The organism is Solibacillus ferritrahens, assembly GCF_037027585.1.
GTDB classification, from domain to species: domain Bacteria; phylum Bacillota; class Bacilli; order Bacillales_A; family Planococcaceae; genus Solibacillus; species Solibacillus ferritrahens.
This window is the reverse complement of the sequence record NZ_JAXCLE010000003.1, coordinates 1-57,671: the sequence shown is the minus strand read 5'-3', so window position 1 is coordinate 57,671 and position 57,671 is coordinate 1. Positions and strand designations below refer to the sequence as shown.

The following is a 57,671-nucleotide window of genomic DNA, read 5'->3' as shown; positions in this document are numbered from 1 at the left end:
AATTTGTTCAGCCATCGCACGGTCTACTCGTGCAAACATATCTACTGCAGCTTTACGGATTTCAATTGTTTCCACTTTTCCTAATTCAAAACAGAAGGCATCAATAATATGCTGCTGTTCTACAGGCGTTTGGCTTAACCAGAATTGACGGGCCTGAGAATAATGATCTTCAAATGATAAGCTTCGCGCGCGTACTTTACGACCTTCAATTTTTTCCTGATAATGAGCATAGCCACCGTCTTTTTGATCTACTACATGCGGTGTATCATTTTGTAATCCATTTCTTCCATAAGCAACACGTCCTTTATTGATCGTCATACGACCGTAGCCATCACGCTGATTGTTATGGAATGGGCATACTGGACGGTTTATCGGTAGCTCATGGAAGTTCGGTCCACCTAAACGGATAAGCTGTGTATCTGTATAAGAGAATAAACGCCCTTGTAACAATGGGTCATTTGAAAAATCAATTCCCGGAACAACGTGACCAACATGGAATGCAATTTGTTCCGTTTCAGCAAAGAAATTATCAACATTGCGATTTAATGTCATTTTCCCAAGCTTTCGAAGAGGAATAAGCTCTTCTGGCCAAATCTTTGTTGGATCCAAAATATCAAAATCAAATTTGAACTCGTCAGCCTGTGGAATTAACTGTACTGCTAGCTCATATTCAGGGTAGTTGCCTGCTTCGATTTGGTCAAACAGGTCACGACGGTGGAAATCAGGGTCTTTACCTGCGATTTTTTGTGCTTCATCCCACACTAAAGATTCCATGCCTTGTACAGGCTTCCAATGGAATTTTACGAAATGAGCTTCTCCATTTGCGTTAACAAAACGGAATGTGTTTACCCCAAACCCTTCCATTTGGCGGTAGCTTTTTGGTATTGCACGGTCAGACATATGCCACATAGTCATATGCGCCGTTTCCTCATTATTTACAACAAAATCCCAAAATGTATCATGTGCACTTTGCGCTTGAGGAATTTCATTATGTGGCTCCGGTTTTACAGCATGTACGAAATCAGGGAATTTAATCGCATCTTGAATGAAGAAAACGGGAATATTATTTCCGACTAAATCATAATTTCCTTCTTCTGTATAAAATTTCGTTGCAAATCCTCGCACATCGCGAACAGTTTCTGCTGAACCCCTTGATCCTGCTACTGTCGAGAAACGAACAAATACAGGTGTTTGTCGACCTTTCTCTCCTAAGAAATGAGCCATTGTAATATCTGAGGCATCGCCATAGCTTTCAAATACACCATGTGCACCTGAACCTCTCGCATGTACGACACGCTCCGGAATACGCTCATGGTCGAAATGCGTCATTTTTTCGCGGAAATGAAAATCCTCCATTATAGTAGGACCGCGCTCGCCTATTGTTAAGGAATGCTCATCATTCGTTAACTTCAATCCATGGTTCGTAGTTAGCGGCTGACCTTCATCTTTTGTAGTAAATTGTTTCAATTGATCGACTTTTTTATTGTTATTGTTTTCCACTTAAAATCCTCCTCATACAAAATAGCAAGTTAATAAGATAGATGGTTCTCAACCATCTCTACTACTTTTCTACCCTGTTTCGAAAAATTATAGTCTCATGAAATATAAACGTAACATTTGAAATATTTATAACAAGATTACATAAAAAAACAGCGCTCCCTATGAGGTCGCTGTTTTTTCTTCATTTAATATTTTCACTGTAAATGTCAGTACATCACCACTGATAGTAGCGACTGCACTCCCACCTAGACGCTCACTTAACAGGCGCACGATTGACAAGCCTAGCCCACTGCTTTTACGGCGTGCTTGGTCTTTCGTATAAAAACGCTCGAAAAGCTGCTCGGGTGAATACGCAGCCACATCATCAATACGATTTCCAACGCTCACATAAGAATATATGTCGTCCTGCCAAAAGTGGACACGTACATCATATGCACTATGCTGCAGTGCGTTTTGGAGCAAGTTTTGAATAATACGGCGAAGCATGCCTTCATCACTGTGCAATAAAAGTTCCTCATCATTTCCCACAACTTCCACCGTGATACCCTTCTCCTCAAACTGCGTGTAAAGTCCGGCAATGAACTCCTCTATGATCACATCTAGACGTACCGGCGCATACACCGGCTCATCTCGTTGACTAAGTAAATAAGAATATTCAAAAAACGTTTCTAATAAGCGTTCTAAATTTGTTACATGACTTTGTGCAATAAGCAATTTTTCGCGTTGAACAAGAGACAAATTATCCTTTAATAAAAGCTGCTGGTAGCCTTTTATTGCCGTAACGGGTGTACGAAAATCATGCGAAATGTTCGAAATCATTTCCTTATAATATTGTTGCTCCTCACGGCTAATCCGACGTGAAGTTTGCTCCTTTGCCAGCAAATCGTTCAATTGTGCGACCAGCGTATTTAACTGCGCATCAAAAAGTTGCAACTGTACTGGTCTCATCACATCCGACGATACCCGCGCCATCAATTGCTCATTGACTGCACGTACTTGGCGGCGCAATGCAATAATATATCCAACTAATATTAAAACTATTGTGCCCAGCACCCAAAGCATGAAAACACCTACTTTATTTCTACTTTTCTAAACATCAAAAACGTGACAACGACGATTACTACCATAAATAATAGCGAAACAAAGATGGCTTGCACAGTGTGATCAGATGATAACGCAATAAATTTTCCGCTAAACGGCGTGACTGATAATACGTTTAATACTGGCAATGAGTCCTTATATATAGATACTTGCCCCGTTAACGCTGACACAATATAGAATACAGGAATAATAAGTAATGCACGCTTTAACGTAAATGCTAATAGTATGGCTAACGATAATTGTCCAACATAGATTACAGTCATCACAGCAATCAATAATAGTTTCGAACCGACCGTTTCATTCATATTGCAAATGAATAAAAAACCGGCTGTCGGCATCCCTATATCGACAGACCAATCTAATAAAATTGCTGCAATGTTAAAAATCGCATACGGGCTAATAATGACAACTAAAAATAGCCAGTATGTCAGGGCTTTAGCAGTAACGATTTGTAAACGAGAATACCCCGCTACAATACTATGATGAAATAGTTTTGCATCAAACTCAGAACCAATCAGTGCCGTCGCTAGTATTGCCCCTAAAATAGCAAGCATACTCGCATCCGAAAATAAAAAAGTAAGGTTGGCAATTTCACCCGCTATTTTTCCGTTCGCAACACCGTTAGTTAAAAACATTGTCAGCCCTGCAAATAGGCAGCTCACAAAAAATAAACTGTGTATCGTACGCGACTTCATTCCTTTAAAGAGGTTTGACAGGACTAAATTATACATGCTGCCCACCTCCAATTAGTGATAGGAAATAGTTTTCGAGTGTATCGCCTTGAATACCGTAAAACGTTAATCCAACACCGTTTTCAACAAGCTTCGTCGAAATTTCAGCAAGACGGTCTAGCCCTTCATACACCTTTACCGATTCGTCAGGCATCACTTTAAAATTCGTAACATCTAGTTGCTGCTCAAGTACATTGACCGTAAGTACTGTGTTCGTTGAGCGAATAACAATCGCCTGTTTGCATGCCTCGTCCAGTTGCTCTAAAGTCAGCTTTTTCACTAAGCGCCCTTGATGGATAATGAAATAGTCCGTCGCCGTTTGGTAAAGCTCCGGTAAATTGTGGCTTGAAACGATAATCGTCATTTCACGTTCTGTGCACAGTTTTTTCAGTAGCCGACGAATTTCTACAACACCGATTGGATCTAACCCATTAATTGGCTCATCTAAAATAAGCAACTCGGGGTTTGGCAATAGTGCCAGTGCAATGCCTAAACGTTGTTTCATACCAAGCGAGAAATCCTTCGCTTTTTTCGTTCCGGCATTTGTTAAACCGACCGTTTCAAGCAGCTCGCTTTCTACGTTTGCATTCGGAATGCCAAGTAATAATCGCTGAGCCTTCAAATTGTCCTTTGCCGATAAGCTAAGGTCGATTGCCGGCGCTTCAATCATACAGCCGACTCGGGTATTTGGCTCAAACGTAATGACACCTGCTGTTGGGAACGTAAGCCCCACAATACACTTCATGAGCGTTGATTTTCCCGCCCCGTTGACTCCAATCAGACCATAAATTTTCCCTTTTTCACATGTAATCGAGACATTATCGAGTACAGTCTGTTGTTTATAGCACTTTGTTATGTTTTCTGCCTTTAAAATAGTTGTGTTCATATCGTTCATTCCTTTCATAATTTCACTATAGTGATGAAAGGTAAAGTTAACGTAAAGTTTCAGTCAATTTTACGTCGTTTTTTTTAGTCGATAGCCTATGCCGCGCAATGTTTCAATGAGGTCTGCTGACGGTGCGGTAGCTTTTAGCTTTAGACGAATATTGCTCATATGTGTTTTAATGCTCGCATCGTCACCAAAATAAGGCTCGCCCCATACTGACTCGTACAGATTCACCTTCGTGAACACTTTGCTCGGCTGCTCAAGCATAAGTTTAAGTAACGCGTATTCTTTCGCTGTTAATGTAACTTCATTCCCCTCGACTGTTACCCGCTTTGCCATATCGTCCATTGTGAGCGGACCATACTGAAGCGAATGTACGGCCATTGATGGTTGAGCCCGACGAAGTAACGCCTCCACACGCACGAGCACCTCGCCAAGATCAAATGGCTTCGTTAAATAATCGTCTGCACCAAGGCGAAGTAAATCAATTTTCGTCGACACGAGGTCTTTTGCCGACAGCATCATAATCGGCACGTTCGACGTTTGACGGAATTCCTTAACAAGCTCATCGCCAGATTTATACGGCAGCATAATATCAAGCAACACGATGTCAATGTCATGCGCCTGAAATTGTTTACTTGCCTCAAGTCCGTCAAATGCTGAGTACACGTTGTACCCTTCCGTTTCAAATAATTCTACGAGCATCTTATGTACATCTTCCACATCTTCAACAATTAAAAGATTTGTCATTGTAGAATCACTCCTTTATTTTGGAACTACCCACATTTAATTTTCTTCCCCCCTTGTCTCACTCACTCATATATTCCTTCACAAAATATGCAGTACTTAAATAATAAATCAAATTTGCATAACGAACAGATTAATCTAGCTCAAAGTTTTAAAATGTTTTTAAGCATAGGAATGTAACCCAGCAATGACTAAGTTAACAAATACCTGATTAAAGACGATGATTCCAAATCCAATAATGGCCATCCATGCTGTTTTTTCGCCTTCCCATGATTTTGATAAGCGCAAGTGAAGCATTGCTGTATAAAATAAGAATGTAATAAGTGCCCACACTTCTTTCGGATCCCATCCCCAAAATCTGCCCCAAGCGATTTGCGCCCATATCATCGCGAAGAGTAGTCCTCCTAACGCAAATAGCGGGAAACCAATTATAACTACTCGATAGGAGATTTCATCCATTAAATTTGCATTGACACGCGTCGTTAATGGTTTTAATAACATGCTGATACTTTTTCTCGTGATTAAACGAATTATTATGTAAATGAATGTTCCAATTAAAAAAGCCCATGCAATTGAATTTAGCTTTAAAGCATCAATTTTATTTGAGATTGTAATAATCCCTTCACCTTGATTATTTTCATTTGTAATGATTGGGTACATTTCATAAATTGCTTTACTTTCCTGTTCCTGAACGTCGATATAAGCTACACTTACTGGCTCCATTATAAAACCGAATACTGTGGAAGCACTAATAAACCCTACGACCACAACTAAACAATACATAACAAATTCAAGTGCACGGGAACTTACTGTTCTCTTGGATACATCAAGCACTTTTAAAAGATAAATAATACCGGTAGCAAAGGAGATTGACAAAATGGCACTCGATAAAGCAACGGTAATTACATGTATTGCAAGCCAATTACTTTTTAAAGAAGGAACCAATGGTGAGACATCACTTGTAAACACACTACCGTATCCAATAATAATTATTGAAATCGGAATAACAAATAACCCAACGACAACTTGTTTGTACATATGAAAAGTGAGAATAAATGCTCCAACTAACATGATTCCAAAAAACGTCATGAATTCAAACATATTACTTACAGGTGCATGATCTACAGCAATCCATCTCGTAATAAAATAGCAAAGCATTAATATAAATGCTACATACGTTAGGAACAGCCCTATCCAACTAAATATCCTTTTGTTCGACTTTACTGAAAGCCCGAGTGGTATTATTGCAACCAATAATAATACAAATCCCCATAGAAGTACGTTACTACTTACATTTAATAATTGATCTGATCTCATATAATCACCTCATAATTTATTATTCCAACGATTTGTTACCTCCTCGGTACTATTAACGCCACCTTTACCATTTAGTTCCTCTTAAGTGAATTAATAGGTAATCATTCTGTACTACATGAAAAATGCGTTGAAGCAAGAGATTTTGACTAGTTTAATCTGACTTTCATGTGAATTAATTTCGAAAAATCAAAGTTATTTACAACGTTTTTTTGAGAATCGCTAGTTTTTCAGTGCCCTAGCGCCAAAGTGGTGAAGCGTTTACTTAAGCGCTTTTGTTCCTAAAATGGCGTGGTTGGTGATGGGAGAGGCAGATTGAATTGCGTAATGAGATAAATAGAGGAATGAATTTCCGTTATTTTTAAAATAATATAAAAAATAGTCAAAATAAGGGAATAAATTTCCGCTATTGACCTAAAAAACATGAAATTTCAGGATTTTATTTAAAATAACGGTAAAACATTCCCTTATTTATTCAAAAATAAGCTACATCCTTCAAATAACGGTAAAGTCTCCCCTTATTTTAGGGGACCAAATGTGATAAAGACACGTACCACATAGCTTTAGCGCTGTCTTGCCGTAGCCCACCAATTAATCAAGTGAAATTTTATTAGAATATCTTCCCCATGTTATGGTGATGAGGTAATTCACAGGGTTTATGAACTTTTAGAGAAAAAAATTATTTATAAAAAACTTGTAAATTTTTCAAATAAAAAATGAACTTTTCCAGTCCCCCATTTGTATAGTTAGTGAAAAGAATTAAAGGGGGCATCATCTTGTTAATTTTAGATAAAGTTCAAAAATCCTATCAGAACCACTCTGTTTTAAAAGGAATTTCATCAACATTTCAGTATGGCCATTGCTACTTGTTACTCGGTGATAATGGTGCTGGAAAATCAACATTATTAAAATGCATTGCTGGGGATGAAAAAATCGATCATGGGTCTATCCATGGAAACCAGCATGAAGATGTCTCAAATTTAGTCGCATTACAATATCAGTTTTTTGAAAGTTACCCTTTTTTAAAGGTTACGGAAGTAATTGAGCTGTTTACAAAACTGATTATAATGCCTTCAAACATTAAAGATCTTTACGAAATATTAGATATTGCCCAGTACGAAAAAACATTAATTAAAAATACTTCGGGTGGACAACGAAAAGCCCTATCCCTGTACTTAGCATTTTTAATGAACAAACCAATCGTTCTTTTAGATGAACCTTTTGCAGATTTGGATTTGAAAAAGAAAAAGCAATTATTCGGCTTTCTGCAAAATCAAGTACAACTTCAAAATAAATGTTTGATTATTATTAGCCACGAAATTAAAGGGCTGGAGGCGTTATTTGATTTTGTCTATATAATGCACAATGGACAATTTATCGAACACGGTACAACAGAGGAGCTTGTGGAGAAATATAAAAATCCTACGTTTTCAGGTTTAGAAGCTGTTTATTTTGGAGTGACAGGACAATTATTAGGAGGTCGGATTAAATGATCATTCAAGTAGCTAAAAGCTTTATATTAGAATCGATTCGCAATACTGGTGTATTTCTTGGTAATTTGCTTCCTGCTTTTATATTTATTATTTGTTCATGGATATGTACGATTAGTATAAAAAGTAGTCCGGAAACGTTGGACTTTATGATTAAAGGTCAGTTTTTCCCAATCTCAATTATGCTTTTAGTGTTTGCCTTTGCATTTTCAAGTGCAACGATTTATTTGGCAGATTTAAAGGCAAATAATACAATTCATCTACTTAAACGAACAAATATTTCACCGGCAAGGTATTTTCTTGGGATTGGTTTAGGGGTTTTTCTAATGATGAATTTAGTGTTAATACTTTTATTGACAGGCTATTCCTTCATTATTTCACTATCCATAACTGCTCTTATTTCCATCATTTTAATCTGTAATTTTGTTTTACTCGCAATTTATCCCCTATGCTTTATCGTAGCTGGTGTTGTAAAAAACGGGAAAGTTGCACAAAGTTTGCTTGTCCCTATTATGCTTGTATTTATGTTCTCCATTACGATGACATCCTTATTTTTAACTCTTAACGAGCAACAACCGCAGGATTATTATATTTACTTAATTTGGAATCCGATGCTATATTTAAGTGATACATTGCAATTCCAGTTAAATTTAAATGACCAGACATGGTTACCCCTTTATCAATATAGTATTATACTAACAATTCTTTGTATGGTATTAAGTATATTTGCAAAACAAATTTATATAAGGCAGGACTGAGCAAAATGGGTATCGGATTTATTATTTCTCTTATCGTGGCTGCCATCTGGATCGTTATTATTCTTGGTATCATGATTCCTTACCACAAAAAATATGTCATTAAAGAAAACGGCAAAATCAACTACAAAAAAACGAAAATTTATTTACGCTGGAATGTATTTGATACGCTGACACTTATACTCGCCATTTACACCATCTTTTGTGTTCAAGCATTAAATATGCTGCTTACTTTCGGTGGTGAAACCGTTGAAAACCCATACGTTCAATTTTTTACAAATCAGGCGCAAGCGTGGGTCATTGTAACGATTTCCTATTTAGTAACAAGAATTTCTTCTACATTAAAAAGTATTAAAGCTCAAATCGGTGAAGTCCATGACATTGACGAATGAAGAACTGATGAAGCAGGTTCAAACGGGTAATATAGAGGCATTAGGTGTACTATACGAACGACTCCATGAACCTCTATACTGCTTTTTATTCCGCTATACGAAAGAAGAACAAATTAGTATCGATACGGTTCATGATGCATTTGAGATTTTGCAAAAGAAGCATCAGCATTACAATGCATCCATTGGTACAGTGAAGTCATATTTATTTCAAATCGCCTATCGTCATTTAATTAATAAGTTAAATAGAAGAAAACGTTGGCAAACGCTGTTACCTTTTTTAGTTCCTATTCCTAAAAAAGCACTGCAAACGGATGATAAACTTATGATTCAGCAGGCAATTGCAAAACTCCCGGACAAACAACGTGCGGTGATTTTACTTGCCTATTATGAAGATTTACCATTAGAAGAAATTGCACTTATTTTAAGTATTCCAACAGGTACAGTAAAATCCCGTTTACACAAAGCCATTCAAGTTTTGAAAATCGAATTAAAGGAGGCGTTCCAACATGAAAGAGGATTTTAAAAACGAAGAAGAACTCACAAACTTGTTGGACACTTACAAAGTAGATGTACCAACAAAAAAGCTTTCTGTTAAACAATCACCTTTCAATCGTTTTATCCGTTATTTAGGTTCCCCGGCCAAGGACCCTTTAGCAGATCTGTCAGAAGGTAAAAATGGGTACCTATTTTTAAAGCTATTCCCATTAGCGTGCGGAATATTTCTGGCCATGCTGCAAATTTTATTTCTTTACTAAGCAACAATATTTTCAATTTCCCTATAAATTGAAAATATTGTTTTTTTAATTCTATTGATCATTATATTTGTCAATGCATGCCTTCATTTTATTTGACCATAATATTTATAGCAAAGTAAGAAAATATTTATGAATCGAGGGGAATTATGTATTACTACAAAGAAGAGTTAATCAATATTATTAAGCCCGATAAACCAGACCCGGAAGCTGCCCGCGTATTGCAGGAAATTTTAGGCGGACATTACGGCGAAATGCGTACAATGATGCAATTTTTCTTCCAAAGCTCCAATTTCAGAGGAAAAGAAACACAGTTCCGGGATTTACTTCGCGGTATTTTTTTAGAGGAAATCGCCCATGTGGAACTTGTTCAAAATACAATTAATCAATTATTGAATGGTTCAGGAGAGTCGAGTGCACCAGGTAATAATGGTATGGATCAATCGCCATTAGATGATGCAGTTCGACATGCCAATCCCCATCACTACATTATCGGTGCACAGGCATCATTGCCAGTAGATGCTGCCGGTAATCCATGGAACGGCTCATGGGTATACTCGCACGGTAACCTCGCAGCAGATTTACTGAATAACCTTGTATTGGAATCAACAGGTGTGCTGCAGAAAACGCGAATCTACGAAATGAGTTCAAACCAGACGTTCCGTGAGACCCTAGCATTTTTAATCGTGCGTGATAATGCACATCAAAATGCCTTTGCGAAAGCACTCGAAACATTAGGTGTGGATTGGGGAAAACTCTTCCCGATTCCAAATTATGATATAAATAAGTATCCGGAATGCCGAAAATTTGTTGATATGGGCTATCATAATACCCAATTCAACTTTAGACTGGACCCGACGCGAATCGGCGAAATTCTCCAAGGGACATCTCCGAGCCGAAATGGTGGAACATATCAGGTAACACCGCCGCCAGCAGGATTCCCAGTACCGCTAATGCCCGATATGCCAAATGAACATAGCCCTGGGTTATATGATTTGAATAATTAATTTCCAATAAAACTGCGTGTCCAAAAAATATCGGACACGCCTTTTTCACTCATTTTCTTTATTGACATACTTCCCTTTATTCGGGATTGCGATTTCTTTAAAATCATCTGCAAGCCTTTTTAAGTTTTGCGTTAATTCTTCACCGCTCATCGGTAAGCCGTGACCTGTAATGGCAAGGGATGGTTTCAAAGCTTCCAATTTTTTTACTGATTCTGATGCCGAAGCCCAGTCTGTCGTAAAATACTTTGGCGGACCATTGATTTCCTTTTCCTGTGTAAATACTTTATAAAGCGATTCTTGCTTCACCGTCACAAAGGCATCACCTACGATTAATGCACCATCACTTTCCCTAAATAACGATACATGTCCCGGAGAATGACCCGGTGTATGAATCCATTGAAACCCTTCCATATATGGAACCGTTCCATCAAGTGGCAGCTCCTCGATATAACCTGTTAGATTAACCGCCTCATTTGGAAATATTGGCGACATTTTTGCTACTAGCCCACTATCTGAACTCGGATCTGCTTCAGGGTAATCGATTTCCCCTGTTAAATAAGGTAATTCTAAAGAATGGGCATAAACCGGTACTTTCCAATGTCTTACTAATTCGATGACTGCACCTACATGATCGAAATGGCCATGTGTCAGAATGATCGCTTTCGGTCTTGCATTTTCCCCAAACCTTTTTTCAGCAGCTGTGATGATGGCTTCTGAACTGTACGGCATGCCCGCATCAATTAACACGAAATCATCGCTATTTGGGCAGCTATAAAAGACGATATTTACGATCTGTACTGTGTGTACATACAAGTCAGGTAATACCTCTATACTTATACCACTCTGTTTCGTAGTCGCAGGAATGAATTTATAATCATCACCATAGCTCATATCTTTGTCCATCAATATCCCCTCCAAAATCCTTTATTCTAATATACCTGTTTTAACAATTTCTACACTTAATTTGACGGATATATCCATAGTTGAAAAATGTTCATTCCAGTCTTTCTTAAAGTATTTAGGATGAAAAGCACGTACACCACGCCCAAGCCCTAACGCATCACTCTTTGCTTCTTGTAATTTTTTTATCACTTCATTCATATCCTGTTCAATTTTTTCAGTAAGGAATTGTTGGAGGTCCTTCCTTTGAATGTCATCACTCAAATGACCTTGGGGATATTCCGAGACCATCAATTCCAGTTTTTTATCTATTACAATTTTATTTTCAGAAATATCGAGATTCCTTTTAGTTTTATTAATTCGCACTGTTACTGGACTATCCTTATATAAATAACTAATACGTGTCGCAAAACCAAGGGAATTATTTAATATATTCAACATAACCCCTTCATTTGTGTTTAAAGTGCTTCCGGTAAATGCACGACCGGAAAACAGGGCTAAACCATCGGAAACTGGGCGACCATCCTCCCCCATTTTTAAATAGGGCAAGGCTAAATCCTGCGCATTTTCAAATAGTATTGCACATGCTGTTTGCAATGTATAAGGTATTACTAACGAATTTTCTTCCAAGCTTGTAATAAATCGCTCATAATACTCGCCTGCAGTTGTTTGCTTTTGTTCACTCAGTTCAAAAAATGGTTTTAAATCGCCTTGAATTATAGCTAATTTTGAAGTTATCGGACTATTAGGATCGCGGAAATAACCATCCAAATATTCATATATATCATCTTTTGCAGAGTCTTCCGAAATAAGTACAGTTGATAAAACTGATAAGTCTAATGTTTGTTCTACTTTTAGCTCTGCATCCTGCCGAACATCCCGTGGTGAAATCCCAATACCTGTAATAATAATCGTTTGCATTTCCTCTGTAGTTGCTTCTGGATACGCATAAAATGCAGTTAAGTCACCAATAGTGCCTTCAAACCCAGTTAGTGATACAACAGATGAATTTTTATATAGCCTCTCATCCCAACATCCCGTTAGTAATAATAGTGCTATTGGCGAAATTATGAGGATGATTTCTCTAATTCGGATACAGTTCGCCCCCTTATTTTATTAACAAAAATAATAAGTACCGGTAAAATAAATGTAAAAATAATATTCAGATAAACTAAATAATTTTTCAAAAAATCCAATACTGAAAATTTTATAAGAAAGTTAGCTGTTATACCGATGATTGCAAAAAAAATGAGTTGCTGCAGTCTGGGTAAACGGCGCTTTTTTTCAAAATAGACTAATCGCATAACGAGGGCGTAATTGACAATGGCAACTAACGACCAAGAAAGCCATATATATACAAAAAATATATCTAATCTCTTTGCAAATGTTACTTCTACTGAATGCAGAATATATAAAATAGGTTCAGGAATCAGTTTTATCTCTTCTAATGAAAAGTACATCAATGAAAATGAAATAGATAACAGATAAAAGCTAGTTAGCAACGAAAAATAAAGAAAAAGAGATTTTTTTGGTATTTTATCATTACTCACTAAATATTTACGAAGGACTACAAATACTTCTGCACCACCAAATGCATATGTCGCATAAATAAACCCCATCCACCAAGTATCTTGTCGGTCATAAAAAAATGGCAATAAATTCGTAGCATGTAAATTTGGAATAGTCAAAAACATAAATACTAAAAACAAAAAGAGCATTGGTATTAACACGACACCAATATTAACTGCGGTCTCTGGTCTACTAATACTTGCATAAAAACAAACAGATAAAAAAATTGCAATAAGTACTATAGTAGGTGTATTTGGAAATATCCATGAAGTTAGTACATATGTGATATAAATAACGAACACAGTAACATATAACGACCAGTAAATTAGATACAGCGTTTTTGTAAAACTATTTAGCACGAAGTATTTATGTGTTCTTTCAAAAAATAATAATTGCAAAAAAAAGATAACCGAAATAATGATAAATTGTATTGTTGCATCACGGTTTCCGTGTTCGATTATTATATTTTGAAAGGAAGTATATACAAACCCCGTTTGCATTACGAACATTAATAAAAATAATTGTAATTTCGTCAATTGGATGCTCATGTATTATCATCCTTTTTAGGAGAAAAGCTTGTTGCCTGTTTTTTTGCTTTATAATTAGGTGCTCTAAGAAAAATCTTTTTTAATTCTTTTGGCTCGAATGGAATAATCGGTGAAAAATAAGGTCGTTTTAATGAACTCAAATTCAATAAATGAATAACCAATAAAAAAGTACCAATTACAATACCGAAAAATCCGAACAGTGAAGCCAAAAACATGAAAGGAAAACGAAGCATTCGAATCGATGTGTTAAGTTCGACAGATGGTACTACAAAGCTTGAAATTGCTGTAAATGCAACGACAATAACCATCAAATTTGATACAAGTCCCGCACTTACAATCGCGTCGCCAATAACAAGTCCCCCAACAATACCGATTGTCTGACCAATAGATTTCGGGAGTCGAACACTCGCCTCACGTATAAGTTCAATCGTTATTTCCATGATCATTGCCTCGATCAGTGGCCTGTATGGAATTTGGTTGATATCTGACTTTACTTTGTTACCAAGTTCGAGTGGTAGTACCTCAAAGTGAAAGCTTACAATGGCAATATAAAATGCTGGCAAAAATATGGCGGATACAAAGCTGAAAATTCGCATTAACCGATAAAATGTACCGACTAATACGCGTGCGTTAAAATCATCCGGTGTTTGGTAAAAGGAAAAAAATGTTACAGGGCCAATAAGTGCTGTAGGAGACAAATCAGTCATAATCGCAATTTTGCCTTCTAAAATATTCGCTACAACACGGTCTGGTCGTTCTGTATTTAAAAGTTGAGGAAATGGAGACCACACTTGATCCTCTAGTTGGTCACTAAGCTGTCCAATGCTATAAAACATATCCAGTTCAATTTCACTTAATCGTTTTTCAACTGTTTTAAGTGCTTCTGTATCAACTACACCCTCTACATAAAAGTAGTAAGCAGTTGTTTTTGTCTCCTTACCAAGTAAAACCTCTTTTACAACGAGTTTATTATTTTTTATACGTTTTCTTATAAGTGACACATTCGTATCAAAATTCTCTACAAACCCTTCATGAGAGCCACGTATTATTTGTTCTGTTTCAGGCTCTTCAGGTGTTTTATGGGCAAAATCTGCATTGTTTATTCTAATCATCTGGTTGGATTGAATAAGAATGATTATTGTCTCGCCGTTGCATACATAGTCAACTAGTTTTTGCTGATTATACTTTTCTGTAGTAATGGTAATTGAATCATCTTTAACAAGCTGTTTTGGAATTGCGTTATTTCCACTTTTTTCTAATTCGTTCGAATTTATTTTGCCATTATTTTGAACACTGTCTAGATTTTCTTGTGCTAGCTGACTCAATTGTCTAAGGTTCATTAAATTTTGTTCGACGTCTGCCTTATTTACAAGGGAGGAATAATAACACAAAATTGCTTCTTCAACTTGACCAATCCTTATTTCTTTAACTACAAAATCTGCTGAATGGAGGAACTCCTTATTTAGTCGTTTTATCTCTTGCTTCATTTCCAATGTTTGTAGCAAAACGACTCCCCCTTTTTTGACAAAGTATGGGACATTTTTAAAAGAGTTATTCATTTTTGTTAAAGTTGGGAAAGATAGATAAACTAGTGATGGTTTATCACTAAATATTTCATAATTGCTGTAGTTAAAGATGTTTATTTTTTAATAACAAGGTTATACATTTATTAGGTCTAGAAAAGGGGGTTCAATAATTGAAAAATAGAGGCATTGTTTTTTGGAGTTCAATAACGCTTACATTAATAGCCGTATTAGTAGGCGTTTTAGCCCCAAATATATTGGAAAAAATAACGAGCAACATTCAAAATTTACTTACGGACACTTTTGGCTGGTACTATCTATTAGTTGTAGCGATTATTATTGCTTTTTGCATATTTTTAATTTTAAGTCCTGTGGGTGCAATCCGGCTTGGTAAATCAACGGATAGACCCGATTATAGTAATGTCTCCTGGTTTGCTATGCTCTTTAGCGCAGGTATGGGAATTGGTTTAGTATTCTGGGGTGCTGCTGAGCCGTTATCGCATTTTGCGATTAATTCACCAATAGCTCCCGAAGGCTCTCAACAAGCATTGAAAGATTCCTTCCGTTTCACTTTCTTCCATTGGGGTATTTCAGCATGGGCAATTTATGGGGTAGTTGCTTTAGCATTGGCCTATTCAAACTTCCGAAAAGGGGCGCCTGGCCTTATTAGCTCTACTTTATTCCCTATCTTCGGTGAAAAAACAAAGGGTCCAGTAGGTCATATTATTGATATTATTGCTGTATTTGCTACGGTTATTGGTGTTGCGACAACACTCGGTTTAGGTGCACAGCAAATTAATGGCGGACTTTCCTTTTTATTTGATATTCCGATAAGCTTTACAGTCCAATTAATTATTATTATTATCGTAACGATATTATTTATCGTTTCAGCTTCTTCTGGTCTGGATAAAGGGATTCAACTATTAAGTAACTGGAACATCTATTTAGCTGCAGCCTTATTATTATTAACATTATTTATTGGTCCAACAGTAAAAATAATGAATGATTTTACGTCAGGACTAGGTAGCTATTTGCAGAATTTTGTGCATATGAGCCTACGTACTGAACCCGGAAATGCAGATAGTCGTGCTTGGATTGATGGATGGACAATTTTCTATTGGGCATGGTGGATGTCCTGGTCACCATTTGTCGGTATATTTATTGCGCGTATATCGAGAGGGCGTACAATTCGCGAGTTTTTAATGGGTGTTATTTTAGCACCAACCCTTGTCAGTCTTTTCTGGTTCGCTACTTTTGGGACAACCGCTATTGAAACATATATTTCTAAAGATCAAAGCATTATCGATTTACCGACAGAGCAGCTGTTATTCGGAGTTTTCGACCATATGCCCTTCGGATTTATATTATCGATTATCGCATTAATATTAGTTGCCTTTTTCTTTATCACATCAGCGGATTCCGCTACATTCGTACTCGGTATGCAAACAACATTTGGCTCGATGAATCCAACATTCCGAATCAAATTAATCTGGGGTATTTTACAAGCTGCTATCGCTGCTAGTTTACTGTTTTCCGGAGGATTAGCTGCGCTTCAAAATGCAGCCATTATTGTAGCCTTTCCATTTTCATTTATAATTTTACTGATGATGCTTTCTTTATATAAATCGTTAATGGAAGAACGGCAAAAATTAGGTCTTTACATTCGACCTAAAAAACAGCCGCCCTCAGATCAACAGAAATAGGGTGTGCAAAATAAAAAGCGATGAAAATTTTACAAAATTAAAATTTTCATCGCTTTATTTTTATCTTATCTCTATACATTAAGCTCAACACCTGAATTTCTGCGTGGCTTTGCTGATCTGTACCATTGCCAACAGAATATTATAATGAGCATTACTTCAATCCAATCTCCTGCATAGTACATAACCATACTTCCCATTTCTGCCTCTTGCCGAGAAACTCCTGCCGGCGGGTTTGCATACATATATTTTGACAAAATATCATGCCCGGCTATTGCAGCAATTAAAACGACTGCCCGAAATCGGTAGGAATACTGATGATGGACAGGATCGAAATAAATAATTGAAATTGTAAATACATAACCAGCTATAAAGAAATGCAAATGAACAAATAAGGCAAAAAATGCATTTTCATGCATAAGCATATATAAGTCTGTTGTATATAAAAGCCATAGGCCACCTACATTTAATGTTGCGGCAGTTATAGGATGAGAGACAAATTGGATGACCCGGCTTTTTAAAATTTCCGTTATCTTACGCCCCAATGACGTACTCACCGCTCTAAGCAATAAAGTCATCGGTTTGGCAATCGCCATAAAAATCGGTGCAACCATGCCTATTAGTAAATGAGTCACCATATGTGCCGTAAAATTAGTATGTGCGCTGTTTGCCAACGGTCCGACAACTGAAACGAGTGCAATCACAATCCCCGACACCCAAAAAGCGGTACGAGAAATTGGCCATTGTTTATAGCGCTTATTCGTCATTATGGTAGCGATAATATATGCCGCGCCCAATAGTACAAAAACTAAACCCAGCAAATATTGAAGGTTCATTCCCGATAATGATTGACTATGTGCAGCATGCCCATGACTATGCAGCAAATATAGACTATTCATTTGCAGTCTTCACTTTTAAAGTACTGTTTTTTGAAGAACGGAATAATAGATAAAGACCGATTAGTAAAATGATTAGCGCACTGACATTCCAGACAATATCGTAGACGATGACATTGTCGACATAACGGATTTGGTGAATTCGCATCCATTTGTGCTGAATAATACCGTCATATAACTGGAATACACCAATTCCTAATAACACACCACCTAGCCACCGTTGAAAGATCAAGCCATTTCGTCGACGTAAATCCGCAAATAGAAATAACCCCGCAATCGTTGCAAACCAGCTGAAAGCATGGAAAATGCCATCGGAAATCAAGCCAATATCAGTTGTTGATTTATCATAGAAATGATGCCATCTTAATAATTGGTGAAATACCGTTTCATCAACAAAGGCAATGAGACCGATGCCAAATAAAATTCCTGACCACATATTCCGGCGAGAAATTCCTTTATCCTTGTTATTTTTCATGTCACTTCAGAGCCCCTTTACGTGTATTCATTATTTATAATCTCTCCAAATTCATAACAACATATTCGATAGTAGAAATTCCCCTCTTGCTCGATGGACTAAACCTTATTGTTTTATTTTCCTACAACCACCCCCTGCTCTTCGAATGTATATTTATTTAAAATATTTTATTTCTTTAAACTTTCCTTACCCCTTCGCCCGTCTTATAATTGTCGACAGAGTAAAAAAGGAGCTTCAAGGAATGATGGAAGAATTAGAAGATGCATTTATTACATTTATCCGCACGCAGCAAAAGTCGCTATATAGACTCGCGTATAGTTACACAAAAAACGAGCAGGATGCGCTCGATGTCGTGCAGGACAGTATTCAAAAAGGCTGGCTGGCGCTTAAGAAACTGACAAATCGTGAGCAAATGAAAAGCTGGTTTTATACGATTTTAGTACACACGGCGATTGATTTACTACGCAAGCAAAAGCGGATCGAGCTCATTGGAGACGAATCCCTACTGCAACTATCTGAACAAGATACCTATCAAAATCTTGATTTACAGCAGGCATTGCATCATTTACCTCTACAGCTACGTGAAGTCGTTGTGCTGCGTTATTTTGAAGATTTGAAAATAGAAGATGTCGCACACATATTGGCGATTCCTCTAAGCACGGCGAAATCAAGGCTTTATAAAGCATTAAAGCTATTAAAAATTGAGCTAGAAACGGAGGAGAATTAGGTCAATGAATGATGACAAGTTAAAAAAGCTACACGCACAATATAAGGATGTACCTATTCCCGAGGAGTTAGAGACAATCATTGAAAAAAATCTACAGCGTCCACTTAAGAAAAGAAAACGCAAACTACCGATTTTTTCAATATCTGCAGCTGCTGCAGTAGTGCTGTTCACAGTGGGCCTAAATACAAATCCTGCAATGGCGAAAAGTTTGGCGGATGTACCTGTAATCGGACCAGTCGTACAGGTGCTTACATTTACTAAATATGAAATGGTCAAGGATGAATATACAGCCGAAATTCAAGTACCTCAAATTTCGGGCTCATCTGCTGACATCGAAGCATTGAACGAAAAATACGCTGAGGAAGGCAAAACACTATATGAGCAGTTCAAGGCGGATATTGAGGAAATGGAAGCTGGTAATATGGCAGTAAATAGCGGCTATGTTATCGAGACAGATACCGATGAACTATTGTCATTTGGTCGTTATGTAGAAGTCACTGTCGTATCCTCTTCTACAGTTATGAAATACACAACGATTGATAAAAAGGCTGAAACGGTCATTACTTTGCCGAGTCTGTTTAAAGATGATCGCTACTTAGACATTATTAGTCGTTATATAGAGGATGAACTACGCAATAGAATGATTGAAACAGAGGGGTCTGACATGTACTGGATTGGTGGTACAGAATATCATGATGAATCATTCGGTGTCTTTGAAGGCATTTCCCCTGACCAAAACTTCTATATTACCGAAGAAGGAAAGCTTGTAATGTCGTTTGATGTATATGAGATAGCACCAGGTTTTATGGGCCTTGTAACTGTTGAAATTCCGACAGAACTACTTCAGGATGTACTGGTGAGCAATAAATATATTAAATAAGAAAATAAAATCACTTCCAAATCTTAAACAAGCAGGTGTATCCTTTTTAAATGGTTACACCTGCTTTTCTTTTACTACAACCCCAAAGAATTTTTATTCTGCTTTTAACCCTAGTTTCTCGAATTTCTTTATAAGATCATTAACATAAATCGTCATTTCTTCTTCTGATGGAATTGTCTCAAGCAACTGTTTTGTCGTATATACAGTCCCTCCTTTTATTAGACATTCCATTTTCATAGTATTTTCAATCTGTCGTAAAGGATCCTCATCCAATACTAAAATATCAGCAATATAATCTTCTTTTATTTCACCTAAATTGTTTATTTTCAAGGCCTTCGCTGCATTCATTGTTGCTTGTTGAAGTGCCTCCAATGGTGTAAAACCTGCATCAACAAATAATTGCATTTCCCGGTGCAATGCTAAACCTGGGTATGTAAATATCCCAGCAGGTGTATCTGTCCCAGTCACTACAGTGCCGCCCATTTTAAAGTAAATATAGGCAATTTTTCGGATCATTTTTGTTTGAATTCCAAAGCTAGATTGACCCGATTTTCCTTTTGCACCATGTTCCCAATGCTTGAACAAATAGCCGCTTTCTTTAATATGCTGTACTACTTCATGGTTTGTTTTCCAATAGGCTTCTGCCAATCTCATTTGATCATATAAAACGATTGTCGGACAAAGCTTTACATTCTTCTCCAGCAGTTGCTTACAGACGCTCACTATTTTTTCTTCATCCGGATTGTCCCAAGGTATTGTATCCCAGACTTCTTGAGGGGAATCCCAAGACCAATGAGGGTACATTGCCTGAATAATCCCTGAACTATGCTCAAGCCAGTCAATCCCCATATTGGCAGCATCTATTGCATTTACCTCTTTGGAATGCAAAATATCACTGCTTACTTCCAGTGAATTTTTCTTCGCCTCTTGAACGACAACCTCCATGAACTCAGGATCAAGCCATCCGTATACTTTAATAAAATGTGCACCAAGCTGAACTTGTCTAACAACCTCTTGTTTGGCAAGTAAAACATTGTCCACATTAATATTGTAAGCTGTATCATCCCCCCATAAGCCTGGCGGACCATCAATCATGCGATCAGCTGATATAACACGAGGCTCATAGTCTTTTCCATCTGCATCAATAAATGGCTTTAATTCAATTATGCTTCCCGCTGTATTTCTAACAGTTGTAATACCTGCCGCTGTAAAATAATTAGCAAAGTGTTTTTTTATATGTACATGCATATCAATTAACCCTGGAATCAACCATTTCCCAGTACAATCAACGATTTCTGCACCTTCTATATGTAAATTTGAAGCAATTTTTTTAATGATATTTTGTTCAATATAAATATCCTGTATTTCATAATTGCCGGTTTCAATATTTAATAAATAACCATTTTTTAATAGTAACACTGTCATCAGCCTCCCTATGTCTTAAATCTTAGATTATTTTCAATATATTGTAAATAATAGAAATTTATATAATAAATAAGTCATCACAGTAACATGGGGTTGCTTTTCTAATAAAAATTTTTGTTTAAAAAAATAATTCGCCAACAAAAAATAAAGCTTTCAGTGCCCCCTAAAATAAGGGGAGATTTTACCGTTATTTCAATGATGTAGCTCATTTTAGAATAAATAAGGGAACGTTTTACCGTTATTTTAAATAAAGTCGTGAAATTTCATGTTTTTTAGGGCAATAGCGGAAATTTCTTCCCTTATTTTCACTATTTTTTATGTTATTTTAAAAATAACGGAAATTCATTCCTCTATTTATCTCATTGCGCAATTCAATCTCCCTCCACTCCCTTTTAGTCACAAAAGCGCTTAAGTAAACGCTCCCCACTTTTGCGCTAGGGCACTCCGAAGTGTAGGGGCGGACTCAATTTTGTCATCCCAAAATTATAGTGATGAACCTAAAAACTGTTAAACTAGTTAAAGGAAGAGAAATATAAGCAGACACTATTTTTAAAGGAGCAAAAGAATGTTAATAAGACAGGCAGTTGAAAGTGATGCAACAAAAATTATTCCGGTTATGAAGGATGCTGAAGAATCTGGTTTTATGTTATATGGACCCGGTGAAAGGCAAATGAAGGAAGAGCCTTTAATTAAATTTATAAATACACTGAATAATACACCAAAATCGGGCTTCTTTGTCGCAGAAGACAATGAGGATATTTTAGGTTATCTTCTCGTAAAAGCAGAAAACTTATCAAGAACTTCTCACCGCGCTATAATTGCGATTGGAGTACATAGTAATAGCCGTGGAAAAGGTGTAGGCTCAAAACTATTCGAACATATTATAAACTGGGGAAAACAGGTACAGCTCCACCGATTAGAATTAACCGTCATCGAAACGAATGAACATGCAATTAAACTCTATAAAAATATGGGGTTTGAAATAGAAGGAACAAAAAGAGATTCGCTATTAATTGAAGAACAGTATGTAAACGAATTATATATGGCTAAAATTCTTTAATTTTCAAAATTTATGCAAGAAAAAGTCTACTCAAATTATTTTGAGTAGACTTTTGATGTCTTACGATACTTGATAATATACCTAGGAATTAACGGATTGTTTTTAACGCTGTTGCCCACGGAATGACTTGGTCTAACATTTGGTTTACGGAATCAACTTGAACATCTTTCGGTTTGAAAGTCGTACCATTTTCAAAATCTGTAAATAAAGATAACGCCGGGTGTACACGTACATCCGCTACTAATAGTTCCCCTAAAATACCACGTAAATGTTCGGCAGCACGTGCACCACCAACAGAACCGTAAGATACGATACCTGCTGATTTATTGTTCCATTCATCGCGTACATAGTCTAATGCATTTTTAAGAGCGCCTGTAATCGAGTGGTTATATTCCTGAACGATAAATACAAATCCATCCTGCTTCCCAATGGCTTCAGCCCAAGCAACTGCACCTGATGCATCTTTGCCCGGTTCACCTAAAAGTGGTAAATTATAGTCCGCAATATCAATAATTGTATAGTTTGCGTCACCACGTTTATCCCCAAGTTCTTTTACCCACGCCCCTACTTGAGGACTGACACGACCTTCACGAGTTGAACCTAAAATAATACCAATATTTAATTTTTCCATTTTAATATTCCTCCTTCATTATCTTCAAAAAATTAATGTTAAATCCAACTACATGACAGTTAACTGGATACCAAAAATTTTGTTAATTTTTACCCGCAACGGTAATAAATATTCCCCAATTAACTAATAAATATTCTCGATTAAGCTATTGGGTTTAATTCAAGCTCTACCTTAATTTTGATGTCCTTCCCTACTAATACGCCACCTGTTTCTAAAGCTGCATTCCACGTTAGACCGAAATCTTCACGGTTAATTTTCGTTTCGGCTTCAAAGCCATAAACTTCTACACCCCATGGATTTACACCTTTCCCCCCGAATTCAACATCGAATGTTACTGTGTTTGTAATCCCCTTAATTGTTAAATCCCCTGTCACCTTATAATCATCCCCTGCTTTCGAGATGTTTGTAGATGTAAATAGAATTTTTGAATATTCATCTGTACTAAAGAAGTCTGGTGATTTCAAATGATTATCACGGTCTTCGCTATTTGTGCTGATACTCGCTACATCAATACCAAATTGAACCTTTGCCGTTGTTAAATCCGTTAAATCGGCTGCTTCTACATCTGCAGTATAGCTATTGAAGTGTCCCTTCACTTTAGAAACCATCATATGTTTTACTTCAAACCCAATTGTTGAATGTGATTGATCGACTGACCATTTTGCCATTTTAAATTCTCCTCCAATTTATCTCGATTTCAAGATATATAATTAAAATAAAACTTCGAAATCTAATATCTCGAACTTGAGATAAATATAACAAAGGCTTCTTCAAACGTCAAGTGTTTATTTTTAAAATAATCAAAAAACGCTCAAGCCATCGTTTATAGTGAGAGTTCTGAGCGCTTTTTTATTCTGTTCTGTTTTATTGGCGTTCAAAAGAAATATAACGTGTACCTTGAAATGACAATAAACCAAGATCTTGCTCCACTAGCATCCCATACTCATTGCCCTTAACTTTTAATTCCATTCGGTCTCCGCTTTGTACTTCAAAAGTTACAAAATATGTAGTGCGCGAATTATCGCCTTGAACATGAATCCGCTTAGAGGCAACTTCGGCTGGCACCGTAAGTAGCGGAGAATTATTATTTTTAATCCCCTCTTTAATATTTGAAAATAGGATGAAAATAATAGCAATAAATATAATGCCAAAAAATATCGGGAAAATCGAAAACATAATATCACCAAAAAACATATGAACACTTCCTTTCTATTTTTTATACGTTCATAGCCTAAAAGAGTTTCAGTAATTTCAGATTTTTCATAAACACTCCCTATAAATAGTAACGGTTACTATTTATGTTGACAACAGTTAACGTTGCATCTATAATCAATAATCGTAATCATTACTATTTAGAAAAGAGGCAGAAAAATGAAAAGTACAACATTAAAAGGGTTAAGTGTTTTACTCCTAAGTTCGTTCTTAGCAGGATGTCAGTCTACTGAAACAAAGGAAGTGGAAAATACACCAGAAGCAGAAACGAAGGCAGTCCATAATGAATCATCTAAAAGCGAGCATAATCATTCCCATGTACATGATGAAGACGCAGAAAAAATTTACGCTGGGTATTTTGAAGATAGTCAAGTACAAGATCGCGCACTTTCCGATTGGGAGGGTGATTGGCAATCTGTGTACCCATATTTACTAGATGGCACACTAGATGAAGTATTTGAACATAAAGCACAGCAGAATGGTGATAAGACAGCCGAGGAATATAAAGCGTATTATGACATCGGCTACAAAACAAATACAGAACGTATCGTAATCGAAGGAAACAATGTCACATTTTACGAAAATGGAGAAGCTTTCACTGGAGAATATGAAGCAGATGGTTATGAGATTCTAAATTATGAAGCTGGAAATCGTGGCGTACGGTTTATATTTAAACTAACAGAACCGGCAGATAAATTACCACAGTATATTCAATTCAGTGATCATAGTATTTCTCCTACAAAAGCGGATCATTACCATATTTATTGGGGAGACGATCAAAACGCATTATTGGAGGAAGTAACAAATTGGCCTACATATTTCCCTTCCGATATGGACGGACATACAATTGCACATGAAATGATTGCGCATTAATTCTATAGAGCAGCAATAAAATCAGGAAACCTTCGAAAGTTGGTTTCCTTTATTTTTTCCAATTACCCCCACTTGAATTCTACTTCTTTTATAGTCAGAAGATTCGATATAGTTTAATATACAGAATAGATGTTCTTATTAATGAGGGGGAAATTTATTGAATAACAGCAACTATAATCAAGTTTGGAATTTAGATAGTATTTTTCCAGGTGGAAGCAAATCCATCCAATTACATAACCATTTGCAAGTTATTAAAGAAGGATTGCAGTTAATGAATAAAGGCTTAACGATTACTACAAAATTTAATTCAGAAGATGCTAATAATGTTTTAAACTTGCTTATTGAGATTGGTAATATGAAGTTAAAATTATCTCAGGCTACCTCTTTCATAACATGCTTGTTGGCTCAAGATCCAATGGATTCAGGTGCAAATGTTTTACAAAGTAAGATTTCTAATTTAAATAGCGAATATAATATTATGTTAACAAAGTTTCAAGCTATAGTAGCTAACACTCCTTTAAATTCCTGGACAGAACTACTTGAATCTGAGCTATTAATGGACTTTAAATTAATATTAACTGAATGCCGTAAGGAAACAGAGTCATCCCTCACATCTAATGAAAAAGCTATTTTATCCAGTCTGTCTACAGATGGATTCCATGCTTGGGGTCAGTTTTATCAAACATTAATGGGAAATCTTACAATAGATCTACAAAATGATGGAAAGCAACAGAAATATTCTATTGGTCAGGCTTTGAATTTACGGTCACATCCCGATGAAAAGATTCGGCAAAGTGCCCATGAAGCATTGGAGCTAAAGTGGAAGGAACAAAAAGAATCATTTGCAAAAATTTTAAATCATCTGGCCGGTTTCCGACTCCAAATGTACAGCTTGCAAGGAATAAACGATGTATTGGAAGTGCCGCTAAGTAAAAATCGTATGCAAAAAGAAACTCTTGAGGCAATGTGGTCAGCTGTAAGCAAGCACAAAAAACCGTTTACGAATTATCTTAATCATAAAGGGAAAATAAATAATAAAGGAAAAATGCAATCGTATAACTTTTGGGCACCTTTAACTATAACTCCCAGAAATATTGATTATGATAATGCGATTGATTTAGTTAAATTGCACTTCCGAAAATTTGGGCCTAAGTTGGAACAGTTCGTAATAAAGGCGATTGAAAAAGGATGGATTGAAGCAGAAAACCGGTCCAAAAAATCGGCTGCGGCATTTTGTGCTGGGTTTCCCTTGACGGAAGAATCAAGAGTTTTTATGACATATAGCGGAACTATGATGAGTGTTTTGACACTCGTGCATGAATTAGGACATGCTTTTCATAATTCGGCGATGGATGGACAGCATGGGTTGAATAAACAGTACCCACTAAGTATTGCTGAAACGGCATCAACCTTTTCCGAAATCATTTTATTAGATGCGGCAATTGAAAATGCTATTACTAAAGAAGAAAAAATAATGCTATTAGATGAAAAAATTAAAAGAAGTGTAATGAACTTCATGAACATTCACAGTCGATTTCTTTTCGAACAAAATTTTTATGAAGAGAGAAAAACAGGTTACGTTTCTGCAGATCGATTAAACGAAATAATGCAGGATGCAATTTCTGTTGGATATAAAGATTCCCTTAATAATGTATCTGCATATACTTGGCTTTGGACACCTCACTTTTATATGACAAATGCTCCATTTTATAATTTCTCCTATACATTTGGATACTTATTAGCATTAAGTTTATTTGCAAAGGCCAAAGAAATGGGAGCTGATTTTGAAAATGCCTATATACAGTTACTTCGTGATTCTGGAAAAATGACTATGGAGGAACTGGTTTTTAAACATCTAAATGAGGATATAACACAAGAAACCTTTTGGGAAAAAGGAATTATGCTTGGCGTAAGAGATGTCGAATTATTCATTGAATTAACCGCGCTAGAAACTAATTAAGTTTATAGTTTTGGGGGGTCATGATGCACGAAGATCCCCCTCCCCTATTTTTAATTGTTTATATAATTAATAACATCATCTATATATGTATGTAGCGGTTCATCTGTTTTCACGGTAAAGCATGTTGTATTAGCAGGTTTTTTACTACTTTTTAGCGTAGCATAAAAAATGTCTTTACTTTGCCCATCTGTAATTTGGCTGATTTTTTTCACTCTATTTTTTAAACGATTATTGATTTTATCAAAATCGGCTAAATAGCATTCAATATACTTATATTTCGCATTATTGGTCCGAGCTATTGCCATTCCTTTTTCTATCATCTCATCGTATAGGCACGGGCTATCAAGAATGACATTTTTTCCTTGTGATAAATAAAAATCAACTAATGAAAAATCGATATTATATGAAATTTTCCCTGCCAGCTTTCCATCCAGTTGACTTTCATTTACCGAATTCAACAATGCAGATTTAACAATGTCATGATCGACAATGACACAATCTATTCTTTTTGCAATTTCCAGTGCTAATGTAGATTTCCCCGATCCTGGGAATCCGGACATTTGTATAAAAAACATTACTACCCCTCACCTTTTTGGAATTTTTTATTGTAACTATAACAAATCCCATTATAATTTGTAAATTTTAACAGTAATATACTACATATATATTAAGTTGCACTAAATGAAAGAGGTGTCCTTTTGAATTTTAAAGATTTAAAATTGCTGACAGTCTTTATATTTACACTTACACTTATTTATCATTTTATTATGGTACGTATAAATCAACCATATTTAGGATTAATAATGGCAATCCCCTTACTTACATTCATCATCCAACATATTGCATCAAGGAAAAAAATTAATGTTCACCAATTTTCACTAAAGAAATCCAAAATGGCCCCCCTGTTTCTTTCAATTCTATTACCTATACTTTTAGGCTTAATCGTTCATACATATTTATTTACAACGAATGTAGGAAGCTTTTTATTTATAGAAAGAAATCAATTATTTTTCTTCCTGGGAATAGGGTTAACAGTTGCAGCATTTTCGGCAGGCATCGAAGAAATCATATGGCGTGGGTATTATCAGACTAGATTAAGAATGAGCTATTCAATTCATAAGACAGCAATTATTATTGCTTTCATCTGGAGTATTTGGCATTTACCCATTGCTTATTTTTATAAAGGTTATACAAACCTGGTAATAGGCACTGTAAGCTACTTCATAATTCTGTTTATCACTTCATGCGTACTTTCCTATTTGCGTGAATGGAGCGGTTCTGTAATACCCGGTTCCCTGTTTCACGGTTTTATGAATGTATTTTATTTTCATGATGGCATTCAAATTGAAATGCCACTGCATATGACGGAATTAGTGAAATGCATCTGCTTACTCCTATTTTTCTCAGCTGGCATAATCATTTTACGCGTATCAAATTTCATCAAAACATAGTCCGCTTCAATCAAAAGCCTTATTTCTTTTTGAATATAATAAATGTAATATAGTCATCAAAATAAGGAAGAAGGTGAAATACTTTGAAATTTAAAAAGGTATCACTTCAAACAAGAAATTTAGATGTAATGAAGGATTTTTATAAAAATAACTTAGGCTGTAAAGTGGAAAATGTACTTGCACACAGCTTTGAAGTGAAGTTTGGTTACACAACGATTGAGTTTAACGATCAAAATACTGAAGGAAATCCATTTTATCATTTTGCATTTGATATACCATCCAATCAGTTTTCTGAAGCAAAAGAATGGGCTTTAAAGCGAGTAGCTTTATCTACAGAAGATGGTAAAGATGACGTTTATTTTGAGAATATTAAAGCTCATTCTCTTTATTTTGAAGATCCCGCAGGAAATATTGTGGAATTCATCTCAAGAACAGAAGACAATCCGAAAAGTGAAACCCCTTTTTCTATCAACAATATTATTCAAATGTCGGAAATGAGTTTAGTGGTTGATGATAAAGTAATGGTAGCTGAAGAGTTGAAAAAGGCAGGCATTATCGATCGTAATGGGAATGAAATTAATCCCGCTGGTTTGAATTTTATGAGCGATAAAAATGGATCTATCTTTTTACTTCTTGTCGCACCTAATAGAAGATGGTATTTCTCCCAAAAGGATGCTGCTATTTTTCCAATGACAATTACTTTGGAAAATGACGTAAAGCTGTGTATTGATGAAAACGCTCAATTTTTCTTGATTTGAATGTTTAAACAAAAATACAACGAGCAAAAGTAATGTCCTTCATCTCGTAACGGGTTCGGTTGATGGGGACTTTAAATCCTCTATATAAATAGCGATTAAAAAAGCTCAGATGATTTCTGAGCTTTTTTTGATGAGATGTTTAACTCTAATTGGAATTACTTCGAAAAATGCGGATTTACAACGATAAGGATATGCATGATTTTATACAAGAAAAACAATGACACAACATTCCCCAAAATACGCTCAAACCATTGTCAATATTGACTTTTAGTAAAAGTGCATAAAACAACGCATAAACAATATAACCATAGAAAAAGCAGAAACGTTGATTTAACAACATTTCTGCCATTTTCGCTTCTTCCCAAACTTTTATTTGGGAACGTTATTTTATATTATTATGTATACTTTATTAGCTTTGGTTGCACTAAAGTATATGGTCATATAAAAAATCATTTGTTTGTTAACGTAAAGTCTTCGCTACTTCCATTCCACTCTACTGTTATTAGAAGTTCATCCTTTTCACTTGTAGCTGGGCTATTGGAAATCGGTAATTTTTTTTGATAATTACCTTGTTTATTTAAAGAAGCATCATCCTCTTCAAAGTCTATTACGTTATTATTTTTTCCTTTAACATAGTAATTAAAATTTTTAATATCTTGTAGATTAGATTCTTTATAGTTAATCTCAATCTGATATGTTTCATCTCCATTACTCTGATAAACCGTCACGTTTGAAGACCAGTATTCACCCTCACCAACAAAAACAAGGTCCTCCTCATTTGCTTGGCAGGCAGATAATAACATTATGAAAAACAGAGAAGTTATTAATACCTTTTTTATAGAAATCTCCTCCCAATTTACGTTATTTAAATGAATGGTTATTCTCAAAACAAAGTCCCCAAAGTGTCATTTGGGAACGTTATTTGAATAATGGGTGTATGTTGCACATTGAGTATTGATTAACAAAGTTATACACCAAAGTGAATCATCCATTTATCTCCTTTTATTGCCTCGGTTATTTTTTTCATCAATTCTTCTAGTTCTTCTGATTTGTATTCGTCATTTGCATCACTAACAATATGTAAAAACTGTTTATGAGAACTCGGTGGTATCAATGTTATACCAAAATAGGCAAGGTTTTTATAAGGTCTATTTGTGTTATGTGCGAATGTATCTAACTGATGCATTTTTTCACCAAAATCCTTAGACATTAGTTCATCAAGGAGATCACCATCCACAATTATGCAATCATATTTTTCAGGTTCATAATGAATATATTCTTTATCTTTTTCTATACAAGCAACTATTCCAAACTCGTGAACGTAAGGCATATTACACCTCCCTCGTTTTACCTTAATATATACCTCTACTATCCTATATTCCAATGAATATTTATATAAAATGTCCAAAGAGGTTCCCAAAGCGATGTTTGGGCACATTTCGAAATGCTTGTTGAACTAAGCACCCATTAGTTTAAGTAGATTTATTTATATCTCGGTCCCTATTTAACCAATTTTCCATAACTTTTTCTGCGTTCGCTTCTTTTGGCAGCCTTATGAAAGTTTTCCTTAAATGTTCTATGTCAGTATCGAAAAAGAGAATCTTTTCATTCGTATTTTTCGCATAATAACAATATCCTTCGTATTCAATATTATCGATATTTACAACAGAATGTTCATGTTGCATCGTGCAAAGAATCATCTCAGCATTTAAATTCCCATAAATAGATTCAACTTGATATAAAAAATCTTTGTGTACAGGGATAATAGGACGATATATAAATTCTCGTTGTTCATCTCCAAAGTAATGTTCTTCAACAAGTATTTCATAATAATCCGATTCTCTAAACGTTTCTTTTTCACGTTCCTTAAGGTAAATATTGATAAACTTATTTGTTAGTTTATGCAAATGTCGATGTGGAGGAAGTTTCTGTCCAAATAATAATAAAGTTAAATTTGCCATTTAATACTCCTAACTTTAACTAACCTTCTTAACTGAGGCTAATTGTATTTCTTTCATTATAGGTTTAATTAACTAAACTGCCCCGTTAGTTGAAGTATAACCTTCCCAAACCGACGTTTGGTAACATTAAGTGCTAACTTGAGATTTTTATATTTTCATTTTAATATAAATTAACAGGAATCCTTAAAAACCAATTTCGCTTCTAAAAAACGAATTACCTAATAAATTTAGTTTGATTTAATTATAAAGTTAAGATAACAACAAAAAGAGAGACACAAATTCATATGCGAATTGTGTCTCTGATTACAATGTTATTTATTGTTTTTCCTCAATATCCGAACCCGTTATTCATCTCGTTGTATTTTTACTATTAAATTTCGTACTCTATTACTACTTCCTTACTGTTACTGATGTTTGGTGATGGTTGAGAATTGTAAACGCGTGAATATGGTGGTACGGAATGTGTCATCCAAATATTACTTCCTAAAACGGTATCATGCCCAATTGTTGTTTTTCCACCTAAAATCGTTGCCCCGGCATAAATTACGACATTATCTTCAATGTTTGGATGACGCTTGATGCCTTTAATCGGGTTGCCGTTTTCATCCATTGGGAAGCTTAATGCCCCTAATGTTACCCCTTGATAAATCTTCACATTGTTACCAATAGAGCAAGTTTCCCCTATAACTACTCCCGTTCCATGATCTATGAAGAAAGAGTGCCCGATAGTTGCGCCAGGGTGAATATCAATTCCCGTTAACTCATGAGCATACTCAGACATCACTCGCGGAACAATCGTTACATTCATTTTGTAAATTTCATGTGCAATACGATGTATAAATACTGCACGAACAGATGGATAGCTCAACATAATTTCTTCTGTTGACGTAGCAGCCGGATCTCCATTATAGGCAGCCTGAATATCCGTTTGGATCGTCTCACGGATTTGCGGGAAAGAATCGATTAATTTCATGACTACCTTATCTGCTTTTTCGCGGCATTGGCCATCACAGTTATCAAAGTTTTGATAAACAAGCACTGTTTCAATAATGTCACGTAAATCTAAAGCTGATTTCCGCAAATTATTATTAACATTCATTAAAGTACGTGTTTCATCTACTGTACCTTGGTTATAAATAGCCGGGAAAAAAATCTCATAAAAACTATCTAAAATTTCATGTATTTTATCTCGTCCAGTAAAGCCAATAGATTTTTCTATCTCTATATGTTTTTTGTTATATTCGATTAGCTCAGTAGCAATTGACGAAGTTTTATTGTTTAACCAATCTTCAATTTTCATCTTTTATGAACTCCTTATCCTTTTTATCTTTCATCTTATAAGCGATTATACTACACACGTTTAAAAGCGGTCGAACTTTCTTTTCTTTTTCTAGTCGGATGATATTCTTACCGGAAATTATCCATTACTATTATTATTTGATAAAATAAACGAAGAAAATAGTGATTACACTAAAGGATGTTATAACATGTTAACAAATGAAATTGCAAAAAAAGCGAACGTTCATCCGAATACAGTACGTCTGTATGAAAAGTGGGGCTATATATCTCCTGTTTTCAGGAAACAAAATGGTTATAGAATTTATACTGAAACACATTTAAAGCAAATGTATATTGCCAGGCTCGCATTCAATCAAGAATTTATACAAAATAATTTACGCAAAATGGCGACAAACATTGTACAGCTTAGCGGACAGGAAAATTTTCAGGAAAGTCGACATGCAGCACTCATCTATTTTAAATTTTTACAATCAGAATATGATTATGCGAAGAAGGCTGTTAAAATTTCTACTAATATTCTGCAAAGCAATACTAGCTCACCCTTAATTTATACACATAAAATGGTGGCAAATCATCTACAGTTATCGGAAGAGACGATTCGGAATTGGGAGCGCAATGGTTTGTTCAAAGTGAAGCGCGATACACAAAACCGCAGACAATACACGGAAGATGATGTTCAAAAGCTGCTCATTATTCGAACGCTTCGAAGTGCTCACTTTTCAATAACGAGTATTCTCCACTTATTTCAGGAAATTGAAGCACTGGAACACGGGGCTGATATTCATACGCTTTTAAATACACCTAAATTTAAAAATGAGTTTTATCATGTTACCGATGAGTTAGAGCTCAATTTAAAACAGGCGATGAAGGATGTGTGCAGTATCATTAATATACTGGATCAGTTATAAGTTTGACGCGCATTTTAAAGACTAAAAAAACAGCAATTTGAATCAAAACTGATCAAGGTGCTGTTTTAGAATACATATATAACTTATATTAATAAGTATGAGTTTTCAGTTATCATTGCTAAATTTCTAATTTATTTCGAATATATTCCATGTTTTCAGAATCAACTATAATATGGTCTTTAAACTTAGTAAATTCTAGTGTAAAATCATCCACTTTTATAGTATATTTATTGTCATTTGTTGTCACTTCAACATTCTCATATTCTTCCATTACCGTACCACCAAGTTCTACACCTTTATTTAAATAGATCTCATCAAGTACACTTTTTTTATCTTTTCCAATATCTCTACCATTAATCATCATTTTATCGTCTTTGAAATATAGTTGGTATCGTCCACTATCAAAAAAATAGCCGTCTAAATCCCTTTTATGAGCATCTAAATCTGATGAATAGTTATTATTTTCTTCTGAACATCCAACAGCTAGTAATACACATATAATTATTAAACTAAAAAATGAGAAACTCTTTTTCATTAATCATACCACCCTATTTTTTACTTTTTTATACGTATTTTCCATATAAAAAGTTTCAATTTAAGGCTATATACTAAATTTCCCCTAAGCTCTATCGCTTCACAGTAATTTTGAAGGATTAGAATGATCTATTAGCATCGTTAATTCATGCATTGCTCTTGTAGTCCCAATATATAAAAGTCCTTGGTCAAAGTCCGTTGCATATCGCCCGGCATCGACTAATGGCACAATAACATAATCAAATTCCAGACCTTTCGCATACTGAACAGTCGTTAAAAGGACACCTGTTTCAAACTTCTCTGTATGCCCATCCAAAATATAAAATGGCACGGTCATCCGTTCTTTTATAAATTGTAAATCCGCCTCTGTTTTGCAAATAATCGCTGTTGTTCTCCAATGATTCGTTAGCTTTTCCTGCAAAACTTTCATCATGTCATCGATTGAACGATAGAGGATTTCCTCTGGCTCTTTTCCATGCCTTGCAATCGGATTAAGTTCTCCGGTACGCATAAATTTTTTCGCATACATGCCAATCTCATAGGAAGAACGATACGTTGTTGTCAGTTCCACATACTCTAATTTTGGTAGTATCTCCTGAAACGCTTATTTTGAAATCGTTTCGTATGGGAGTAATGCCTGGCTAAAGTCGCCAATAATTGTTCGCTTACATTCAAAGACCTTAGCCAGCACCGCATATTGAATCGGGGTATAATCCTGCATTTCATCCAATACAAAATGCTGTACTAATTCGTATGTTTTGATCCCTTTAAAATAAAGCTGAACATAAAGATAAGGATACACATCATTAAATTCGAAGTTTTTCTTGGAAAACTTAAATGTATTTTCGTCTAATGCTTTAATAAACACTTTATAAATTTCAAATGGATTTTTATACAAAAGTCGTTTTGTTAACCGATTTTTAATTTCACTTTTACTTGGTAACTTTCCTTCCCCGCCTCTTTTCGACTTTAACACTTGAATAATATCATCGACCATTAACTCAATCCTCGTAACGACCGGCCCATTGCGGTACTGATTGAAACGCTGTTGTAAATAGTCGGCTTCAAATATAACATCAGCAATGGATATTGCTTCATTTTTTAAGAGCCTGCTATTTAAATCCGATAAAAAATTCTGAAGTCGCTTAACAAATGCATAATTAGCTTTTTTCTTTGCCCGTTGTGCTAATGGTCCAGTCGGATTTGATAATATTTCCTTCATCTCAGCTTCAAAGGGTGTAAAAGTAACTGCTGCAGGTAATAAATTCACCGTTAACTCATCAATCGTAAATGAGCGAATCGGCTGTTCGCCAAGCTCTGGTAAGACAGAAGAAATATAGTCACCAAATACTTTATTCGGTGACAATATAAATATTCGTTCCGCTCGTAGTGTATCGCGGTACTTATATAAATAATAGGCGATACGGTGAAGAGCAACAGCAGTTTTTCCTGAGCCAGCAACCCCTTGAATAATCATATTATAGGCCGATTCGTTACGGACAATTTTGTTCTGCTCACGCTGGATGGAAGTAACAATTGTTTTCATCTTGTCGTTTGCCTGCTCATTTAACGTTTGCTGTAAAACCTCATCTTGAATTGTTAAAGAGCTGTCGATCACATACTGAATTTGTGAGTTTTCTATTTTGATTTGACGTTTATTTATTATATTCCCATCAAAACGTCGCTCCATTGCTTCATAGTATGCTTGTCCTAGTTCAAACTCATAGTACATATTGCAAACCGGTGCGCGCCAATCATAAATTAAATTCGTTCCCTCGTCATCCCTAAAACCATATCGTCCAATATAAAACGGTTCTGCATCTTTGATGGACTCGCCTTCATATACAAAATCAAAGCGTCCAAAGTATGGTGAATAAATAAGCTTCTTTACTTGCTCGAGCTCCATTACCTGAGCATAACCTTGCTTGTCAATCATGCTCAATGTTTGTTGGTAGTCGTACACTTCAAACTTATCAAGTTCACTTTTATAATCAATCATATATTTTTGCAAATCTTTATAGCTTTTATCTTGTACCTTTACTTCATTATTTAATTTTTGGTAAGCTTTTTTTAAGCTGGATAATGTATCGATAAAATACGGCAGTTCTTTTTCTTTCATTAGCAATACCCCCATTATTCACACAGTGCCATTTAGTATATCAACATATTTCTGGCTGGTGTCTAAGTGGAGGGTTTAGAATTCCAAAAGATTTCTGCACTTAACTGTGGTTGCGAGATTTTATTAGAATATTTAGCTCTGATATTAGAAACTTCGGTCTGGATATTAGCACATTTCCGGGTGATATTTGAATATTTCAGCAGTTTATTAGCACATCGGACAAGTATATTAGAAAACTGAAAGTATATTAGCACTTTTTTTAATATATTAGAAGATTCGACCGGATATTAGAACTTTTCAGCAGCTGATAGTACATGGATTGGATTAGATGATTACAATATCACTTATTTTAGAAAGGTTTGGTGCATATATGGAGCGGCATATTATAGCCATTTCTGGTGGAGGATTTTCCGAAATGGAGGGTGCTTTCATCGATCAATACATACTTAAAATAAAGCGAAAAGCATCCCCACTCAGAATCGCATTTGTCGCAACGGCAAGTAATGATGCACAAAGTTACATCGGTAAATTTTATAATGCCTTTAAATGTGAGCACCCTTCACATTTAGCGATACCGGATTTTGAGCTCGCAACAATTCAGGAAGTGGTGAATTCTCTGGATATTATCTATGTAGGAGGCGGCAATACAAAATACATGCTGGATGTGTGGCGAAAAACCGGCTTTGATGAGGTATTAAAGAAGGCTTACGAACAAGGAGTTATCCTTACTGGTATAAGTGCAGGTGCAATGTGCTGGTTCGAACATTGCTATACTGAAATATCAGAAAGTGAATATGGCTATTTTGAAGGCTTGGGCATTTTAAAAGGTGCGCTATGCCCGCATCACAATGATTCAACCCGAAAAAAATATTTTGATAAATGGTCATTAAAGAACTCCACTACACCAACCTATCCACTTGAAGATCATGAAAATTTACATTTTGTTAATGAGCAATGTATAGCAAAGCTAGAGACATATTAAGAGGTGAAAACTAAAAAAGGGGGCCTGTCCGTTTTGACTTTCCGGTAGCCCCCTTTTCTATTCCATTATTTTTTTATGTGCATCAAGTATAAATTGAATTTCTTTCGTTATTTTAAAATCCTTTACACCATCCGTTGCATATAAAACATCACGTTTTGCGTTTTCCTTGTCACCCAGCATAAATTGGCACAGCGCACGCACTGCAAAGGCGCGATACATGATTGCCAAATCGATAGGATGCTGATTATTACTTGAAATTTCAATGTCTTTTAAATGAGTTAATGCATCTTCATAACGCCCAAGCATGTAGTAAGCATATGCATATTCCCCATTAAAGAAAATATTTGTAAAAATCCCACCAGGAATGTCGATCCGTTCATATCGAGTAGCAATTGTTTTTTCATAATCCTTTTCAATTTGGTTTGTATAGGAAAGTGTAAGAATCTGCTCCATCACAGTTTCAGCCGGCTCTTCCATGATCTCGACAAAGGCACGCATCTTTTTCAAATAATAAAATGCTTTTTCTCCTTCCTCTTTCGAACAGTGGATTAAAAATAAAAAGCGGTAAAATTCATTTAGTCTGTAAAATAATTTTTTCTCCTTTGAGAGAGTAAACGCAGTTTCTATATAACGCTCTACTTGCTCATCATCATTTATCGCCGCAGAAACGACCGTTATATTGTAATACAGGTCCAATTTTTCAAGGTCATCAATTAAATCCCCATATTTTTCAATATACTTTTCCCCTTCAAATAAATAGTTAAGCGCTTCCGTATAATTCCTTTCCAAAAACTGAATAACTGCCATTCGGTCAAATGTACTTAAAATTTTGGAATAAGCATGTACCTGTTCATACATCTTGACTAATTTCACAAAAGGCTTTACAGATAAATCCATTTTTGCATAGTAGCGCAATGATAAATAAGCATCATAAATACGAACTTCCTCAAAGGTAGTCCCCTTTAAACTCCCATTTTCAACAAATGGCAAAATTGTATCATGTAATTCGATTACTTTTTCATTAAAGTTCTTCTCACCATAAAATTTAGAAAGCGCTAAGCGTTTTTTTTCAACTTCCCGGTAAAGTTTTTTAATTTGGTGATGATCCTCTGTTTGCATTAGCTCTGACACATCAATATTTAGCTGCTTAGCAATATGTTGTAGACTTTCCATTGATGGCTGGGCTTTCCCGTTTTCAATTAAGCTTAGCATCCCTTTTGTAATTCGGTCCCCCGCTACTTGTGCAAGTGTCATTTTCTGCTCTTTTCGAAGTTCTTTAATTTTTGCTCCAATATTTAACACAATCTCACCTCATATAATACATTTTAACAAACCCCATAACAAAATGAAAATAATTTAAATAAAATTAAACAAATTCAATATATAATCAAAAAATTATTTTTATATTTTTAAATTAAATTAAACTTTTGTATTGCAAAAAGAAAATCTATTTCATATAATAAGTTTAATAAAATTAAACAAAGGGGTTTTGAAAATGACGGAGCAATTAAAATTAAAAAAAGCAACCTATAATTTATACACTTTTTTAATTAGTAAAATGATTGGTTCATTAGGAGGACATGTTTATAGCTTTGGTATTAGTATGTATATATTATCGGTAACTGGATCTTCATTAAGCTTTGCTACGACAATTGTTTTAAGTTATTTACCACGTATCATTTTAGCACCGGTTGCAGGCGTTATTGGAGATCGTTTGCCTAGAAAATGGCTCGTTTTAGGTGGTCAGGCTGGTGTCATTTTGACGATAAGTGCTTTGTTGCTTTACACACATGAATTCGGATTATCATTAATGGCCATTTATATTACGACTGTCTTTAACGGGATTTTCCTAACATTTTCAAGTGTTTCATTTTCAGCATCAATTGCCAATTTAGTGGATGAGGCTAGACTTCAAAAGGCGATGAGCTTTAACCAGTTATCCTACTCAATTTCCGGCATTAGTGGTCCGATTTTAGGTGGCGTATTATTCGGTTTTGTTTCAATGGAAATGTTTTTAATTATCTTTATTAGTGCTGCTATTATTACACTTATATTAGAATCGACAATGAATTTTACCCTTTATAAAAAAGATAGTATGACGACAGAAGAATTACCAAAAGAATCAATGCTGGAAAGCTTTAAATCAGGCTTCCGATATGTAAACAAAAAACCGATTATTAAAGCAATTTTATGGACAGCACTTTTGCTAAATTTATTTTTCACTGCGATTAATGTTGGTGGAGATTTCATTTTATTAACAATCCTGCATTTAGATCCAAAATTGATTGGGCTTACAGAAGCTGGCGCGGCAGTAGGCGTACTGGTTACATCAATCTATTTTGCATCCCGTTCAAATGTTAAATTTCCTTTACTAGTTGTAAAACGCTCTACATTTGCATCATCAGTCGTTGTTATTGCAGCTGCATTACCACTTATTATTCAGTTTTCGACTATGATGAATTTCATCTATTATTTCATCATTATGTTTTTGTTTGGTTCACTGGGGGTAATTACAAACACTCCAATTGGTGTTATTATGCAAACTTCAATTGATGAGGAATACCGAGGACGTGTATTTGGCATTATCGAGATGATGGCTACTGCCGCTATGCCAATTGGGACACTTGGTTTTGGTATATTATATGACATCATTCCAGCGCAATATATATTACTATTCAGCGGAACGATTTTAATCGCAATTGTTTTAATCCTATTACGCCGTTCTATTATTGAAATGGCGCACCCTGAATTAAAAACAAATAATGTAGTAGTTGAAGCGGAAGTAGCAACGAGTAACAAAGTAATTTAATATTTATTAGTAAAGCCGCCTATAATTTTTATTATAGACGGCATTTTTTTACATTGTTTTATTTTATTATCGAGATTCTTTTGGTGGCTGGCATACTTCGCATTTTTGCTGTTTGTTTTCTTTGAACTTTTTCCAAGGCTTTTGGAATGTATTCCCGCAAGCGCATTGAAAATCTAGTTTTTGTGAAAATCCTTGGAACTCTGTTGATAATAATTTTGTATCTGTATTCTTTTCTACGTATTCACGAATTGAATGGATTGTCCATTTTTTTGACATTATTTACACCTCCACAAGCTCTTTATTATAGCATGAAAGTATCATTTTGCCTTTAACTAAATAACCAATCGAAGACAAAACCAAAACCTTTAAAGGCAAAATACATAAAGAGTAAGACTAACACAACAATTCCGAAACAGCTGAATATCCCGGAAAATAAGAATAATTTAATATTCGGTCCTTTACGTTTCCCCCATTCCTCTTTTTTATCACTCATTACATAATTAATTGTCTCGCAATGTGGACACTCTTTTAAATATGTTCGCTTCTGTTGTTTCTTGCCATTAAATATTTGAATTTCGGAAGAAAAATTATCAGTCGCAAAATCAATAGTTAGCAGTTCATGACAACTGCTGCAATTAACCTCAACCTTCCTAGCCTCCATTTGAACAACTCCTTACATCACCTTTTCAATACGGCCATCGACCACTCACCCGTAATTTGATTCCTCATCTTTTGTTTCCGAATTAATCCCGGTTAAATAAATACTTTCTTGAATCTGCTTCAATACGTCGTTCACAATCATCGCAGGAAACCTTCATTTGGCGATTCTTTTTAAATTGCTGGTATTTTTTACTACCTTCCACTAATTTATATGGATTGCGGCAATACCGGCAAGTCGTTTCATAATAAAACATTCATTGCCCATTCCTTTCAATAAAAACATACTTTTTATTATAGTTCAAAAAAAACCTATTGCGGTATTTTCGCAATAGGCTTCAATTTATGATTTTAAAACTTTTACTGTGACTTGTTTACGACCCCATTGGTTTGCTGTAGCTTTCTTATTCATAAAGAGATCGATTTTGTTTCCTTTAATTGCCCCGCCAATATCACCGGCAACAGCAATTCCATAACCTTCCACCCAAACTTTAGAACCGAGTGGAATAATTTTTGGATCTACGGCAATGACCTTTAAGCTCGGATTTTTACGTAAATTCAATCCTGTTTTAGTTATACCTGAACAGCCCTTACAGTTTGCTGTGTAAGCAGTAGCTGTCATCTTAATCGTCTTTTTAACATTCGATGGATCTGTTGGTGATTTTTTAGTGTTCTTTTTTACAGCAGCTTTATTTTGAATATGGCTAGGTAGTTTAATGACTTGCTTTATTTGAATTTTAGTTGTCTTTAAATCGTTAAGCTTCATGAGCTCCTTCACCGATGTATCATATTTCTTAGCAAGTACTGTTAAATTCTCGCCTTTTTTAATTGTATGTGTAGCAGCCTGTGACGTTCCAACAAAAATAAATGTACTTGCGACCATAACCGCAAATAATGCTAATACTTTTTTGATCATACTTGAATTTTTCCCTCCAGATGATTGTCGTGAATAATCTTTTTGAATCAACCTTACTAGCATAACCGTGTATTGTTTCAGTTAGATGACACCCCAGCACCACAGACATTACAATTCGATGACAAGGAGTCGATTTTTGTCGACTAATTATTACGAATAACTGAAAAAATCAATTTTTTAATATCCAACTGTAATTTTTATTTATTTGTAAAAAAATAGACACAATTTAATCCCGTCCATATTTGCTCGATTTAATATTTTCAATCTCGAAACACCATAGTTCTTCTATAATTTTCCTTTACTATTTAAAAAAACATAAAAATTTACCAATATCACTATATTAATCTAGCTATTCTAACTACCTTACCTAATTCTTTTGTGCTAAGATATTTTTTGTTTTGATAATCTAAATGAAAGAGTGAAGTTTTTGTCACATAATACAAAAGAATTAAGTTTATTCAAGTTAACTTGGCCATTATTTTTAGAGTTGTTTCTATTTATGCTCATGGGTTTGGCAGATACGTTCATGTTAAGTGCCGTATCTGATGATGCAGTAGCCGGAGTAGGAACAGCTAATCAATATATTCAAATTGCCATCCTTTTATTAGGTGTAATCGGTACGGGTGCTTCCATTGTCGTTTCTCAATATTTAGGCTCCCGCTTACTAGCAGAGGCATCGAAAATTGCCGCTTTATCTGTATCACTTAATTTAATTGTTGGGTTTATAATAAGTGGATTGTTTTTATTATTTTCAGATGCAATTATGAAAATGATGAATTTACAAGGTGCAGTATTGGAAGCTGCACAAAACTATTTAGTAATTGTTGGGGGCTTTATATTTGTTCAAGCATTAATTACTTCCATGTCGTCCGTCATTCGTGTTCAAGGCTGGACAAAGCAAACGATGTATGTCTCTCTTGGAATGAATGTAGTGCACGTAATTTTAAACTATATTTTGATTTTCGGTAAATTTGGTATACCAGAGCTTGGTGTAGAAGGTGCGGCTATTTCTTCAGTTATCAGTCGTGTATTAGCAGCAATCGTATTTTTCTGGCTTTTATATCAGGCATTGGAAGTCCGCATTGAACTGGCTGACTACTATCGTCTGTCCAAGAACTATATTTCGAAAATATTAAAAATCGGTATTCCATCAGCCCTTGAGCAGGTTCTTTATCAAACGAACCAAATAGTCCTTCTCTTTTTTGTGACTTTTTTAGGTGCAGAGGCGTTGTCTGCGCGTCAATATGCCGCCAATATTTCTATGTTCACATATCTTTTTGCATTAGCGATTGGTATGGGAACGGCCATTATCGTTGGACGTTCTGTAGGAGCAGGTGAAAAAGATCTTGCCTATAAAAATGTTTGGTTTAGTGTCAAATCTGCGCTAATTTTTACTTTGGCAATGGTAGCAATTATCACAGTTTTTAGAGAACCTCTCATGCGTATCTTTACAGATAATGAAGAAATTGTCCGTATTGGGGCGAGTGTCTTACTATTAAGTGTCTTATTGGAAACGGGACGCTCAATAAATATTACTATTATTAACTCTTTACGTGCTTCAGGTGATGCTTCTTTTCCAGTTCGAGTAGGATTTATTTCCATGATCGTGATTGGTTTATCGCTAGGCTATTTCTTTGTATTCGTACTGGATTTAGGACTTGTCGGTGTATGGCTTGCGATTGCCTGTGATGAGTGGATTCGTGCCGTTGTAATGATTTTCCGTTGGCGCAGTCGAAAATGGGAACGTTATGCCATAGTGGAGCAACAATACGATGTGCCTCAACCCATTTCAAAACCCGAAGCAGTTCAAACTTAATACGAGGATAACACCTCACCACAAATTTTTAATGAAACATAAAAAGAGAAATTGCACCGTTGAAGTGCAATTTCTCTTTTTACGTGAACTGGATCTAGTTATGCCCCAGCTTTAGTCTATTTTGTTGTTTCTTCTGTTGTTTCTTCAGTTGTTTCTTCAACTGTTTTATCTTCTTGCTCTACTTGTCCTTCTTGCTCTTCTAGTTGTTCTGCCGCTTCTTTTTCAGCTGCTTCTTCTGCTGCACGACGTTTCGCTTCTTCTGCTGCTTTTTTTGCAGCTTCTTCGATCGGTTTATTGACAACTCCTAGGCACCATACAAATTCTTCCCAAGCCATATTCCAGCCTTTGAATACTTCTTCCGAGTCATCCCATTTTACTGAATAGGCTATTCCGTCTTCTGTTTTAATAATGGACAACGTTAAATCCGCTCCAACGCGGTCGCTTACTAGTTTGATTTTTCCCTCTTCATCAAATCGTTCGTCGATATTGTCCTTCTCTGTAAATGCACGGCTTTGAGCAATTTCAAGTAATGTATTGCTATGAACTCGATATTTGTTTTTTTGCATGTTTTTTCCCAACTTCCACTTTTAATTCTTTACTTTAACTATATTACAACGTTTCTAAAAAATTATCGCGATTTTTTTCAGAATAAGCGCTTTTTATTATATTATCACAAAAACGTATCCTTAAACACTATCGATTGCATAAAATAGAACATACATTCCTATGTAATTCAAAAAATCCCGTGAAGTGTTTAAACTTCACGGGAAGAAAGATTATTTAATAATAATACATACCGCTGTTTCTTTTTTCAGCTATTTCATAGGCAAGCTGGATAATTGATTTCGATAATTCGGCATACGTGACTTCTTTTTTCGGCAAGAACATCGATTGTTCCGACTTTTGTAATCCTAGGGCATTAGAAAGTGCTACATATCCTATTTTATCTGGATCTACTTCGGCAACATCTTTTATCGACAATTGATATATTTCTTGATGCTTAGCTGCCTGTTCAAGTCCTAGTGTACGGATAAACCATACGGCTAATTGCTCATTTGTTACCTTTTGATCAATGTTCAGTTCATCTTCGTTAGGATTTAAAATACCTAAACGAGTCGCATTTTCCACTACTTTATAGTATGGATGCTCAGCATCAATTTGTTCAAATGATACAGGAGGCTGCTCCTGGCGATAAGCGTAATAGTCTTCATAGAAATAACTGATTGATTTAGTAATCATATTTAATGCTTGACCTTGTGTGATTGCAACATCAGCATTAAATGTTTTCGCATCCTTCACCTCAATTGCACCTGCTTGAATTAAATAATTTAATTCTCTTTCGGCTGTCGGATGGCTAACCTTTTCTTTTTCCAATTGTTCAAACAGATTAATAATTTGTCCGCTGTTTGCATCGATCTGATAGTAATCTTGCCCTTTTACTGTCGGAACATAGACAAGCTCATATTTCCCGTCTTCATTTTGCAGTCGGTTATACACTAGCTTGACATCCAATGCTTCCGTGAATATTTTTTTCGCTTCATCATTTGTAATTGATGCTTCAGCACTTGGCCATTCTTCAATATTTAATGGGTAACTGTAGAATGATTTTAGTTTCCCTTCGTCATCAATCGTTACAGATAAGTTATCTCCATTTACGATCAAGCCATTTTTAATGCGTGGGAAACTTACATAATGTACTTGTGAATCTTTATCATATGAAGGATCTGTATTTGCCTTTGCATATTCATGAACGGAAGTTGGAGCAAGTTCCTTCACATATTTTTCAGCTAGTTCCAATACTTTGTCCTTACTCAATTTCGGTGTCGTATTCTTCGATGCTTCTTCTTCATCGAATGGAATCGGAGCATAAAAATCAGAGTATGAAACTAATTCACCCGTATTTTTATTAAACTCTATCGATGAACCATGTGACCCGTTTCTATAGCGATATGAATACGAAACACTAATTACTGCCTGATCATTCATTTCATATTCATATGCATGGTCGATTGTGAATTTAGTAGTGCTTGCCTCTTTATCTACTAATTGTTTGGCAATCTCTTTCGCCTCTTCAATCGTAATCGGTGCAGGAGCTTTTAATTGGCTAGGTGCAAGTGGCTGCATTGTCGTATTACCCTTTAATGAATCCACCTTACCCGAGTACGTCGCCCACTGATTCGAAGTTGCATGCAGCCCAATGACATTCGGAGTTGGTAAATAAACCAATTTCACAGATGGCTTTGATGAATATGGTAAATAATCAACAGTATATTGAAGTGTTAAACCTAATTGTTCCTTCATTTTGTCAATAGCAGTTTCTTTAGAAACAATATTATTTGATTCTTCAAATGACATACGATCTGGTAATGAATTTTGATAGAAAGATTGAATTTTGCCGTCACCTAAAACACTTATCATAATAGATTGGTCCGGAATTGGAATATCATTTTCATTTGGAGTAAAAGAAAATGAATACGTAATTGGCTCTGTAATTAATCTGCTGCTGTAATAGCTAGGCGCATTATTCGCTAAACTGTAATTGCTCGAAGTAGCAACTTTTCCAACGAAATCCTCTGCTATTTTACGTGCTTGATCTTCTGTTATTTTCCCAGGAAATAACGCATCCTTTAGATTTGCAGGACTAAAGTAAAGATGTTCAATTTCAAGGTTGTCCCCTTTGAAAGTCACATTTCCACTTTCTGTTTGTTTATTTACCTTTTTATTGAACATTAGCTCATAGCGGATTGTTAAATCGTCTGCATAATGATAGCTCATCGATGACATTTGGAAATCATTGTTAGAGTATGTACTAAACATCTCCGGCAATTTCGTTTTCAAAATTTGAATAAGCTTGTCTTTCGTTACCTGTTCATCAGTCACGGCCACATATATTGGCACGCGGTCTTCTTGTGTTCCGACAGAAGCATCTGTAATGCCCGGGCTAGCAAGTAATCCTAGTGATACAATTGACATACTTAAAGCGGTTGTCCATTTTTTCATTTAAAACTCCTCCTTTTTCTTCTTTATATTATACGCTCAAATTATGGGAATAGTTTCAATAAATTGAATAAATTATAAAATACCCCTTTTATCCTATCTCACTATCTATGCCATTGTATTCCGTAATAAGTCATGTTAGAATTTTTCAGAGGTGAATTACGTGAGTATTGTTACAGCTGGATTGTTAATATCCTTTTCCGGCATTATTGTCGTATGTTTAGGTCTATTTGATGTAATTCCCAATTCCACACAAACTTTAAATTATGTATTTATAGGAATCGGCTGGGTATTTATTTTAATAGGTATTGTAGTGCGAATTGTCGGCATGAAACTAGAGAGAAAAATAAAGTGAAAAATCCCGAGTACCAATAAACATGGTCTCGGGATTTTTTTATTCGTCATTCATCGATTGAAATTCTGCCATACGTGCGGTTGCACGCCAGTAGTGATAAATCAAACGGTCAATCCATAGTAAAGCATCAACCTTTGACACGGCCAAATCCAATTGAGTTTCATTTGCTACCGAGCGTTCAAAATATTGGATGCGTTTTTCACGGCGTTCTTGAGCTACTTTCTGGGAAGTTTCCTCTAAAATGATCGAAATATCCATCAGCTTTTCGTCTTCGTTTAACCTCTTATTAATAATGGACAGCATTTCCTGCCAATCTAACATCAATTTTCCTTGTAAATAAAATGCCTCAACATTTTGTTTTTCACGTAAAACTTTTATTAAACGGTGTAGATGATCTAGTGTATGTAAAATCGATATTAGCTTTTGATGTTCGCGTTTTGAGGTAACGAAAATGCTATCGAGAAACTTTCGGGTAATTTCTATAGCTTCTTCAACTTTTAATATTTTTTTTTCATATTCCATAGTCACCTTTTTGGAATCCATTAAAAGTTGCTGTGCAGTTGTTAGTTCTACCATGATGTCACGCATCGTTTTAAACGATACTTCTATTGCAACAGATGGCATTTCTGTTAAACTATCATCTAAATCCTGTGTTAATACATTTTCACGCTCAGGTACCAGCTTTATTAATAAATTGGCAAACGGCTGAATAAGCGGAATAAAGATCAGTGCGCCCAATAAACTGAATAACGTATGGAAAATGGCTATACCTAACGTTTGGTCAAATTCACCTGAAATAAGGATCGTCAGCCATTTCGTAAATTGAACAAAATAAGAGAATATAATCGTTACAACCAAAGCAGTAATAACATTAAACAATAAATGTGTAATGGCTGTACGCTTTGCAGAAACGGAAGCTCCTATTGCTGCGAATAAGGCAGTAGCTGTTGTTCCGATGTTTTGCCCAATGACTAAATATGCTGCCTGCTCAAAGTCAATGGCACCTGCAAATAGGGCTGTTAATGTAGCCGCCATCGCAGCGCTTGATGCTTGCATAATTACGGTCATGACAATACCAATTATGATAAGCAGGAAAATGGAAATAAACGAATCTGCTGGAATCGAGTCAAAGGCGATTAAATCTTGCGCAGACCCCATCCCTTGCTGCAGTGTATCAATCCCTAAAAAAAGTAGTCCAAAACCAGCAACAACATTACCGAACCGCTTTACATCCTGAGGTGCAATTAATGACATAAATACACCAATACCGATAATTGGTAATGCCATCGTTTGCAAACTAATTTTAAAACCGATAAGCGAAATAAGCCAACCGGTACTCGTACTTCCTATATTCGCCCCTATTATGACACCAATTGATTGAATAAACGTCAGCAGCCCGGCACTTACAAATCCAATCGTCAATAATGTTGTAGCTGTCGAAGATTGGATGAGCATTGTCATGACTGCACCGGACACAACTGCACTAATACGGCCCTTCGTAAAAGTATTGAGCCATCTTTTTAAAGCATCTCCTGCGATTTCCTTTAGTCCGTTTGTTAGCATTGTCATTCCAAGTAAAAAAAGACCGATTCCGCCAAAAATCGTGAGCATTATATCACCACCAAATTGAAGTCATCATTAAACAATAATCGTAACACTTAACCCTCAAAAGATTAAGAATTATTTTGCAATTTGGTTCAAAACCGTAAGTTGGGAATGACAAAATTGAAAAAACTAATGAAGTGCGTTCTACTGCGCTACGGGGAAAACGCGTTGAAGCAAGTGTTTTTGAAGCTCGCGTCCGTTGTACTACGTTCCGGGGCTGGCTTTCCGGGCGGCGTGGCTTCAAAGCTTTTGTCAAAAAGCTTTGCGACGAAAGCGTCAGCGACAGGAGCAACCCATTTTCCGCGCACGCTTAATCGCCAAGGAGTCCGCCCCTACACTTCGCACAACTCTTTTCCTTGAAGCAAGTATTTTAGCGGCTCACCCTTCGCTCCACGTCACTCTGCTTTGGCATAAAGTGAATTTCTGCAAAAATGAAGATTGTAAAACATAGCATTTCCGCTCTCTGCCGCCTCGCGATAGCGCAAGCGGCTTGATTGGGTGTTTTTACTTCACTTCATAACGCGGAAAAAATTTTGGGATTGGTGGGCCTCGCAAACGGCAATAAAGGCAGTGATAAAGACACGTATCACGTGGCTTTAGCGCTGTCTTGCCGTAGCCCACCAATCAATCAAGTGAAATTTCATTAGAATATATCCCCTATATTATGGTAATTATCCTACAATTTAGATGGCTACATTTATATGAAAGTGAAGGTTTCATAAATTTCAATAAAGTTCCTGCTCAAGTAAATAATATTTTTTCCCGTAGATCGTTACCTCATATGTTATTGTGCCGTTTTCGCTAATTTGAATATTTGTTATTTCGCCAACTTTATTTATTATATGCGGCTCATAGTACTTTCGATAATGGTATGTCTCACTATCAATATGTTCATCAATCAGTTTTATCTTTACGTAATCCATAAGCCGAAATTTCAACTTATACTGCTCCTGCTCAACTTCAAATAAATTTAACTGCACCAAAAAAATCACCTGCCACAATGTACTAAAAAATACATTCGACAGATGATTCCCATTTCCTTTATTATTTTTAAATGTTTAAATCAAGAGGTTTCGGCAAGATCGTTTCATTCTTTTTTTGCTCAGGTTTTAAATAAATGACAAGCTCCTGCTGGTAAGTGCCATCTTCCAGTAAATAATGGTCGAGCGTATGGCTGTCATACTGATATGTGCCAAATGGGAATGATACATTATCTCCCTTAACTGCAGCAAGTAAACCTGCAATATCATTGCTGACCATTTGTAGCACTTCTTCAGCCGTCTCTGTTAATACAAACACTACATTCATCTTTCTACTCTCCTATACACCGATAAACAATGTCGCTTGCGCTATTGCGATATAAAACGCGATATTTTGAATAGGCGCCTCTTCTGAAAGCTCAAACGTCATGTTGAATTGATCTTTTTCTTCATTATAAACTGCAACCCATCTAGCCACGACAGTTTCATTGACGATAAAGTTTGACCAATCTTCCATTTCTTTATCGATTTTCATTTTAAAATTTTTACTTGAAATAAATAATTCTGGTATACCAATGCGCCAGTTTTCATAATTGATAATATACTTTTCATCTGAAAGTAAGTCTTTACCTTCAAACCATACCTTCCCGCGACGAAAGATTTTCTTTACTTCAAATAATGCCTGCCCGTTATTGTTGTGTACGGCATACTTTAAAAAATAGCGATGATCAAAATAACCATCCAACAGTTTTTTCAGGCCGTTATCATAAACTCGTTGAACAAGTAATAGTTGTTCTCCGGATTCATTGTAAATAGGCTTTTGTTCAGTGGATTTTATATCGCCATCTACTTCATACGTAAAAATTTGCATAACTTTCCCCTTAGTAAATAATCTTAATTTTATTTAGAATACGTCGTATAAAGTGCTTTTCTTCATCGAATTCCTGACGTATTGAGAGTGCTTCATCCGGACGATCGGTAATGATTCCGTCTACATTTTGCTCATAGAACTGTTGCATATCACGCTTATCATTTATCGTCCATACAAAAAGCTCTTTATCCCTTTCCTTTACTTGCTGCTGAATATTATCTGTTGCAAAGGACTGTTCGACAGAAATAAAGTCGGCATCGGACTCTGGTAACTTGCCATATGCAATCGAATATACATAGCCTGTATGAATACGTGGTTCCATCTCCTCCAAAAGTTGCATCACAGGTAAATCCGGTGACTGGACATAATGATAATCAAGTGCGTCATACTGATCAAGCTGCGCTATGAAACGATGTAGAAAATTATCAGTTTCAAATCCATGTGTTTTTATCTCAATAAGTAATTTTATATTTAATGCTCGGCTTATTTCAAGTACTTGTTCGAAAGAAGCAATTTTATCAGAATGACCATTTGCTAGAACTGTTGTTTCTGTTAACTCATCCGATCTTAAGTCATATATTTTTGTGTTCTCATTAGATAATTTAGAAAGGGTTTTATCATGAAAAACAACAAACTCCCCATCCTTTGCTTGTTGAATATCAATTTCAACGATATCCGCACCAGCTTCTTTGGCTGCTACTATTGCACTTACTGTATTTTCAACACCCTCATCCATAAAGCCCCGATGCGCTACAACTTCTGTATCCGGTGTATAAATAGTCTTTTCCAAATTAACTAAATTAATAGCACTTACAAGGAAGAATGTATAAACCGCGATTATAAAAGTCCATTGTTTAATCGTTTGTTTAAACGATTCTTCCTGAATAATTAGTGGCTTATGGTGTGTATGCTGGAAGGCCACCATGACGAGTAGCTGTGAAAAAATAATCTGTAAAATAGAGAAGAAAAGCAGGATTGCACCCTGTGCAAGTGTCAACGTAAAACTTGCCGCTACTAACCCCCAGCTTGGCTTAACCATTTCAATAATAAACAATGGAATGAAGATAACAATTAAAGTGATTAATAAAAGGGTTAAATGTATTATTACCATTAGCCCTATCATACCGATTGTTTCAATTAGCTTTCGTTTCGAAAATTTCCAACTCATTTTTAATGCTTCAAAGATTGAAAGCTCCTGATGTACCGTAAAGAATGGCCAAGTAAAGATAAACCGCAGTCCGATAAAACCTAAAACTAGTAACATAACAATATATAATATAGTGCCTTCTGTAGAATTTAATAATTCATCGACTATAAAACTTGGTATATGTAGATTTTGTAATAGTGAGATCGGTAAAATCGCCGATATAAGTGGTATTAATAAAGCGATATAAACAACTATTAGTAATGTTTGTAGGCTAATAAAATATACGACTTTTTTGCTTAGGCGCTTTAAAAGCCCTTTCCACGTATACGGAATGGACCGTTGCTGATGATAGGCAAGCAACATTAAAAAACCAAGTTCATAATATATGAAAAGTATACCAATTAATAAAATAAAAGCTATTCCAAATAGTGCAAATGGGTGTGTTATTAAGTACGGAATACTATCTTCCGTTATTGTCTGCACCCCGGTAATATCCATAATAATGGCAATCATTAGTGAAATGAACGGCAATACGATAAACGCCTGAACAATACGCAAAATCGCAAAATTCCGTATGTAATCCACCCGGTAATAATATAAATTTCTACAAATTAATTGAATGACTCGTTTTACTCTATCCAAAAGACTTCCTCCGACTGTAAAATTATTTATTTTATCGTTATATTAAGATAACAAAATTTATTCCTAAAGTTTTCATTCCCTTTTCCTAATACTGATTAAACGTTATTCTTTCAATACATTTGCCTGAAGTAATGTTTTAGTGAACAACAAGAGGTATAACCGCTAGTTCCTCCAAATTATTGGCTCATCACTATAACATGCGGAAGATTTTCAAATGATTGGTGAGCTACTGCAAGACAGCGCTAAAGCCAGGTTACGTGTATTCATCACTGCCTATTAAACTAATTCGTCATCAAAAAATAAGTTTTTCAGTGCCCTCCTAAAATAAGGGGAGCTTTTACCGTTATTTGAATGATGCAGCTCATTTTAGGATAAATAAGGGAACATTTTACCGTTATTTTAAATAAAATCCTTAAATTTCATGTTTTTTAGGTCAATAACGGAAATCCCTTCCGTTATTTTCACTATTTTTTATGTTATTTTAAAAATAACGGAAATTCATTCCTCTATTTATCTCGTTACGCAATTCAATCTACAAGAGCTTTGGAGCCACGCTGCCCGGAAAGCCAGCCCCGGAACGTAGTACAACGGACGCGAGCTTCAAAAACACTTGCTTCCATGCATTTCTCGCGTTACGCAGCAGAACGCCTTTAAGAAAATCACAATTTGGTCATCCCTAACTTATGGTGATGGACCAATTTCTTACACTTTATACAAAAATACCCGAAAACCTATAAAAAAAAAAGCCGAACCCGTTAAGGATTCGACTATTTAATATACTTTCAAGCTGTAGGAATCGCTGCAAAGAATTCCTCGTAAAGTCCTTTTAAAATTTGATTTTCAAATTCCGAACGAACACCAAATACTAAACTCACTTCTGATGAACCTTGATTAATCATTTCTATATTTGCACCTGTTCCAGAAATGGCTGCAGCTGCACGCGCTGCCAAGCCCGTGTTATGGCGCATTCCTTCTCCGACAATGACAATCATTGAAAAGTTATGACTAAATTGTACATCATCTGCGCACAATTCATTTTTCACACGATGCATAATGCGTTTTTCAATTTCCGGAGTAAGTTGACTTGAGCGCATAATAACTGAAATATCATCTAAACCGGATGGTGTATGCTCATATGATATATTCTCTTCCTCTATAATTTGAAGAAGCTTGCGACCAAACCCTACTTCACGATTCATTAAATATTTTGATACATATAATATTGAAAAGCCACTGTCTGCAGAAATTCCTGTAACAGGACGATTCGATTGTGTTCGTGTTGGTAAAATGCGTGTTCCTGGTGCAGTTGGATTATTTGTATTTTTAATATTGACTGGAATACCTTGTTTATACACCGGCATTAATGCTTCGTCATGGAATACAGAGAAACCTGCATATGATAATTCACGCATTTCTCGATATGAGATTTCCTTAATATCTACAGGATCATTGACAACCTTTGGATTAGCAGCAAATACACAATCAACATCAGTAAAGTTTTCGTAAAGATCCGCCCCAACAGCAGACGCTAAAATAGAGCCTGTAATATCAGACCCACCACGATCAAAAGTACGTAAAATACCTTCTTTTGTATAGCCAAAAAAACCTGGAAAAACAATAATTTCTTCTGTATCTTTTAGAACACTTAAATTTTCATACGCTTCTGGCAATGCATAAGTGCGCTCCGGTATATCATTTAAAATTAATCTGTCTTTTGGACTTACATATTTCGCCGCCATGCCAATAGCATTAAAATAGCAGGCAATTAGCTTTGCATTATTATCTTCACCGCTTGCCTTTATATTATCAAGAAATATTTCTTTATTTGTATAATCTTCCGCGACACGGCCACGTATATCTTGTTCAATAATATCGGAAATTAGATTGTCTAAACCAAGTTCATCAGCTATATCACGATAACGATTAACAACAGCTCTAATTTTCTCTTCCACATTACCTTTCATCATTACGGTGTTGGCTAAGTCTATTAATAAATCCGTCACCTTAATATCATCGCTTGAACGCTTACCAGGCGCAGAAACCGCGACAATCTTTCTTTCAGGATTAGATTTCACAATGTTTGCTACTTTTTTGATTTGTTCTGCACTTGCGACAGATGTGCCGCCAAATTTACATACTATCATCTCATCAGATCCTTACTTTAAAAATTGATGTTTGTACTCACCGAAAAAACATTTGACTTTACACAGTGTACAAATTTATTCCATTCCAGTCAAGACTATTCAGTAAATTCATTAATCTATTTAGTCAAAATACGGATATTTCTTTGTTTTGTCAATATATAATATGAGATTTTTGTAAAAAATTGATGATATTCGTTTATTTAGTGTCATTTTTACTGCTAAAAACGTAAATTTAGCGTTATTCTTACTATACCTTCTCTTGCACTCTAGTATGAATGTTCAAAGTGCAAAAATTAAAGTTGGTAAGCTAGGAATTATATAGGACTTAAAATAGACAGATTGTGATATTATTACAGATGATAATTTATACTGCTACAGCAGCAACAAGTGATATTATTGAAGGTTCAGCCTATATCACTGAGGAGGTATTAGAATGGGGCAATTTTTAATTATTGCAGAAAAACCAGACCAGGCAGCAAAATTGGCTGCTCCCTTTTCATCTACCAAAAAAGCCGGCTATTTTGAGGTAAAACCGAACACTTACTTTCCAAATGGTGCACTGATTACATGGGCGATAGGACATCTATGTGAATTAAAAGCCCCTGAAGAATATAATCCATCCTGGAAAAAATGGACGTTGGGAACATTACCGATTATTCCAGATCGTTTTGAATATAAAGTGACAAAATCAAAATATAAACAATTCAATATAATTAAAGCTTTAGTAAATAGAGCGGATATTCAGGAAATCGTCATTGGCGGGGATGCTGGTCGAGAAGGTGAATTAATCATCCGCACCATCCTGAAATTATGCAGAGCGAATAAACCAATGAAACGATTATGGATATCATCCTTAACCGAAAATGCTGTAAAAAATGGCTTTGCGAACTTATTACCGGAAGAAAAAACGAGAAATATCTATTTCGAAGCATTAAGTCGTTCATGCGCAGACTGGTTAATAGGCATCAACACATCCCGTCTATATACTGTCCTGCTCAAACAGAAAGGTGTAAAGGATGTTTTTTCAATTGGCAGAGTGCAGACACCTACTCTTGCTTTGATTGTTAAAAGAGAGCACGAAATCGCCAATTTTAAGGCTGAGCCCTTTTGGGAAGTAGAAGCGGAATTTAATTTTGAAGGAAAAATACTAAAGGCTAAATGGCATAAAGATAATAATTCAAGAGTAATGGAGGAACGGCAAGCTATTGCAATCGCAAATTTTTGTGTGAATAAACGTGTAGAAATTACAAGTATTAAAGAAGAAACAAAGGAATTCGCTCCCCCATTGTTATTTAACCTTTCTACACTGCAGGCTACAGCCAATAAAGCGTTCAAAATTTCGCCCCAACACACACTCGATATTTTGCAAAAGCTTTATTTAAAGGGCTTAATTTCTTATCCACGGTCCGATTCACAATTTTTAACTAACGAGGAAGCAAAAACATTGCCGAATATAATGGAGAATTTGAGTAAAATTGATAAATATAAAAATCTCCTACCGCCACCTACAAAGTCTATTTTGACCAATAAAAGATTTGTAAATGCCCAAAAAGTGACGGATCACCATGCCATCATTATTACGGAGCAGCTTCCAAATTTATCTAAACTCAGCACGGAGGAAGAAAAAATATATGATCTCGTTGTGAGACAAGTTATCGCAGCACACTACAATAATGCGATTTATTCTTATACAACGATTCATTCCCTCGTAGAAAAGCGGGCTGAATTCATTTCGAAAGGCAAAGTACAAATTGAAGAAGGATGGCGTAAAGTAATTTATCATACGAATGCCAATTCACCTGCAGACAAAGATGAATTGCTTCCCCTACTTCATGAAAATGAGCACGGCATCGTTACTAAAGCAAAGGAAAGAAAGAGCGAAACACAGCCGCCGAATAGGTATTCTGAAGGTAACCTAATTACATTAATGAAAACAGCGGGAAAACATCTGGAAGATACTGAATTAGAAAAGGTACTATCCAAAACTGAAGGATTAGGCACTGAGGCAACACGTGCTGGCATTATCGGAACGCTAAAAGATCGGAACTATATCGAAATCAAGAAAAACCAAGTATTTGCTACAACTAAGGGAATGCTATTAATTGAGGCACTCGGTGAAAGCATTTTGACCTCTCCTTCCATGACTGCCAAATGGGAGCAAAGGCTGTCTGAAATCGGTGAAGGCACCGCTTCCCCGAATGCTTTTATAGAACAAGTTAAAAAACTTTCATACAAACTGATTTTCGATGCGAATGAACGAGAAAAGGAATGGGATTTTAACCAAAGCGAAGTAGAGAAAATCACTGCCAATAATCCATACAATAAAAAATACAATAAAGTAAAAACAGTAGTGGGAAAATGTATGCTGTGTGACGGTTCAATTATTGACCATGGAACTTTTTATGGTTGCTCAAATTATAAAACCGCTAACTGTAAATTTTCAGTTTCAAAGAAAATTTTAAGGAAAACAATTACACAGCCTAACATAAAAAAGCTATTGGCTACTGGTGAAACAGCGTTAATTAAAGGCTTTAAGAAAGGCTCAAAAACTTTTGATGCACAGCTCACATGGGACAATGATGTACAAAAGGTGACCTTTAAATTTGATAAATAACAAAACAGAAATATTATTAATTTTACAGTGGGTTTCATTTTTGAAATCACACTGTTTTTTTATTGATACGAATTACCAATCAAATATCCGGCATAGGCAAGTATCAGGCCCAGTCCATAGGTCAATACTGTATAAAGTAACAATTTCTTTTTATTTTTATGTACGTACATTTCGGTCATTTCAAATTTTAGAGTAGAGAAAGTTGTAAAGGCTCCAAGAAATCCTGTTCCAAGTAGAAGCAGAAACATTACATCAGCTTTTGCACCAATGAGAATACCTAAAAGAAACGATCCCAGCAAATTAACGGTAAGTGTTCCTATTGGTATTGAATATTTTGTTTTACTGTTTAAATGTTTACTTATTGAATATCGGGCTATTGCTCCAAAGAAACCCCCAATTCCAACGAGTAATAAGTTTGTAATTCCCATAAATTCAGTTCACTCCCTGCTCCAGTGAAATCCTAGGCTACTCATTAAGAGTCCCCCACTAATACTTATAAATACATAAAAGGCAGCCAACAATACATTGCCCGATTGAAACATGTTGACTGTCTCTACACTAACAGCCGAAAATGTAGTAAAGGAACCTATAAAACCTGTACTAACAGCAGTACTAATCATTGGCGAAACTGAAAGTCGTTTAAATAAACTTGTTGTGAACCAGGCTAGCAGAAAACATCCGATTAGATTTATGCTTAATGTTGTAATTGGAAATGAACTATCCGTAAAAAAGAAAATGCCTATTACATACCTTAAAACCGCTCCAATAGCTCCTGCAGTGCCTACCAAAAAGTAAATCATGTGAAATTCAAACCTCCTCCTAAAAAGCTCTGTACTTTTTTGTAAAATTTTTGATTCATCACCATAAGTTGGGGGTGACAAAAATTTTCTAATGAAGTCCGTATTTTGTATAATGAATTGCGCAATGAGAAAAATAGAGGAATGAATTTCCGTTATTTTTAAAATAACATAAAAAATAGTGAAAATAACGGAAGGGATTTCCGTTATTGACCTAAAAAACATGAAATTTCAGGATTTTATTTAAAATAACGG

General features: G+C 35.5%; 59 protein-coding genes (1 of these 59 running past the window's edge). 20 read left to right on the top strand and 39 right to left on the bottom strand.

Features of this window, described 5'->3' with window-relative positions:
* The 6 genes from SNE38_RS04245 to ccsB form a co-directional block, all read right to left on the bottom strand.
* Positions 1-1,500, bottom strand: partial view of a catalase gene (locus SNE38_RS04245; protein ID WP_336045918.1) — the 5' portion only. It extends 498 nt beyond the left edge of the window; 1,500 of the gene's 1,998 nt are visible here — the first part of the coding sequence; its start codon is at positions 1,498-1,500; the stop codon falls past the left edge of the window.
* A gap of 159 nt (positions 1,501-1,659) precedes the next feature.
* Entirely contained in the window at positions 1,660-2,562 is a 903-nt protein-coding gene (locus SNE38_RS04240) for a sensor histidine kinase (protein ID WP_336045917.1), read from the bottom strand.
* An 8-nt stretch (positions 2,563-2,570) separates the two neighbouring features.
* The gene (locus tag SNE38_RS04235) at positions 2,571-3,332 is read right to left on the bottom strand and encodes a hypothetical protein (protein WP_336045916.1); all 762 of its coding nucleotides are present in this window, start codon (positions 3,330-3,332) and stop codon (positions 2,571-2,573) included.
* A complete protein-coding gene (locus SNE38_RS04230) occupies positions 3,325-4,218 on the bottom strand; it encodes an ATP-binding cassette domain-containing protein (protein WP_336045915.1) in 894 nt (297 codons plus the stop codon). The genes SNE38_RS04235 and SNE38_RS04230 overlap by 8 nt, the downstream gene beginning before the upstream one ends.
* 69 nt (positions 4,219-4,287) lie before the next feature.
* On the bottom strand, positions 4,288-4,968 hold the full coding sequence (locus SNE38_RS04225) for a response regulator transcription factor (protein ID WP_336045914.1): 681 nt from the start codon (positions 4,966-4,968) through the stop codon (positions 4,288-4,290).
* A 159-nt stretch (positions 4,969-5,127) separates the two neighbouring features.
* On the bottom strand, positions 5,128-6,282 hold the full coding sequence (gene ccsB, locus SNE38_RS04220; protein ID WP_336045913.1) for a c-type cytochrome biogenesis protein CcsB: 1,155 nt from the start codon (positions 6,280-6,282) through the stop codon (positions 5,128-5,130).
* Between the two features lie 773 nt (positions 6,283-7,055).
* Between ccsB and SNE38_RS04215 the strand changes: the two genes are divergently transcribed.
* The 6 genes from SNE38_RS04215 (at position 7,056) to SNE38_RS04190 (ending at position 10,675) form a co-directional block, all read left to right on the top strand.
* Positions 7,056-7,772, top strand: a complete 717-nt coding sequence (locus SNE38_RS04215) for an ABC transporter ATP-binding protein (protein ID WP_336045912.1) — start codon at positions 7,056-7,058, stop codon at positions 7,770-7,772.
* Positions 7,769-8,527: an ABC transporter permease gene (locus SNE38_RS04210; protein ID WP_336045911.1), complete on the top strand. Its 759-nt coding sequence runs from the start codon at positions 7,769-7,771 to the stop codon at positions 8,525-8,527. Before SNE38_RS04215 ends, SNE38_RS04210 begins: the two co-directional genes overlap by 4 nt.
* 5 nt (positions 8,528-8,532) lie before the next feature.
* Positions 8,533-8,916, top strand: a complete 384-nt coding sequence (locus SNE38_RS04205) for a group-specific protein (RefSeq protein WP_336045910.1) — start codon at positions 8,533-8,535, stop codon at positions 8,914-8,916.
* On the top strand, positions 8,900-9,439 hold the full coding sequence (locus SNE38_RS04200; protein WP_336045909.1) for an RNA polymerase sigma factor: 540 nt from the start codon (positions 8,900-8,902) through the stop codon (positions 9,437-9,439). The genes SNE38_RS04205 and SNE38_RS04200 overlap by 17 nt, the downstream gene beginning before the upstream one ends.
* Positions 9,423-9,671, top strand: a complete 249-nt coding sequence (locus SNE38_RS04195; protein WP_336045908.1) for a hypothetical protein — start codon at positions 9,423-9,425, stop codon at positions 9,669-9,671. The genes SNE38_RS04200 and SNE38_RS04195 overlap by 17 nt, the downstream gene beginning before the upstream one ends.
* A 146-nt stretch (positions 9,672-9,817) precedes the next feature.
* Complete coding sequence (locus SNE38_RS04190) at positions 9,818-10,675, top strand: manganese catalase family protein (RefSeq protein ID WP_191703030.1); 858 nt, start codon at positions 9,818-9,820, stop codon at positions 10,673-10,675.
* A 45-nt stretch (positions 10,676-10,720) separates the two neighbouring features.
* On the opposite strand, the gene SNE38_RS04185 is transcribed toward SNE38_RS04190, so the two are convergent.
* Genes SNE38_RS04185 through SNE38_RS04170 form a run of 4 tightly spaced genes read right to left on the bottom strand, consistent with a single transcriptional unit; the run spans position 10,721 to position 15,179 of the window.
* On the bottom strand, positions 10,721-11,578 hold the full coding sequence (locus SNE38_RS04185) for an MBL fold metallo-hydrolase (protein ID WP_336045907.1): 858 nt from the start codon (positions 11,576-11,578) through the stop codon (positions 10,721-10,723).
* Between the two features lie 21 nt (positions 11,579-11,599).
* A complete protein-coding gene (locus SNE38_RS04180; RefSeq protein ID WP_336046039.1) occupies positions 11,600-12,634 on the bottom strand; it encodes a Ger(x)C family spore germination protein in 1,035 nt (344 codons plus the stop codon).
* An 8-nt stretch (positions 12,635-12,642) separates the two neighbouring features.
* Positions 12,643-13,692 carry a GerAB/ArcD/ProY family transporter gene (locus SNE38_RS04175; protein WP_336045906.1) on the bottom strand — a complete coding sequence of 350 codons (1,050 nt, stop codon included), beginning with the start codon at positions 13,690-13,692 and terminating at the stop codon, positions 12,643-12,645.
* Positions 13,689-15,179: a spore germination protein gene (locus tag SNE38_RS04170; RefSeq protein WP_408022375.1), complete on the bottom strand. Its 1,491-nt coding sequence runs from the start codon at positions 15,177-15,179 to the stop codon at positions 13,689-13,691. Before SNE38_RS04170 ends, SNE38_RS04175 begins: the two co-directional genes overlap by 4 nt.
* Positions 15,180-15,388: 209 nt before the next feature.
* On the opposite strand from SNE38_RS04170, the gene SNE38_RS04165 reads away from it, so the two are divergent.
* The gene (locus tag SNE38_RS04165) at positions 15,389-16,918 is read left to right on the top strand and encodes a glycine betaine uptake BCCT transporter (RefSeq protein WP_336045904.1); all 1,530 of its coding nucleotides are present in this window, start codon (positions 15,389-15,391) and stop codon (positions 16,916-16,918) included.
* A 71-nt stretch (positions 16,919-16,989) separates the two neighbouring features.
* Here SNE38_RS04165 and SNE38_RS04160 read toward each other — a convergent pair whose 3' ends face one another.
* Both SNE38_RS04160 and SNE38_RS04155 read right to left on the bottom strand, forming a co-directional pair.
* Positions 16,990-17,814: a cytochrome c oxidase assembly protein gene (locus SNE38_RS04160; RefSeq protein WP_191703025.1), complete on the bottom strand. Its 825-nt coding sequence runs from the start codon at positions 17,812-17,814 to the stop codon at positions 16,990-16,992.
* The gene (locus SNE38_RS04155; protein WP_191703024.1) at positions 17,807-18,286 is read right to left on the bottom strand and encodes a DUF2243 domain-containing protein; all 480 of its coding nucleotides are present in this window, start codon (positions 18,284-18,286) and stop codon (positions 17,807-17,809) included. Before SNE38_RS04155 ends, SNE38_RS04160 begins: the two co-directional genes overlap by 8 nt.
* Positions 18,287-18,527: 241 nt before the next feature.
* Here SNE38_RS04155 and SNE38_RS04150 point away from each other — a divergent pair, with 241 nt between their 5' ends.
* Together SNE38_RS04150 and SNE38_RS04145 are read left to right on the top strand one after the other, a co-directional pair.
* A complete protein-coding gene (locus SNE38_RS04150; protein ID WP_191703023.1) occupies positions 18,528-19,013 on the top strand; it encodes an RNA polymerase sigma factor in 486 nt (161 codons plus the stop codon).
* Between the two features lie 4 nt (positions 19,014-19,017).
* Positions 19,018-19,893: a DUF3298 domain-containing protein gene (locus SNE38_RS04145; RefSeq protein WP_191703022.1), complete on the top strand. Its 876-nt coding sequence runs from the start codon at positions 19,018-19,020 to the stop codon at positions 19,891-19,893.
* Between the two features lie 93 nt (positions 19,894-19,986).
* Here SNE38_RS04145 and SNE38_RS04140 read toward each other — a convergent pair whose 3' ends face one another.
* The gene (locus SNE38_RS04140; protein ID WP_336045903.1) at positions 19,987-21,312 is read right to left on the bottom strand and encodes an amidohydrolase family protein; all 1,326 of its coding nucleotides are present in this window, start codon (positions 21,310-21,312) and stop codon (positions 19,987-19,989) included.
* Between the two features lie 571 nt (positions 21,313-21,883).
* Between SNE38_RS04140 and SNE38_RS04135 the strand changes: the two genes are divergently transcribed.
* Complete coding sequence (locus SNE38_RS04135; RefSeq protein WP_191703021.1) at positions 21,884-22,378, top strand: GNAT family N-acetyltransferase; 495 nt, start codon at positions 21,884-21,886, stop codon at positions 22,376-22,378.
* Positions 22,379-22,466: 88 nt separating this feature from the next.
* Here SNE38_RS04135 and SNE38_RS04130 read toward each other — a convergent pair whose 3' ends face one another.
* From SNE38_RS04130 to SNE38_RS04120, 3 genes are all read right to left on the bottom strand, one after another.
* A complete protein-coding gene (locus SNE38_RS04130) occupies positions 22,467-23,009 on the bottom strand; it encodes an NADPH-dependent FMN reductase (RefSeq protein ID WP_191703020.1) in 543 nt (180 codons plus the stop codon).
* Positions 23,010-23,149: 140 nt separating this feature from the next.
* Positions 23,150-23,677 (bottom strand): YceI family protein, encoded by a 528-nt coding sequence (locus tag SNE38_RS04125; RefSeq protein WP_191703019.1) that lies wholly within the window; start codon positions 23,675-23,677, stop codon positions 23,150-23,152.
* A gap of 196 nt (positions 23,678-23,873) precedes the next feature.
* Complete coding sequence (locus SNE38_RS04120) at positions 23,874-24,203, bottom strand: DUF2500 domain-containing protein (RefSeq protein ID WP_336045902.1); 330 nt, start codon at positions 24,201-24,203, stop codon at positions 23,874-23,876.
* A gap of 177 nt (positions 24,204-24,380) precedes the next feature.
* Between SNE38_RS04120 and SNE38_RS04115 the strand changes: the two genes are divergently transcribed.
* Positions 24,381-25,094, top strand: a complete 714-nt coding sequence (locus SNE38_RS04115) for a ZinT family metal-binding protein (RefSeq protein ID WP_336045901.1) — start codon at positions 24,381-24,383, stop codon at positions 25,092-25,094.
* A 157-nt stretch (positions 25,095-25,251) separates the two neighbouring features.
* Complete coding sequence (locus SNE38_RS04110; RefSeq protein ID WP_191703016.1) at positions 25,252-27,054, top strand: M3 family oligoendopeptidase; 1,803 nt, start codon at positions 25,252-25,254, stop codon at positions 27,052-27,054.
* Between the two features lie 50 nt (positions 27,055-27,104).
* Here SNE38_RS04110 and SNE38_RS04105 read toward each other — a convergent pair whose 3' ends face one another.
* Positions 27,105-27,629 (bottom strand): AAA family ATPase, encoded by a 525-nt coding sequence (locus SNE38_RS04105; RefSeq protein WP_191703146.1) that lies wholly within the window; start codon positions 27,627-27,629, stop codon positions 27,105-27,107.
* 123 nt (positions 27,630-27,752) lie between these two features.
* On the opposite strand from SNE38_RS04105, the gene SNE38_RS04100 reads away from it, so the two are divergent.
* Together SNE38_RS04100 and SNE38_RS04095 are read left to right on the top strand one after the other, a co-directional pair.
* Positions 27,753-28,505 (top strand): CPBP family intramembrane glutamic endopeptidase, encoded by a 753-nt coding sequence (locus tag SNE38_RS04100; RefSeq protein WP_336045900.1) that lies wholly within the window; start codon positions 27,753-27,755, stop codon positions 28,503-28,505.
* Between the two features lie 83 nt (positions 28,506-28,588).
* Complete coding sequence (locus SNE38_RS04095) at positions 28,589-29,263, top strand: glyoxalase (protein WP_336045899.1); 675 nt, start codon at positions 28,589-28,591, stop codon at positions 29,261-29,263.
* A gap of 449 nt (positions 29,264-29,712) precedes the next feature.
* Here SNE38_RS04095 and SNE38_RS04090 read toward each other — a convergent pair whose 3' ends face one another.
* The 4 genes from SNE38_RS04090 to epsC form a co-directional block, all read right to left on the bottom strand.
* The gene (locus SNE38_RS04090) at positions 29,713-30,066 is read right to left on the bottom strand and encodes a hypothetical protein (protein ID WP_336045898.1); all 354 of its coding nucleotides are present in this window, start codon (positions 30,064-30,066) and stop codon (positions 29,713-29,715) included.
* 164 nt (positions 30,067-30,230) lie between these two features.
* On the bottom strand, positions 30,231-30,593 hold the full coding sequence (locus SNE38_RS04085; RefSeq protein WP_336045897.1) for a hypothetical protein: 363 nt from the start codon (positions 30,591-30,593) through the stop codon (positions 30,231-30,233).
* Between the two features lie 142 nt (positions 30,594-30,735).
* The gene (locus tag SNE38_RS04080; RefSeq protein WP_336045896.1) at positions 30,736-31,224 is read right to left on the bottom strand and encodes a hypothetical protein; all 489 of its coding nucleotides are present in this window, start codon (positions 31,222-31,224) and stop codon (positions 30,736-30,738) included.
* A 370-nt stretch (positions 31,225-31,594) separates the two neighbouring features.
* Positions 31,595-32,524, bottom strand: coding sequence for a serine O-acetyltransferase EpsC (epsC, locus tag SNE38_RS04075; RefSeq protein ID WP_191703012.1), 930 nt, complete (start codon positions 32,522-32,524; stop codon positions 31,595-31,597).
* A gap of 187 nt (positions 32,525-32,711) precedes the next feature.
* On the opposite strand from epsC, the gene SNE38_RS04070 reads away from it, so the two are divergent.
* Positions 32,712-33,431 carry a MerR family transcriptional regulator gene (locus tag SNE38_RS04070; RefSeq protein WP_191703011.1) on the top strand — a complete coding sequence of 240 codons (720 nt, stop codon included), beginning with the start codon at positions 32,712-32,714 and terminating at the stop codon, positions 33,429-33,431.
* 118 nt (positions 33,432-33,549) lie between these two features.
* Here SNE38_RS04070 and SNE38_RS04065 read toward each other — a convergent pair whose 3' ends face one another.
* The 3 genes from SNE38_RS04065 to SNE38_RS04055 form a co-directional block, all read right to left on the bottom strand.
* Positions 33,550-33,966 carry a protein-disulfide isomerase gene (locus SNE38_RS04065; RefSeq protein WP_336045895.1) on the bottom strand — a complete coding sequence of 139 codons (417 nt, stop codon included), beginning with the start codon at positions 33,964-33,966 and terminating at the stop codon, positions 33,550-33,552.
* Positions 33,967-34,065: 99 nt separating this feature from the next.
* Positions 34,066-34,536, bottom strand: a complete 471-nt coding sequence (locus SNE38_RS04060) for an ATP-binding domain-containing protein (RefSeq protein WP_336045894.1) — start codon at positions 34,534-34,536, stop codon at positions 34,066-34,068.
* 33 nt (positions 34,537-34,569) lie between these two features.
* Positions 34,570-36,084, bottom strand: coding sequence for a HelD family protein (locus SNE38_RS04055; RefSeq protein WP_336045893.1), 1,515 nt, complete (start codon positions 36,082-36,084; stop codon positions 34,570-34,572).
* A 328-nt stretch (positions 36,085-36,412) separates the two neighbouring features.
* On the opposite strand from SNE38_RS04055, the gene SNE38_RS04050 reads away from it, so the two are divergent.
* Positions 36,413-37,066, top strand: a complete 654-nt coding sequence (locus SNE38_RS04050; protein ID WP_191703008.1) for a Type 1 glutamine amidotransferase-like domain-containing protein — start codon at positions 36,413-36,415, stop codon at positions 37,064-37,066.
* 57 nt (positions 37,067-37,123) lie between these two features.
* On the opposite strand, the gene SNE38_RS04045 is transcribed toward SNE38_RS04050, so the two are convergent.
* Entirely contained in the window at positions 37,124-38,368 is a 1,245-nt protein-coding gene (locus SNE38_RS04045) for a helix-turn-helix domain-containing protein (RefSeq protein ID WP_191703007.1), read from the bottom strand.
* Positions 38,369-38,561: 193 nt separating this feature from the next.
* Here SNE38_RS04045 and SNE38_RS04040 point away from each other — a divergent pair, with 193 nt between their 5' ends.
* The gene (locus SNE38_RS04040; protein WP_336045892.1) at positions 38,562-39,875 is read left to right on the top strand and encodes an MFS transporter; all 1,314 of its coding nucleotides are present in this window, start codon (positions 38,562-38,564) and stop codon (positions 39,873-39,875) included.
* Positions 39,876-39,941: 66 nt separating this feature from the next.
* On the opposite strand, the gene SNE38_RS04035 is transcribed toward SNE38_RS04040, so the two are convergent.
* The 4 genes from SNE38_RS04035 to SNE38_RS04020 all read right to left on the bottom strand — a co-directional run bounded on the left by SNE38_RS04035 (position 39,942) and on the right by SNE38_RS04020 (position 41,448).
* Positions 39,942-40,151 (bottom strand): hypothetical protein, encoded by a 210-nt coding sequence (locus SNE38_RS04035; protein ID WP_191703005.1) that lies wholly within the window; start codon positions 40,149-40,151, stop codon positions 39,942-39,944.
* A 52-nt stretch (positions 40,152-40,203) separates the two neighbouring features.
* Positions 40,204-40,536, bottom strand: a complete 333-nt coding sequence (locus SNE38_RS04030) for a redox protein (RefSeq protein ID WP_336045891.1) — start codon at positions 40,534-40,536, stop codon at positions 40,204-40,206.
* Between the two features lie 82 nt (positions 40,537-40,618).
* Positions 40,619-40,789 carry a DUF2197 domain-containing protein gene (locus SNE38_RS04025; protein WP_336045890.1) on the bottom strand — a complete coding sequence of 57 codons (171 nt, stop codon included), beginning with the start codon at positions 40,787-40,789 and terminating at the stop codon, positions 40,619-40,621.
* Positions 40,790-40,875: 86 nt separating this feature from the next.
* Positions 40,876-41,448 (bottom strand): 3D domain-containing protein, encoded by a 573-nt coding sequence (locus tag SNE38_RS04020; RefSeq protein WP_336045889.1) that lies wholly within the window; start codon positions 41,446-41,448, stop codon positions 40,876-40,878.
* Between the two features lie 427 nt (positions 41,449-41,875).
* Between SNE38_RS04020 and SNE38_RS04015 the strand changes: the two genes are divergently transcribed.
* A complete protein-coding gene (locus SNE38_RS04015) occupies positions 41,876-43,264 on the top strand; it encodes an MATE family efflux transporter (protein ID WP_336045888.1) in 1,389 nt (462 codons plus the stop codon).
* A 116-nt stretch (positions 43,265-43,380) separates the two neighbouring features.
* Here SNE38_RS04015 and SNE38_RS04010 read toward each other — a convergent pair whose 3' ends face one another.
* Together SNE38_RS04010 and SNE38_RS04005 are read right to left on the bottom strand one after the other, a co-directional pair.
* Positions 43,381-43,830 carry a homoserine dehydrogenase gene (locus SNE38_RS04010; RefSeq protein WP_191703001.1) on the bottom strand — a complete coding sequence of 150 codons (450 nt, stop codon included), beginning with the start codon at positions 43,828-43,830 and terminating at the stop codon, positions 43,381-43,383.
* A gap of 214 nt (positions 43,831-44,044) precedes the next feature.
* A complete protein-coding gene (locus tag SNE38_RS04005; RefSeq protein ID WP_336045887.1) occupies positions 44,045-46,264 on the bottom strand; it encodes a YcdB/YcdC domain-containing protein in 2,220 nt (739 codons plus the stop codon).
* 160 nt (positions 46,265-46,424) lie between these two features.
* On the opposite strand from SNE38_RS04005, the gene SNE38_RS04000 reads away from it, so the two are divergent.
* The gene (locus SNE38_RS04000) at positions 46,425-46,616 is read left to right on the top strand and encodes a hypothetical protein (protein ID WP_191702999.1); all 192 of its coding nucleotides are present in this window, start codon (positions 46,425-46,427) and stop codon (positions 46,614-46,616) included.
* A gap of 39 nt (positions 46,617-46,655) precedes the next feature.
* Here the strand turns inward: SNE38_RS04000 and SNE38_RS03995 are convergent, their stop codons facing one another.
* The 6 genes from SNE38_RS03995 to SNE38_RS03970 all read right to left on the bottom strand — a co-directional run bounded on the left by SNE38_RS03995 (position 46,656) and on the right by SNE38_RS03970 (position 54,005).
* The gene (locus tag SNE38_RS03995; RefSeq protein ID WP_336045886.1) at positions 46,656-48,227 is read right to left on the bottom strand and encodes a Na/Pi cotransporter family protein; all 1,572 of its coding nucleotides are present in this window, start codon (positions 48,225-48,227) and stop codon (positions 46,656-46,658) included.
* A gap of 719 nt (positions 48,228-48,946) precedes the next feature.
* Positions 48,947-49,201: a hypothetical protein gene (locus SNE38_RS03990; protein ID WP_318247670.1), complete on the bottom strand. Its 255-nt coding sequence runs from the start codon at positions 49,199-49,201 to the stop codon at positions 48,947-48,949.
* Between the two features lie 70 nt (positions 49,202-49,271).
* On the bottom strand, positions 49,272-49,529 hold the full coding sequence (locus SNE38_RS03985; RefSeq protein ID WP_191702996.1) for a thymidylate synthase: 258 nt from the start codon (positions 49,527-49,529) through the stop codon (positions 49,272-49,274).
* A gap of 12 nt (positions 49,530-49,541) precedes the next feature.
* The gene (locus tag SNE38_RS03980) at positions 49,542-50,072 is read right to left on the bottom strand and encodes a tubby C-terminal domain-like protein (RefSeq protein ID WP_191702995.1); all 531 of its coding nucleotides are present in this window, start codon (positions 50,070-50,072) and stop codon (positions 49,542-49,544) included.
* 10 nt (positions 50,073-50,082) lie between these two features.
* Positions 50,083-51,861, bottom strand: a complete 1,779-nt coding sequence (locus SNE38_RS03975; RefSeq protein WP_191702994.1) for a glycerophosphodiester phosphodiesterase — start codon at positions 51,859-51,861, stop codon at positions 50,083-50,085.
* A gap of 782 nt (positions 51,862-52,643) precedes the next feature.
* A complete protein-coding gene (locus SNE38_RS03970; protein WP_191702993.1) occupies positions 52,644-54,005 on the bottom strand; it encodes an aspartate kinase in 1,362 nt (453 codons plus the stop codon).
* Between the two features lie 433 nt (positions 54,006-54,438).
* On the opposite strand from SNE38_RS03970, the gene SNE38_RS03965 reads away from it, so the two are divergent.
* Positions 54,439-56,619, top strand: a complete 2,181-nt coding sequence (locus tag SNE38_RS03965) for a DNA topoisomerase III (protein ID WP_191702992.1) — start codon at positions 54,439-54,441, stop codon at positions 56,617-56,619.
* A gap of 59 nt (positions 56,620-56,678) precedes the next feature.
* On the opposite strand, the gene crcB is transcribed toward SNE38_RS03965, so the two are convergent.
* Both crcB and SNE38_RS03955 read right to left on the bottom strand, forming a co-directional pair.
* Positions 56,679-57,047 (bottom strand): fluoride efflux transporter CrcB, encoded by a 369-nt coding sequence (gene crcB / locus SNE38_RS03960; protein ID WP_191702991.1) that lies wholly within the window; start codon positions 57,045-57,047, stop codon positions 56,679-56,681.
* Between the two features lie 9 nt (positions 57,048-57,056).
* Positions 57,057-57,419: a fluoride efflux transporter FluC gene (locus SNE38_RS03955; RefSeq protein WP_191702990.1), complete on the bottom strand. Its 363-nt coding sequence runs from the start codon at positions 57,417-57,419 to the stop codon at positions 57,057-57,059.
* Positions 57,420-57,671: the final 252 nt, after the last annotated feature.

Excerpts from the sequence above, each read along its gene's own strand:
- SNE38_RS04240 (WP_336045917.1), bottom strand. The coding sequence starts at position 2,562 with ATGCTTTGGGTGCTGGGCACAATAGTTTTAATATTAGTTGGATATATT.
- SNE38_RS04235 (WP_336045916.1), bottom strand. The coding sequence starts at position 3,332 with ATGTATAATTTAGTCCTGTCAAACCTCTTTAAAGGAATGAAGTCGCGT.
- SNE38_RS04230 (WP_336045915.1), bottom strand. The coding sequence starts at position 4,218 with ATGAACACAACTATTTTAAAGGCAGAAAACATAACAAAGTGCTATAAA.
- SNE38_RS04225 (WP_336045914.1), bottom strand. The coding sequence starts at position 4,968 with ATGACAAATCTTTTAATTGTTGAAGATGTGGAAGATGTACATAAGATG.
- ccsB (WP_336045913.1), bottom strand. The coding sequence starts at position 6,282 with ATGAGATCAGATCAATTATTAAATGTAAGTAGTAACGTACTTCTATGG.
- SNE38_RS04210 (WP_336045911.1), top strand. The coding sequence starts at position 7,769 with ATGATCATTCAAGTAGCTAAAAGCTTTATATTAGAATCGATTCGCAAT.
- SNE38_RS04205 (WP_336045910.1), top strand. The coding sequence starts at position 8,533 with ATGGGTATCGGATTTATTATTTCTCTTATCGTGGCTGCCATCTGGATC.
- SNE38_RS04200 (WP_336045909.1), top strand. The coding sequence starts at position 8,900 with ATGACATTGACGAATGAAGAACTGATGAAGCAGGTTCAAACGGGTAAT.
- SNE38_RS04195 (WP_336045908.1), top strand. The coding sequence starts at position 9,423 with ATGAAAGAGGATTTTAAAAACGAAGAAGAACTCACAAACTTGTTGGAC.
- SNE38_RS04190 (WP_191703030.1), top strand. The coding sequence starts at position 9,818 with ATGTATTACTACAAAGAAGAGTTAATCAATATTATTAAGCCCGATAAA.
- SNE38_RS04185 (WP_336045907.1), bottom strand. The coding sequence starts at position 11,578 with ATGGACAAAGATATGAGCTATGGTGATGATTATAAATTCATTCCTGCG.
- SNE38_RS04175 (WP_336045906.1), bottom strand. The coding sequence starts at position 13,692 with ATGAGCATCCAATTGACGAAATTACAATTATTTTTATTAATGTTCGTA.
- SNE38_RS04170 (WP_408022375.1), bottom strand. The coding sequence starts at position 15,179 with ATGAAGCAAGAGATAAAACGACTAAATAAGGAGTTCCTCCATTCAGCA.
- SNE38_RS04160 (WP_191703025.1), bottom strand. The coding sequence starts at position 17,814 with ATGAATAGTCTATATTTGCTGCATAGTCATGGGCATGCTGCACATAGT.
- SNE38_RS04155 (WP_191703024.1), bottom strand. The coding sequence starts at position 18,286 with ATGAAAAATAACAAGGATAAAGGAATTTCTCGCCGGAATATGTGGTCA.
- SNE38_RS04150 (WP_191703023.1), top strand. The coding sequence starts at position 18,528 with ATGATGGAAGAATTAGAAGATGCATTTATTACATTTATCCGCACGCAG.
- SNE38_RS04145 (WP_191703022.1), top strand. The coding sequence starts at position 19,018 with ATGAATGATGACAAGTTAAAAAAGCTACACGCACAATATAAGGATGTA.
- SNE38_RS04135 (WP_191703021.1), top strand. The coding sequence starts at position 21,884 with ATGTTAATAAGACAGGCAGTTGAAAGTGATGCAACAAAAATTATTCCG.
- SNE38_RS04130 (WP_191703020.1), bottom strand. The coding sequence starts at position 23,009 with ATGGAAAAATTAAATATTGGTATTATTTTAGGTTCAACTCGTGAAGGT.
- SNE38_RS04125 (WP_191703019.1), bottom strand. The coding sequence starts at position 23,677 with ATGGCAAAATGGTCAGTCGATCAATCACATTCAACAATTGGGTTTGAA.
- SNE38_RS04120 (WP_336045902.1), bottom strand. The coding sequence starts at position 24,203 with ATGTTTTTTGGTGATATTATGTTTTCGATTTTCCCGATATTTTTTGGC.
- SNE38_RS04115 (WP_336045901.1), top strand. The coding sequence starts at position 24,381 with ATGAAAAGTACAACATTAAAAGGGTTAAGTGTTTTACTCCTAAGTTCG.
- SNE38_RS04105 (WP_191703146.1), bottom strand. The coding sequence starts at position 27,629 with ATGTTTTTTATACAAATGTCCGGATTCCCAGGATCGGGGAAATCTACA.
- SNE38_RS04090 (WP_336045898.1), bottom strand. The coding sequence starts at position 30,066 with ATGTTATTATCTGCCTGCCAAGCAAATGAGGAGGACCTTGTTTTTGTT.
- SNE38_RS04085 (WP_336045897.1), bottom strand. The coding sequence starts at position 30,593 with ATGCCTTACGTTCACGAGTTTGGAATAGTTGCTTGTATAGAAAAAGAT.
- SNE38_RS04080 (WP_336045896.1), bottom strand. The coding sequence starts at position 31,224 with ATGGCAAATTTAACTTTATTATTATTTGGACAGAAACTTCCTCCACAT.
- epsC (WP_191703012.1), bottom strand. The coding sequence starts at position 32,524 with ATGAAAATTGAAGATTGGTTAAACAATAAAACTTCGTCAATTGCTACT.
- SNE38_RS04070 (WP_191703011.1), top strand. The coding sequence starts at position 32,712 with ATGTTAACAAATGAAATTGCAAAAAAAGCGAACGTTCATCCGAATACA.
- SNE38_RS04065 (WP_336045895.1), bottom strand. The coding sequence starts at position 33,966 with ATGAAAAAGAGTTTCTCATTTTTTAGTTTAATAATTATATGTGTATTA.
- SNE38_RS04055 (WP_336045893.1), bottom strand. The coding sequence starts at position 36,084 with ATGAAAGAAAAAGAACTGCCGTATTTTATCGATACATTATCCAGCTTA.
- SNE38_RS04050 (WP_191703008.1), top strand. The coding sequence starts at position 36,413 with ATGATTACAATATCACTTATTTTAGAAAGGTTTGGTGCATATATGGAG.
- SNE38_RS04040 (WP_336045892.1), top strand. The coding sequence starts at position 38,562 with ATGACGGAGCAATTAAAATTAAAAAAAGCAACCTATAATTTATACACT.
- SNE38_RS04035 (WP_191703005.1), bottom strand. The coding sequence starts at position 40,151 with ATGTCAAAAAAATGGACAATCCATTCAATTCGTGAATACGTAGAAAAG.
- SNE38_RS04030 (WP_336045891.1), bottom strand. The coding sequence starts at position 40,536 with ATGGAGGCTAGGAAGGTTGAGGTTAATTGCAGCAGTTGTCATGAACTG.
- SNE38_RS04025 (WP_336045890.1), bottom strand. The coding sequence starts at position 40,789 with ATGTTTTATTATGAAACGACTTGCCGGTATTGCCGCAATCCATATAAA.
- SNE38_RS04020 (WP_336045889.1), bottom strand. The coding sequence starts at position 41,448 with ATGATCAAAAAAGTATTAGCATTATTTGCGGTTATGGTCGCAAGTACA.
- SNE38_RS04010 (WP_191703001.1), bottom strand. The coding sequence starts at position 43,830 with ATGCAAAAAAACAAATATCGAGTTCATAGCAATACATTACTTGAAATT.
- SNE38_RS04005 (WP_336045887.1), bottom strand. The coding sequence starts at position 46,264 with ATGAAAAAATGGACAACCGCTTTAAGTATGTCAATTGTATCACTAGGA.
- SNE38_RS03995 (WP_336045886.1), bottom strand. The coding sequence starts at position 48,227 with ATGCTCACGATTTTTGGCGGAATCGGTCTTTTTTTACTTGGAATGACA.
- SNE38_RS03985 (WP_191702996.1), bottom strand. The coding sequence starts at position 49,529 with ATGAATGTAGTGTTTGTATTAACAGAGACGGCTGAAGAAGTGCTACAA.
- SNE38_RS03980 (WP_191702995.1), bottom strand. The coding sequence starts at position 50,072 with ATGCAAATTTTTACGTATGAAGTAGATGGCGATATAAAATCCACTGAA.
- SNE38_RS03970 (WP_191702993.1), bottom strand. The coding sequence starts at position 54,005 with ATGATAGTATGTAAATTTGGCGGCACATCTGTCGCAAGTGCAGAACAA.
- SNE38_RS03965 (WP_191702992.1), top strand. The coding sequence starts at position 54,439 with ATGGGGCAATTTTTAATTATTGCAGAAAAACCAGACCAGGCAGCAAAA.
- crcB (WP_191702991.1), bottom strand. The coding sequence starts at position 57,047 with ATGGGAATTACAAACTTATTACTCGTTGGAATTGGGGGTTTCTTTGGA.
- SNE38_RS03955 (WP_191702990.1), bottom strand. The coding sequence starts at position 57,419 with ATGATTTACTTTTTGGTAGGCACTGCAGGAGCTATTGGAGCGGTTTTA.